This window comes from Sinorhizobium medicae, assembly GCF_007827695.1.
GTDB lineage: Bacteria > Pseudomonadota > Alphaproteobacteria > Rhizobiales > Rhizobiaceae > Sinorhizobium > Sinorhizobium medicae.
In genome coordinates this window covers 1-57671 of sequence record NZ_VITA01000007.1, presented here as the reverse complement: position 1 = coordinate 57671, position 57671 = coordinate 1, and the positions used below count along the sequence as shown (strand labels likewise).

Below are 57671 nucleotides of genomic sequence, written 5' to 3'. Positions count from 1 at the left end.
GCCGCCGGTTGGGCAGAACAAGGTGCCGGCAAGCGGCGATGAGAGCGACTTCAGATAGGCGGCACCGCCGGCCTGCTCGGCGGGGAAGAACTTCATTACGCCGTAGCCTTCCTCACGCAGGCCCATGACCTCGCTCGCCGTGGCCGCGCCCGGAAGCAGCGGCACCTCGTGGTCGTTGGCGACATCGATCAGTTCCTGGGTCGTTCCGGGGCTTACGATGAACTGCGATCCGGCCGTGACAGCCTCTTCGAACTGGGCCGCGTTGAGGATGGTCCCGGCTCCGGCCACGGCGCCCTCCACCTCTCCTGCAACCGCGCGGATCGCTTCCAGCGCGGCCGGTGTGCGCAAGGTGATCTCGATCGCCTTGAGGCCGCCGGCGACCAGGGCTCGCGCGAGCGGAACCGCCGACGCCGCGTCATCGATCACCAGCACCGGAACCACCGGCTGCAGCTTGAGGATGGATAGAAGCTTGTCCGTTTTCGCGCTCATGCCGATCGTCCTTTTAAAACGATTGAATAATGCACCTCGCATACCGTGCCGATCCGCCCTTGTCGAGCCTGAAAGCTATGATGGCGCTTGTGCCCCGATGAACTCGGACGAGAGCGGGATGCATCGATCCCGACTTAAAATCATCGTGATCCGCGGGAGATGACTTGAGCGATCTCGATTAAGCGCTAGTCTGTGGCGGCCGACTTCTCGAAATGGCAGGAGAACCATGGCAAAGGAGATTGAGCGCAAGTTTCTGGTCGCCAGCGATGGCTGGCGGCAGCACGCGGACAAGGGCGTCAGGCTGCGCCAGGCCTATGTCGTGACGATGGAAGACCGCTCGGTGCGCGTGCGCATTCACGGGAACAAGCGGGCACGGCTGACCGTCAAGATCAGCAAATCGGCGCTCGTCCGCAACGAGTACGAATACGATTTGCCCCTCGAAGACGCCCGCGAGTTATTGACGCAGGCGATCGGCATCGTCATCGAGAAGCGCCGCTTCCGCATACCGCACAAGGGCTTCACCTGGGAGGTCGATGTCTATGAAGGCGCGCTTGAAGGGCTGACCGTCGCCGAGGTCGAAATGAAACGGGAGACGGACCTCCCCACCCTGCCGGCCTGGCTTGGGCGTGAGATCACCGGCGATCGCCGCTACTCCAATCAAGCGCTTGCCACCGAGGGGCTCCTGGAAGCGCAGGCATGACCTTCGCCTTCAATCCGGGCCGCCCTTTTACTGCGGACTTCCGCGCTGTGGGAGGCGAACAGATAGAGCGCGCGATAGCAATGCTGGAGGATCAGCCCCATGGCCTCCACGAGGCGATCCACGACGCGCGCAAGAGTTTCAAGCGGCTGCGCTCGCTCTATCGGCTCGTAGCCCACGATGCGCCACTCTTCCAGGGCCAGGAAAACGCCCGCATCCGCGACATGGCCCGCAAACTCTCGACATTCCGGGATGCGGCAGCGCTCGTCGAAAATGCCGTTTATCTGCGAGAGCACGCGGCCAGCGAAGAGCAGCAGCTCGCTTTGGACAAGATTTGCTCGATCCTGGCGAGCCGGCGCGACCGGATTGCAGAAAGCGAAGGCGATCTCGACCGAAAGATCGAGGCAACCATCGTCGATTGCCGAAAGGCGCTTTCCGCACTCGCTCATGTCTCCTTTCAAGATGGCAGGCGGAAGTCCGCCCGCCGCCTTGCCAAGGGCTGGCGGCGGACATTGCGCCGCGCCGGGCGCGCCAGAACGGCCTGTGCGGCAAGCTCCGATACGATCCTGTTCCACGACTTGCGCAAGAGCACACAGGACTACCGCATGCACCTTGCTCTGCTGCGCGAAGCATGGCCGTCGGCAATGCAGGCGAAGAGAGCGGAGGCCGGCGAGTTGGCCGATGTGCTCGGCCATCTGAATGACATCGCCACGTTGGTCGCCCTCGTCAACGAGCGGCCGGACCTCGCAGGCAACAGTAAGGAACACCTTTTTTCCAGCGTCGCCGCACGGCAGGACGAACTTAGGCGTGAGGCCCTGCAACGCGCAGAGAAGGTCTTTTTCGACCGGCCGCGGAAGGAGAGCGGAACTCTCGAACTGCTCTGGCTGGAAGCAGGGCGATAGAACGGTCGCGGCGACCGACGGACTTGACCCGCGAATCGCCGCAATTGCACTTGGCGCCCGAAAGCTGTATTTGCGTGCCGCATGACCGACATGCTCACGACATCGCGCCGTCCGGAGACGCCGGGCCAGTTTCTGGTGGCCGCGCTCTACCATTTCATATCCTTCCCGCGCTTCGCCGATTTCCGCGAGCCGCTACAGGCGATCTGCGACGCCAATGGGGTGAAGGGAACGCTGCTTCTTGCGCATGAGGGTATCAACGGGACAATCGCCGGCAGCGAAGAAGGTATTGCGACGGTCCTTGCATTTCTTCGCGCGCAGCCTGAATTTGCCGATCTCGTGCACAAGGAGAGCCGGGCCTCGGCCATGCCGTTCCTGCGCATGAAGGTGCGCCTGAAGAAGGAGATCGTCACCATGGGCGTCGAGAACATCGACCCCAAAAAGGTGGTCGGCACCTATGTGGAGCCGAAGGACTGGAACGCGCTGATCTCCGATCCGGAAACGCTGGTCATCGACACGCGCAACGACTACGAAACGGCCATTGGCGTGTTCCAGGGCGCCGTCGACCCGAAGACAAAGACCTTCCGCGAATTTCCCGAATGGGTGCGCAACAATAGCGGCCTGCACAACAAGCCCAAGATCGCCATGTACTGCACCGGCGGCATCCGATGCGAGAAGGCCACCGCCTTCATGAAGGAACAAGGCTTCGAGGAGGTCTATCACCTCAAGGGCGGCATCCTCAAATATCTGGAGGAAATACCGCCGGAAGAGAGCCTGTGGGAAGGTGCTTGCTTCGTCTTCGATGAACGCGTGTCCGTCACCCACGGGCTGCAGGAGGGCGAGCACACGCTCTGCCATGCCTGCCGCCAGCCGCTGACGACCGAGGATCTCCGCTCGCCCCTTCACGAGGAAGGCGTCTCCTGTGTCAACTGCCACGACACCCGCACCGAAGAGGATCGGGAGCGTTATCGTCAGCGACAGAGGCAGATCGTGCTTGCGAAGAAGCGCGGGGCGCGGCATCTCGGAAGCTAGTCTGACGGACTCACCCGGTGGATGTCCCTGATCCGCCTGCCGGGACCTTTTCCCCGCAGGCGGGGCGAAGGGAAAAGCTTCACCCGCTCTGCCCCTCTCCCCGCCTGCGCGATCTTCACCAGCTCGGTATGAGCGCGCCCTTGAAGTGCTCGACGATGAAGGTCTTGATCTTCTCGTCATGGTAGGCTTCGACCAGCGTCTTCACCCAGGGCGCGTCCTTGTCCGCTGCACGCACAGCGATGACGTTGGCGTAGGGAGACTTGTCGCTCTCGATGGCAATCGCGTCCTCCTTGGGGTGAAGGTCAGCCTCGAGTGCGTAGTTGGTGTTGATCACGGCTGCGTCGACATCGGCCAGCGAGCGTGGCAGTTGAGCCGCATCGAGCTCGGCAAACTGGATGTTCTTAGGATTTTCCGTCACGTCGGCCGGCGTGACCTTCAGCCCGACATCCGCATTGACCTTGATCAGGCCCTTCGACGCGAGAACAAGGAGAGCGCGACCGCCATTGGTCGGATCGTTGGGAATAGCGACCGTTGCGCCGTCCTCCAGTTCATCGAGGCTCTTCACCTTATTCGAATAGACACCCATGGGCGTGGTGATGGTCAGGCCAACGCTGACGATGTCGAAGCCCCGGTCGGCGATCTGGTTGTCGAGATAGGGCTGATGCTGGAAAGAATTGGCATTGAGGTCGCCGTCGGCCAGCGCCTGGTTCGGAACGACGTAGTCGGAGAATTCGAGTATCTCGATGTCGAGGCCCTTCGGAGCGGCGACTTCCTTCACCTTCTCCATGATCTCGGCGTGCTCGCCCGGGGTTACGCCGACCTTGATCGTCTCTGCGAGTGCCGTGCCGGCGGTGAGCGCGGCAAGAGCCGCCGCGAGAATGAGCTTTTTCATGAAGGTCTCTCCTTGGTGCTGCTGGTTTCTGGGGAAGATCAGGTTTTGCGGTTGCGCTTGTCGAAGCGGCGCGCCAGGCGGTCGCCGGCGCTCTGTACGAGCTGTACGAGCACGATCAGCACGACGACGACGACGAGCATCACATCCGGCATGAAGCGCTGGTATCCGTAACGGATACCGAGATCGCCGAGACCGCCGCCGCCGACGGCACCAACCATCGCCGAATAGCCGATGAGACTGACGATCGTCATGGTGAGCGCCAGCGTCAGCGCCGGCCGCGCTTCTGCAAGCAGGACCTTGAAGACGATCTGCATCGGGGTCGCGCCCATTGCGCGCGCGGCCTCGATGAGCCCCTTGTCGATGTCGCGGATCGCCGCCTCGACAAGGCGGGCAAAAAACGGAATGGTCGCGATCGTCAGGGGCACGATCGCCGCCTTGGTGCCGATGGACGTACCGGTAATGAGGCGCGTCAACGGAATGATCGCAACGACAAGAATGATGAAGGGCGTCGAGCGCGTCGCGTTCACCACCAGCCCCACGGCCCGGTTGAGATTGGGTGCGGGAAAGAGTTCGCCCCTGCCGCTGGTCGCGAGGAAAATGCCGATGGGCAGACCGATCAGCGAGCCGACGAGGCCGGCGATCGCCACCATGCGCAGCGTGTCCAGCGTCGCCTTCGCGATGAGCAGAAGAAGATCAGGCGACATAGCCGAGCACCTCCGTGACCAGCCCATTCTCGCTGAAAAACCTCTCCGCCTTGCCGGAGGTTTCGGCGTCGGCGCCATAGGCGACGACGAGCGAACCGTAGGGCTTGCCGCCGATCTCGTCGATCGTGCCGGCGATGATGTTGACCTCGGCACCGACCGACTGGATGAGCTGCGAGATCAGCGGGCGCTCGGCGGCGGCCCCGAAAAAGGTGAGGCGCACCACGGCGCGATCGCCAATGGCCGCAGCCGGCTTCAGTCCTCGGCCCACGGCTTCCGGCAGCTTCGAGCCCGCCAGGCCCGAAAGCAGTGCCCGCGTCGTCTCGTGCTTCGAATGGGTGAAGACATCAAAGGTGTGCCCGCGCTCCACGATTTCACCCTTGTCGATCACCGCCACGTCGGAAGTAACCGCTTTCACGACTTCCATCTCATGGGTGATGAGCAGCACGGTAAGGCCCAGCTCCGCATTGATCCGCCTCAGAAGCTCCAGGATCGACTGCGTGGTTTCCGGGTCCAGCGCCGAGGTCGCCTCGTCCGAGAGCAACAGCTTGGGTTCGGTCGCAAGCGCCCGGGCGATGCCGATGCGCTGTTTCTGGCCGCCGGAAAGCTCCGCCGGATAGCGCCCGTGCTTGTCGGCAAGACCGACGAGGTCGAGAAGCGGCCGCACGCGCCGCTCGATCGCACGCCGATCCATGCCGGCGATCTCGAGCGGCAGCGCGACATTGCCGAAGACGGTACGCGAGGAAAGCAGGTTGAAATGCTGGAATATCATGCCCACGGAGCGGCGGAGATCGCGCAGGCCCGCTTCGTCCAGCTCGCCCACATCGACGCCGTCAACGAACACCTTGCCGCCCGAAGGCTTTTCGAGGCCGTTGACGAGCCGGATCAGGGTCGATTTGCCGGCGCCGGAACGACCTATGATGCCTGTGATCGAACCACGAGCCACCGTCAGGCTGACATTGTTGAGCGCAGTGAAGGCCGCGTTTCCGCCGGAGGCGGCAAAACGCTTGGATACAGCATCGAAGACGACAGAGGCATCGCCTGCCGATATCTCGGAGCGAGGAAGGGTCATTGTCCGGTTGTCCCCGCAGGAGGGATCAAAACGATAGGAGGATACATGATGCTCTCAGATATTCGAAACTCCGGCCCGTGATCAGATAGGGCCGGCACGGAGAAAACGTCGCCGCGTCAGACGGGCACTCGACAACGCATTCGAAATGGGGAGCAACTCTCTGTCATCGGCCAACCGGTCAGTTCAACGCCTCTCCGGCATGACTGCCATGCCGAAGAGCATTTGGTTCTTATGCCGCGCGAGCGCGTCGATTTACAGGTACGTTTTTTCGAAGCCCCCAGACGCGACGCAAAAGTCTACTCTTTCTGTACAGAACGCCGTGGCGCGGCATCTTCCCTGTTTACGGTTGTCCTGGGGAACTGCTTCGCCAGGGCTTCGTACCAGCGGCCGCTTTTCTTGATCGTGCGGACCTGAGTTTCATAATCAACGTGAACGATGCCGAAGCGCATCCTGTAGCCCTCCGCCCACTCGAAATTGTCCATCAGGCTCCAGGCGAAATAGCCCTTCATAGGATACCCCCTGGAGATGAGATCGGCGGCAACTGCGAGATGGTCCGAGATATAGTCGAGCCGAGGCTGATCGTCGACGACGCCATTCTCGTCGTCCATATTGTAGCAGGCGCCGTTCTCGGTGATGTAGCAGTCGGGAAGCGCATAGCGGGCATTGAGCGTCTCCACCAACGCGCCAAGCGCCGGAGCGTAGACTTCCCAGCCGATATCCGTCTTCACGTCGCTCATGGGCTTCGCATTGACGGTCGCCGGGTATTCTGAATCCTTCGCGGAGTCTGCCGAAACGCGCATCGGCGTATAGTAGTTGAGCCCCCACCAGTCGAGCGGCTGGGCGATCGTCTCCATGTCGCCGTCCTCGATTGCTGGCATGCGGTCGCCAAGCGCCGAGAGGAAACCCTCCGGATATTCGCCTTTGAAGACAGGGCCGAAAAAAACGCCGTTGTGGAAATCGAAGGCGCGTTCGGCCGCGGCCTTGTCCGCGGCGCTGCCGCTGCCGGCATAGATTGAATGGGCATTGATGACGATGCCCACCGGCAGGTCCGCCCTTACCGAACGGATCGCGGACACGCCTAACCCATGGGCGAGATTGGTGACGTGCAGCGCGGCAAGTGCCGCATCCATGTTGCGTTCACCCGGCGCATGCACGCCGTAAAGATGGCCTAGCCAGACTGAACACCAGGGTTCGTTGAAAGTCGCCACCGCGTCGAGACGGTCGCCGACACGCGCAACCACCGTTTTCGCGTAGCGCTGATAGGCATAAGCCGTCGTGCGCGCCGTCCAGCCGCCGTCGCCCATCAGCGCCAGCGGCAGGTCCCAGTGATAGAGCGTGGCGAAGGCCTTGATGCCGCGCGCCTTCAGCCCATCGACGAGGCGATCGTAGAAGTCGAGCCCCTTCTCGTTGATCGGGCCGGTGCCCTCCGGAACGATCCTCGGCCAGGCGATCGAGAAGCGATAGGCCCCGACGCCAAGGCTCTTTATCAGGTCGAGGTCCTGTTCCAGCCTGTTGTAATGGTCGCAGGCGACATCGCCATTATGGCGTCCGTAAACACGGCCCGGCATATTGGAGAAGGCATCCCAGATGGAGGCTTTGCGCCCATCCGCCTTGCTCGCTCCCTCGATCTGGAAGGATGCGGTGGCAACGCCGAAGACAAAATCGCCGGGAAAGCGCTCTGCCAGTTTCTTGGCTTCGATCATCGTTCAGGCCTCATGGTCTTGCGCAGCCGGACCCAGGCACGGCCGCGTTCCATTCAAGTGAAGCGGACCTTTGCGGGTCTCGCACTCGTCTGTAGACGTGGCCTAAGCCCGCAGCGGCAAATGTCAATAAAAAAGGGCGAGGTATCCCCGCCCTCACTCGATCACGTTCATGCTTTTAGGTCGGGTCGATCCAAAAACATGAACGTGATCAATTCCAGGAAGATAGAGCGGGATGCGGGCGGAAAACCGCGCACTTTCCCTCATCCTGTTCTGAGCACCCCGCTTTTCCGCATCGCGGAATTGTTCAGATCTTGATCCAGGCGCCGTTGCGTTGAGACGAGCGCACGCAGGCATCGACGAAAATCATACCCTTCATACCGTCGTCGAGCGTCGGATAGACGACAGCCGGGTCCGCTTTCCCGCCATTGCGCTTGGCATAGATCGCCCGCGCCGCTTCCGTATAGATGTTGGCGAAGCCTTCCAGATACCCTTCCGGATGGCCCGAAGGAATGCGCGACACGCGTGCTGCCGCTGGCGAAGCCCCGGCGCCGGCGCGCGTCAGCAGACGCTTCGGCTCACCGAAAGGCGTGTACCAGAGGTAGTTCGGGTCCTTCTGGGTCCATTCAAGGCCGCCTTTCGTGCCGTAGACACGTACCATCAGGCCGTTTTCGTGGCCGGGTGCCACCTGGCTGCACCAGAGCATCCCCTTGGCGCGCGCGCCGCCCTTTTCCTTGAAGCGCATCAGCACATGGGCGTTGTCGTCGAGCTGACGTCCGCCGACGAAGCTGTCGAGATCGGCGCAAAGCTCTTCGAGTTCAAGCCCGGAAACGAAGCAACCGAGATTATAGGCATGCGTGCCGATATCGCCGGTCGAGCCGCCGGCGCCCGAACGCGCCGGATCGGTTCGCCAGGCGGCCTGCTTCTGACCGGATTGCTCGATGTTCTCGGTCAGCCAGTCCTGCGGATATTCCATCTGCACGAGGCGGACGGCTCCGATGTCGCCATTGGCGATCATCTCGCGCGCCTGGCGTACCATCGGATAGCCGGTATAATTATGCGTGAGCACGAAGAGCGCCTCGCTCTCCTCAGCCGCCTTCTTAAGCTTCTTCGCATCGGCGAGCGTCGAGGTCAGGGGCTTATCGCAGATGACATGGATGCCGCGCTTCAGGAACTCCTTTGCCGCCGCATAATGTACATGGTTCGGCGTGACGATCGCGACCGCTTCTATGCCGTTCTTGAGCTTCGCCTCGCGAATCGCCATCTCCTTGTAATCCGAATAGACGCGCGACGGGTCGAGCCCGAGTTCGCGACCCGAGGCCTCGGCCTTCTCCGGCGTCGACGAGAGCGCGCCGGCAACAAGCTCGTAGTGATCGTCGAGCCTGGCGGCGATCCGATGTACCGCGCCGATAAAGGCGCCGGAGCCGCCGCCCACCATGCCGAGTCGGATCCGCTTCTGACGCGTTTCCGTACTGCTTCCCTCGATTGCCATTCTGCTTCCTCTCCTTGAATGTTTCGCGTGGAATTCCCCTCATCCCGCTGCCGCGACCTTCTCCCCGCAACCGGGGAGAAGGTCGCGGCGATGCCTCCCCCAGCGGAAGGGCGGGGAAAGTCCCCTCTCCCGTAAGCGCGGAAGAGGGTGAGGGGCGGACAGTTGATCGACTAAATTCCCAGCATCCGCCGGTTCGCGGCTTCGTCGGTGCCGCTGTCGGCGAAATCGTCAAAGGCCTTTTCGGTGACGCGGATGATATGCGCCTTCACGAACTCGGCCCCCTCGCGCGCGCCGTCTTCCGGGTGCTTGAGGCAGCATTCCCACTCGACCACCGCCCAGCCGGTAAAATCATTCGCCGTCATCTTGGAAAAGACCGCGCCGAAATCCACCTGGCCATCGCCGAGCGAGCGGAAACGGCCGGCCCGGTTCACCCAGCTCTGGTAACCGCCATAAACGCCCTGGCGCCCGGTCGGGTTGAACTCCGCGTCCTTGACGTGGAACATCCGGATCCGATCCTTGTAGATGTCGATATTCTCGAGATAGTCCAGGCACTGCAGCACGTAGTGTGACGGGTCGTAGAGCATGCAGGCGCGGGCGTGATTGCCGGTACGCTCAAGGAACATCTCATAGGTGATGCCGTCATACAGGTCCTCGCCCGGATGGATCTCGTAGCACACGTCGACGCCGCAATCCTCTGCATGGTCAAGGATCGGCTTCCACCGCCGTGCGAGTTCGTCGAAGGCCGTTTCCACCAGGCCCGCCGGACGCTGCGGCCACGGATAGACGAAGGGCCATGCCAGCGCGCCGGAAAAGCTTGCCATTGCATCGAGACCAAGATTCTTCGAGGCCGTCAGCGCCAGCTTTACCTGCTCGACCGCCCATTCCTGCCGTGCCCTAGGGTTGCCGCGCACTTCCGGAACGGCGAAACCGTCGAATGCCTCGTCATAAGCCGGATGAGCCGCGACGAGCTGGCCCTGGAGGTGGGTCGAAAGTTCGGTGATCTCCACGCCGTTGTCGCGCGCCTTGCCGGCGATCTCGTCACAATAGGCTTTCGATTCGGCTGCCTTCTTCAGATCGAACAGCCGCCCGTCCCAGCTCGGGACCTGCACGCCTTTATAGCCGCAATCGGCTGCCCATTTGGTGATCGAATCCCAGGAATTGAAAGGTGCGGCATCGCCGGCGAATTGCGCAAGGAACAGCCCCGGCCCTTTGATCGTCTTCATAGAATTTCCTCCCTGATGGAGCGGTGTGCGATATGCCGGCACTACGGCCGACCGTTGACTTCAAGTGCTTCCGGCCCGCGAATTCCGCAGCGGCTGATACACCTGCAACGTTGCAGGCGCCAGAAGCTAGCAGATTCTTCGCGAGGGGCAATCGGCTTCTGCTCCCCTCGCGAAAAAGGCTTACCCCCGCCCGTCAGACGTAGCGGTTGACCACGTTTTCCAGGAGCTCCTGCCGCCCGGATTTCGGCTGCGGATTTACGTCCGCCTTCAGAACCCGAGCCTCGATCTCCTCGAGCGAGAAGCCGCCCTGGAGCATCTTTTGCGCCTCCAGCTCGTTCCAGCCGGCATAACGCTCTTCGAGCGGCGCCGAGAGTGCCTTGTCCTCAATCATCTTCGCTGCGGCCTTGAGGCCGCGCGCGCAGCAATCCATCCCGCCGATATGGCCGATCAGCAGGTCTTCGGGGTCGATCGACTGGCGGCGCAGCTTCGCGTCGAAATTGGTTCCACCGGTCTTGAAGCCGCCACCCGCAAGGACGTGGTAATAAGCGAGCGCCATTTCCGGAACATTGTTCGGGAACTGGTCGGTATCCCATCCGGACTGGTAATCGTTGCGGTTCATGTCGATCGAACCGAAGACACCGAGGGCATTGGCAAGCGCCAGCTCGTGCTCGAAGGAATGGCCGGCGAGGATCGCATGGCCCTGCTCGATATTGAGCTTAACCTCATTCTCGAGACCATATTTCTTGAGGAAGCCGTAGACGGTCGCGACATCGTAGTCGTACTGGTGCTTGGTCGGCTCCTGCGGCTTCGGCTCGATCAGGATCGTACCCTTGAAGCCGATCTTGTGCTTGTATTCGACGACCAGATTGAGAAAGCGGCCAAGCTGATCGAGCTCGCGCTTCAGGTCGGTGTTGAGCAGGGTCTCATAGCCCTCGCGCCCGCCCCAGAGCACGTAATTCTCGCCGCCGAGCCGCTGCGTCGCGTCGATGCAGGTCTTAACCGTCGCCGCGGCGAAGGCGAAAACATCCGGGTCCGGGTTCGTCGCAGCCCCCGCCATGAAGCGGCGGTTCGAAAAAAGGTTGGCCGTGCCCCACAGCAACTTGACGCCGGACTCGTCCTGCTTCTTTGCGAAATAATCGACGATGTCGTTGAGGTTGCGCGTGTTCTCGGCAAAATTCCGCCCCTCGGGGCGAACGTCCGCGTCGTGGAAGCAGTAGAATGGCGCGCCCAGCAATTGGAAGAATTCGAAGGCCACGTCCGCCTTCAGCTTCGCGGCCTCCATCGAGTCCTTGAACCAGGGCCGCTCGAAGGTCTGCCCGCCGAAGGGATCGCCGCCCGGCCAGACGAAGCTATGCCAATAGGCGACGGCGAAGCGCAGATGGTCTTCCATACGCTTGCCGAGGACGACATCGTCCGGGTTGTAATGGCGGAAGGCGAGCGGATTGGTGCTTTCCGGACCTTCATATTTGATCTTAGCGGTATCGCCGAAAAATCCTGTGCTCACGACAGTCTCCTCTCATGTATTATAGGTGCCGCCGGGTCTCGCGCAGCCCGGCATTACGTGGAAGGTAATTGGTTTCATTCCCTCGTTCGTCGACAGTGAACGCGTCGAAACACGAACCGAAGGAAAACTCCGATGCACGACCTCGACCGGATTGCCGAAGCCTACATCGCCGCCTGGAACGAAACCGATGCGGGAAGGCGCGACGTCCTCATCGAGCAGGCCTTCACCGCCGACATCGGCTACCGCGACCCGGTCATGCAGGGCGATGGCCGCGAGGCTGTCGCCACGATGATCGCTGGCGTCCAGCACCAGTTCCCGGGCTTCCGCTTCGCTCTCAATGGCAAACCGGACGGCTTCGCGGATATGATACGCTTCTCCTGGATATTCGGGCCGGACGGCACGTCGGTGATCGAGGGGACGGATTTCGCCACCATCGAGGGCGACCGGCTGAAGCGGGTGACCGGCTTTCTGGACAAGATCCCGACGTGAGAGCGCGAAAGCGTCGGCTCCGGATGGTCTGCGGCCGCTCACGACATCGCTCCCTTTAACGCCGGGTAGAGCCGGCGATAGCGCTGATAGGCATCTTCATAAGCCTGCACGAGCGGTCCCTCGGGCGCGATTGTTTCCGCCGTCTCCGGCGCCGCGCAGACCGCGACCGGGTCGGCGTCGGCGGCAGCGATCAGGCCGAGCCGCGCCGCGCCGAAGGCGGCGCCGAAATCGCCGTCCGCGGGCAAGTCGACCGGCAGGTTCAGCGCGGTCGCGATGGATTTCAGCCAGTAGCGCGACCGCGAACCGCCGCCGATTGCGGTGACCCGTTCAAGCTGCGTGCCGGCCGCGCGCAGAGCCTCCAGGCTGTCGCGGATCGCGAAGGAAACGCCTTCGAGCACCGCCTGCGTCAATAGCGGGCGGGAGCTCTCATGGCCGAGCCCGACAAAGGCACCGCGAATGGCCGCGTCGTTGTGCGGCGTCCGCTCGCCGGAAAGATAGGGAAGAAACGTTGCGGAACCCGGCGCTCTGAGGCTCTCGCCAAGCTCACCGGTAAGGTCGGCCGCACTCCGGCCCGTAACTCCGGAGTGCCAGTTCAGGGCGTCCGTCGCCGAAAGGATCACGCCCATCTGATGCCAGGTGTTCGGCAGCGCATGGCAGAAGGCGTGAACGGCGCTTTCAGGATTGGGAAGATAGCTTGCATTTGCGGCGAAAAGCACGCCGGAGGTGCCGAGTGAGACAAAGGCCTGCCCCTCCCCGACGGTTCCCATGCCGCAGGCCGATGCCGCGTTGTCGCCGGCTCCGCCGGCCACAAGAACACCGGAGCCCATGCCCCAGCGACTTGCCAGTTCGGGCCGCACGGTACCGGCCGCATCGGTTCCTTCGACAAGTTCCGGCATCTGGCGTTCCTCGAGATGCGTGGCGGCAAGCAGGCTTGTCGACCATTTGCGCTTGCCAGTGTCGAGCCAGGAGGTGCCGGCGGAATCGGACATTTCGGACATGTGCTCGCCGGTCAACCAGAGGCGCAGATAGTCCTTCGGAAGCAAGACCCAGCGGACTCTGGCGAAAATCTCCGGCTCGTTTTCGCGCACCCAGGCGAGTTTCGGAGCGGTGAAGCCGGGGAAAACGATATTGCCCGTCAGCGCGCGGAATTGCGGGTCGCCATCGAGTGCCTCCGCCTCACGGAAGCTGCGGGTGTCGTTCCACAGAATGCACGGGCGCAGCACCGCATCCCCTTCGTCGAGCAGCGTGGCACCGTGCATCTGGCCGGAGAGGCCGATCCCGCGGACGGCGGCAAGTGCTTCAGCATGCGCGGCCTTGAGCTGAGCTATCGCCTCCTCCGCGGCTCGGATCCAGTCGGCCGGGTTCTGTTCCGACCAGCCGGGATGCGGGCGGTCGACGTCGAGCGCTCCGGTCGCGGAGCCGACGATCCGCTGCTCCTCGTCCATCAGCATGGCCTTCACTCCCGAAGTGCCGAGATCCAGTCCGAGATACATGGTGTCCTCCTATTCCTGCTCGAGCGGCAGGTTGTCCTTCAGGAAAATATCGATGCGGATGCGTTCCTGCGCCGCGATCACGGGCAGCCCGTCCGCCTTTGCTTTCAGCACCCGGATGGCGCTCCTGACTTCGTGACCCGCATTCTGATTGAGCAGCGCATCGATCGTGCCGGAAAGAAGGGCTGCACGGCTGTGCGGGGTCAATTCATGCGCGATTGTACAGACGGATTTTGCCCTGCCTGCCTTTTCGAGTGCGGCTATGAGCCCGCGATTGCCGGCACCGAGGCTGTAGATGCCGGCAAGGTCGGGATTCCGCTCGAGCAGCGCGCCTACGAGCTTCTCGACGAGCAACGGGTTGTCTTGTCCCTCGATGACCGGAAGAACCTGTCGGGAGGCGAAATCCTCGCTTGTCACTGCCCGGAAACCCTCCAGCCGGTCGCGGTGGTCGCGCACCAGCATGGAACCGGCAAGCACCGCGACGGGCCCTTCGCGGCCGCCCAGAAAGCGGCCTAACAGGCTGCCGGCGGTTCGACCTGCCGCGACGTTATCGACGCCGGCGAAATGATCGCGCCCGGATCCGGGCAGATCGGACACCAGCGTAACGACGGAAACACCGTCTTCGCAGAGCCGCTTCACCGCCTCAGTCACTTCGGGCGCTTCGACGGCGACGACGGCAACGCCCGCGGGCCGGCGCTTGCGCGCGTCGAGCAAGGCAGCGGCGAGCGCCGGCGCGTCGAAGGCAGGAACGGAAAGAATGGTGATATCCAGCCGCTCGGCCGCAGAACGCGACATCGCGAAGCGCAACTCGGACTCGAGACCGCGCATGAAGGCGTTTTCGCCGGAGGGCAGAATGAAGACCAGGGGATAGCTGCGACTCTTGGCGAGATTGGCAGCGGCGACGTCGCGAACGTAGCCGAGCGTGGCGATCGCGCGCTCCACCCTGTTACGCGTGACGCTTCTCACGCCCGGGCGGTTGTTCAACACCCGGTCGACGGTGGCGAGACTGACGCCCGCCTCGGCCGCGATATCGTGAACTGTCGGTCGCATATCTTCCTCCCGGCAAACCCCTTAGAGGAATTTTTGATGTACGTAAATCAAAAATCTGGGAGTCTGTAAAAGGAGGCGATATTCGCTGTGCATCCGCCCCTTACCCTAACCTCTCCCCGCTTGCGGGGAGAGGGGACGAGTACGCCCATTCCTCTCGCCCAAATCCACCAAAGCTGTGGTGGGCAGGCGTTTGCCGCTTGTCCCTCCGCTCCGCCCTGGGGGAGAAGGTGGCGGCAGCCGGATGAGGGGCATTTTACCCAGAGCGAGATGAGGAGAACGTGCGCGCGCGCCGAATCCCGGTTTAACTCTTTGGAACCGATAACGTTCATGATTCAGGTCGATCCGACAGAAAATCATCGTCATCGAGTATTTCCTCGTGCCGGCGCAATGCCGGCTCAGACGCACGCCGATGCGGAATCGCATTGAATGACTTTCTGGATTTCTTTGCGCACTCTTGTCGGAAGCCCACAAACCCAATCGTCATGATTAATGTGGCGGCGAAAACCGCCTGATGCGAACGACAGAGGAAAGCACGTATGTCTCCAGGATGGCTCGCAATCCCTCGAACTGCCGCGATGGCCCTCACGTTAGCTGTTACCGGTTCTGCGCAGGCGGCTGATGTTATTTTGACGCCGGCCCAGATGCGAGAGGATCTTACATTCTTAGTAGAGAAATGGGCGCCGCTCGATAAAAGCTTCAGCGACAGCCAGAGGGCGGAGTTCGGCCGGCATGTCGATGAGACCGCGTCTGCGGCGGAAAATCTGGCGCCGGAAGAGTTCGCGCTTGAAGTGATGAAAGCAGTGGCCATCGCGCGCAACGGACACACCAACGCCAATGTCGGGACGTTGCTTGGCGCCGACCTTCCCGTGCGCGTGTGGACGTTTTCCGATGGGCTTTATATCGTCAAGACTCACCCCGATTTCAAACGGTTGCTTGGCGCGCGCGTCGTCGGGATCGGCTCCCTGACCACGCAGGAAGCGCTCGACCGGGTGCGTGCCTACCTTCCCGGCACGGACCAGCGGATTCGTTTTCTCTCGCCCGGCTATCTGGTTGCGCCCGCCGTCCTCGAGCGGATCGGCGCCGTCGACGGCACGGACCGCATTCCGTTGACCTTGCAGTTTGACGATGGACGGACGGAGATCGTCGAGCTTGCGCCTATGAAAGGCGAAGATCCCGGCGATGAGCGCAAGGCAAGCCTGAACAGGGGCTATTCCGTGCTTATTCCCGACGATCCGGACTTGCCGGGACGCTGGCGCCATCTGCTCGACGGCCGCAAGGAGCTGCCGCCGATCTACGGCAAGCGCAGCGACGTGCAGGCGCGCTTCCTCGATGATCACATGAAGGTGCTCTACATCCGCAACGACACGGCAAGAAGCATCGACGAAACGCCCCTGCCGGACAAGTTGGCCGGCGTTGTCCTCGACAAAATCGTGCCGATGCAGCCCAAGCACATCATCGTCGACCTCCGCCTGAACAATGGCGGCGACTTCTTCAACACGATCCTGTTTTCCCGGGCGATACCTCGACTTGTGCCGCGCGACGGACGTGTGTTCGTGCTTGTTGGGAGAGCAACCTTCTCTGCTGGCATAACGACCGCCGCCATGCTCAAGGGAGAGGGAGGCGACAAGGTCACCCTTATCGGCGAACCGATGGGGGACGGCGGCCAGTTCTGGTCCGAGGGCAAGTATGTCAAGTTGCCAAACTCCCGGATCGCTGTTCGCTACAGCCCGCAATTTCATGACTACGAGACCGGCTGCTTCGACATCGACGACTGCTATTGGGCGACTGTCGCCTTCGGCCCGCGCGGTATTTCGATCGCGCCGGAAATCACGGTTGAGCTGAGTTTCAGGGCTTATGCGGAGGGGCGAGACCCTGTCCAGGAGAAAGTGCTGGACTTGGCCGGCAGGCACTAAACCGTCCCAGCGGTGAGCTCTCGCAGCAACCAGCGTTTGCGCTCTGAAATCCGGAAATCCTGAGTTCCGCAAATGCGGAATCACGATCATAAGGAAAAGGAAAAACCGCGGCGGCGGAGGCGCCGCTCTCCATGCCGCGAAACACCTAGTGCCCGCCACCTCCGGGACCCGCCGCTTGCGGTTTCGCGATCATCAGAACGCCGGCGATCATCGACAGGAACAGGAACGTCAGCAATACGAACACGTCGATGAAGGACATGATCACTGCCTGCTGCTGAACCATCGCCGCCAGTTGCTTGACCGCGGCCGTGGTTCCGTCGAGGCCGTGCGCGGTGAACGTCGAGGCGATGTTTCTCATCCGCTCAACTGCCTCCGGATTACCCCATTCCACGTGTTCGGCAAGGCGTGCGTAGTGAAAATCCTGGCGCTGCGTGAGAATAGTGTTGATGACCGCAAGCCCAACGGCGCCTCCGAGATTGCGCGTCAGATTGTAGAGGCCCGACGCGTTGCGGATGCGCGCCGGCGGCAGGGTGCCGAGCGCGATATTGTTGATCGGCACCATGCATAGCATCAGCGAGCAGCCGCGCAGGATCTGCGGGACGAGCAGTTCCCAGAAATCCCAGTCGGCAGTCATCTGGCTCATCAGCCATGTGCCCGCGGCAAAACCGGCAAAGCCGATCGTCATCATCGCCCGCGGATCCATTCGGCCGGAGAGAAAGCCCGCGACCGGCGCCGTGACGAACATTGCGAGGCCCGAGACGAACATGGTCTCGCCGATCATCAGCGAATCGTAGCCGCGAATGCGCCCGAGATAGAGCGGATAGAGATAGGTGAGACCGTAGAGGCCGATCCCCATCACGAAGGAGAAGAGCGAGCCGAAGGCGAAGTTGCGGTTGGCAAAGGCCTTGAGATCGACAACCGGGAAATCGACCTTGAACGCCCGGTAGAAGAAAATGACGGCGGCGACCGTGGTGGCAACGGCGCCCGTGACGATATGCTCGTCGTTGAACCAGTCGTTGGCGTTGCCTTCCTCCAGAACATATTCGAGCGAGCCGAGGAAGATCGCCATGGCGAGAAGTCCCCACCAGTCGAATTTCTTGATCAATCCGAGTTCCGGCTTGTCGAAGTCGATGAAGAACCAGGTAACCGTCGCGACGATGATGCCGGGGATGACGTTGACGAGAAACAGCCAGTGCCAGGAGAAGGCATGGCTGAGATAGCCGCCGACCGTCGGGCCGATGGTCGGCGCCAGCGTCGCGATGAGACCGATGATCGGCGAGACGACGTTTCGCTTCGAGGGCGGGAAGATGGTGAAGGCCGCGGCAAAGACCGACGGGATCATGCCGCCGCCGATAAAGCCCTGAATCGCCCGGTAGGCGATCATCTGCTCGATATTGGTGGCGGTAGCCGCAAGGGCGCTGGCTGCCGTAAAACCGGCGGCAGCCACGGAGAAGAGCACCCGCGTCGAGACGATGCGGGCCAGCGTGCCCGAGAGCGGGATCATGATGACTTCCGCAATCAGGTAGGACGTCTGGACCCAGCCGATCTCGTCGGACCCGGCAGAAAGACCCGCCTGGATTTCGGCGAGCGAGGCGGAGACGATCTGGATGTCGAGGATCGCCATGAACATGCCGACGACCATCGCGAAGAAGGCGATGAGCCGCCGCGGATCCATATGCTCCTCGGCTTTCGGTAGGCTCGGCGCAGCAGCGCCCGCTATTGCCGTTGCGGCCATTTCCGCCACTCCTCAGGCCTGCAGCCCTTTTTACTTCGCCTGAGCGAGCTTCGACTGTTCCGGTGCAGTGCGTGTATCGACGTCTACGACTACGCTCAGACCCGCGCGCAGATGTCCCTCGGCCAGCACGTCGGCCGGCAAGGTAATGCGCACCGGAACGCGCTGGATGACCTTGGTGAAGTTGCCCGTCGCGTTTTCGGCGGGCAGCAGCGAGAAGACCGAGCCGGAGGCCGGCGAGATCGATGCCACGGTGCCTTCGATCGGGCGATCCTCATAGGCGTCCACATGGATCTCAACCTTGGAACCCGGCACCAGATGCGCGATCTGCGTCTCCTTGAAGTTGGCGTCGATATAGAGCTGATCGGTGGGCACGAGCGCGGCGAGCCGCTGGCCTGCCGAAACGAGATCGCCGACCTGGACCGCGACGTTGCCTATCACGCCGTCATAGGGTGCCTTGAGCACGGTGAAGCCCAGATCGCGACTTGCCTTGTCGCGGGCAAGCTCCAGCGAATGGATCGTGCTTTCAGCCTCGTTGCGCTGGGCCTCGAGCACGGTGATGTTGGCCTTGGCAGCCGCGATATTGGCCTCGGCGCCGGCGAGATTTGCACGGGCTTGATCGAGCGCCACCTGGGCGCTGTCGAGAGAAGCATCCGTACCGAATGACTTCGACTGCAGTTCGCTGGCGCGCCTCTGTGCCAGTTCCGCGCCGCGCACCGTCGCCTCGAGCGCCTTCTTCTGCGCTTCGGTTTGAGTAAGGCTCGCCTTCGCCCCGGCGATCTGTGCGTCGAAACGGCTGAGCGCCAGCTTCTGTGTGGCGATCTGCGCCTCCGCCTGCTCCGCCGCGATGCGGTAATCGCCGTCGTCGAGCGTGACGAGCGGGTCGCCGGCCTTCACATGCTGGTTGGCGACGACGTCGACCTTGGCAATATAGCCGGAAACCTTCGGCGAGATCGTCGCAATGTCGCCTTCTATGTACGCGTCGTCGGTCGAGACCAGGAAGCGCCCATTGGTCCACCAATCATAGCCGTACCAGGCGGCGGCACCGAGGAGCACGATGCCCAGAACCGGAAGGATCTTGCGACGTTTTTTAGGAGGTGTAGCGATCTGCTCGCCCGCCTGCTCATCGGTAGCGGCGTCGGTCGAGGGGCTCTTGGCCTCGGCCTTCTGATCGTCCACGACTTCGAAATCGTCGCCGACGGGACGGACACGGGCAGCGCTGGATGAGCTGGGAGCGGACATGGACCACCAATTCGGGTTGAGATTGAACTGAACCGTTCGGTTCGATGGATCTTGACATAATGCCTTTCGCGCCGCATATCAAGGGCAAATCGAACCGGTTGGTTCGATTGATGAAGCAAGGTCGAAGAAAAATCGTGCGTGCCGCCCGGCGCCCGCTATTCTTACTGGAATCGACCGCGTCATTCGCCCTGGATTGCAAACCGTTCAGGTCGACGCTACCTGATCAAAGGAGTGGATACGTCCAACAGCCATGGCCCCAGTGACAGACGCAGAGCATGAAAATTCCCTGCATGATCAGCAGGAACACCCGTCGGGCGGGGGGCGCCGGGCCGCCGGCGCGGATCCGGTAAAACGCGAGCAGATCCTCGACGGCGCCAAACGCGTTTTCATGCGAAGCAGTTTCGACGCGGCCAGCATGAACGACATCACCCGCGAGGCCGGCGTCTCGAAGGGCACGCTTTACGTCTATTTCGAAAACAAGGAAGACCTGTTCACGGCGCTCATCGCGCGCGAGCGGAACATCATCGTCAACAGCGTCAAGCAATCCTTGAACGGCAATGAGCCCGTCGAAGAGGCGCTTCATGCTTTCGGCGTGAAGCTTGTGACGAGCATCACGTCGGATTACACGATCCGCGCGATGCGGACGGTACTCGGCGTGATCGACCGGATGCCGCGGCTGGCGCAGCGCTTCTTCACGGCAACGCCGGAGAACGGCTACACCGTCCTCAAGGCCTATTTCGACCAGCAGGTGTCTGCAGGCACGCTCTCGATCGAAGACACGGAAACAGCCGCAAAGCAGTTCATCGATCTCGCCATGGCGGGAATGTTCAAGGGCCGCCTCTTCGGCATGTGCGATTCGGTTTCGGACGAAAGCATCGAAAAGAACGTCAGATCCGCCATTCGCGTTTTCCTGGCCGCCTACGGAAAAGAAGCGGGCGCGAAGTAGCGGCGGCGCATAGCCGAAACCCGGCGTAGCATCTTCCTGCAGTCCAGCAATTGCGATCAAACGCGCTCGCCCGAAAGGCCGTAAAACCTTGCGTGTCCACAAAGGGAGTGACGATGAGTGCCATTGCAAGGGCGATCTGGTTCATCGAAAGCCATTTCGCCGAAGACATATCACTGGACGATATCGCTGCAGCCGCCGGCCTGTCGCGCTATCATCTTTCGCGCGTGTTCGGACTTTCGGCCGGCCGCTCGATCAGCGCCTATATCCGAGGCAGGCGCCTGAGCGGTGCCGCGCTTGACCTTGCCAACGGCACATCCGGCATTCTCGAAGTGGCCCTCGAGGCGGGCTACGGCTCGCACGAGGCTTTCACCCGTGCCTTTCGCGAACAGTTCGGGGTGACGCCTGAATCCATCCGCAAGCAGGGGCACGTCCGCAATATCGATCTTTTGGAGCCGATCAGAATGGACGACACACGCACTTTGAAGATCGAACCGCCCCGGTTCGAAGAAAGCCCGGGGCTCCTTCTCGCAGGTCTCGCAGAGACCTATGACTACAACCGAACCGAAGGCATTCCTTCTCTCTGGCAGCGTTTCAGCGCCTATTTCGGCAACATTCCCGGACAACGCGGCAACACCGCCTATGGCGTCTGCACCCAGTCCGACGGCGAGGCGGGCCGCTTCCGCTACATGGCTGCGGCGGAAATAAGAGACAACGAAGCGCTGCCCGCAGGGTTTTCAACACTCAGGCTGCCACGGCAGCGTTACGCGATCTTCGTCCATCGCGGGCATATTTCTGAAATCGCCGCCACCGCCCACCACATCTTCAAGACCTGGTTTCCGGAATCCGGCTATCGGCACGGCGAAATGCCCGACCTGATGGAGCGGTACGACGAGCGCTTCGATCCGCATTCCGGCATGGGTGCGGTCGAGATGTGGGTGCCCTTGAAGGGCTGATTTCCTGTGCACCGAGATTTGCCGCGGATTTCCATCGGGAATTCCACCCCTTTTCAATGACCGGAGCCGACAACGTCGCCGTGAAAAGCACGGTGACGCTTGCGACTTTCGCAAGTATCCCTAAATACTGCGCGATCTGTCGTGTCCGGAAAGGAAAAGTCGCCGATGCAGGAAATCCTCACGCTTGTTCAAAGCCCGGAGGCTTGGATCGCCCTCATCACACTCATTGTAATGGAGGTCGTCCTCGGCATCGACAACCTCATCTTCATCTCCATCCTCACCAATAAGCTGCCGCCGGAAAACCGCGTTAGCGCCCGGCGCATCGGAATCGGTCTCGCGCTTGTCATGCGCCTGGCCCTGCTCGGCACCATCGCCTGGATCGTACAGCTGACCCAGCCCGTCTTCGAAGCCTTCGGCCACGGCTTTTCCTGGAAGGATATGATCCTGATCGCTGGCGGTCTCTTCCTCGTCTGGAAGGCGACGAAGGAAATCCACCACAGCGTCGACCCGAGCGACCATGAGGAAGACTTCATCGCAACCTCCGCGATCAACAGCTTTGCCTCCGCGATCGGTCAGATCCTGCTCCTCGATCTCGTTTTCTCGGTCGACAGCATCATCACCGCCGTTGGCATGACCCCCCATCTGCCGATCATGGTCGTCGCCGTCGTCGTGGCCGTGACGGTCATGCTGTTCGCAGCCAATCCGCTTGCGAATTTCATCGAGAGAAATCCGACCATCGTCATGCTGGCCCTTGCCTTCCTTCTGATGATCGGCACGACCCTTATCGCCGAAGGCATGGGCTTCCATGTACCGAAAGGCTACGTCTATGCGGCCATGGCCTTCTCGGCACTGGTCGAGGTGCTGAACATGGTCGCTCGTAACGCCCGGATCAGAAAGCAGCAACCCGCGAAACGGCCTTAAACCCGGGCCTCGCATTGGTTACGCTGAAGAGGCCCGCATTCGCGAATGCGGGCCTCTTGCTGCGGGAGGGAGTCGAGGACGGCCTGGACGGGTCAGGAACTCGTCTGCCAGTTTATGGGCCACGGAAAGAAAGCGGCAAGTTCCCGTGCTCTCCTGTTCCGTCGCGTCCGGTTGCCACAGACCGCACCCTCGCAACGGATAACGCAGCAGCATCGTTAGCGTTCCTCTTTCCGTTGACATGCAGGGCTTTCTATGGTCTCACCCCTGCCGACTGGAATTGCCTGCCTCTACCGCCGGTGTGGCGCCCTTGCGGGCCTTTCCTTCCCATAAAATGCGCGCCCGAAAGCCGGAGGATATTCCGGCAAGGGCCCCGAAAGCACGTCAAGACGGGCAAAGACAATGGCAGATTCTGCAGTCCGGGTGCGTATCGCACCTTCCCCCACCGGCGAGCCGCATGTCGGCACCGCTTATATCGCGCTCTTCAACTATCTCTTCGCCAAGAAGCACGGCGGCGAATTTATTCTGCGCATTGAGGACACGGATGCGACGCGCTCGACGCCCGAATTCGAGAAGAAAGTGCTCGACGCACTGAAATGGTGCGGGCTGGAATGGTCGGAAGGTCCCGATATTGGCGGCCCCTGCGGCCCCTATCGCCAGAGCGACCGCAAGGACATCTATAAGCCCTATGTCGAACAGATCGTGGCAAACGGCCACGGCTTCCGCTGCTTCTGCACGCCGGAGCGGTTGGAGCAGATGCGCGAGGCGCAGCGGGCCGCCGGCAAGCCGCCGAAATATGACGGTCTCTGCCTCAGCCTCTCGGCCGAGGAAGTAACTTCGCGGGTAGCCGCCGGCGAGCCGCATGTCGTGCGTATGAAGATACCCACCGAGGGTTCCTGCAAGTTCCGCGACGGCGTCTATGGCGACGTGGAGATACCGTGGGAAGCCGTCGACATGCAGGTGCTGCTCAAGGCCGACGGCATGCCGACCTATCACATGGCGAACGTCGTCGACGACCATCTGATGAAGATCACGCATGTCGCACGCGGCGAGGAATGGCTCGCCTCCGTTCCGAAGCACATCCTGATCTATCAGTATCTCGGTCTTGAACCGCCTGTCTTCATGCATCTGTCGCTGATGCGCAACGCCGACAAGTCGAAGCTGTCGAAGCGCAAGAACCCGACCTCGATCTCCTATTACACCGCTCTCGGTTACCTGCCGGAAGCGCTCATGAACTTCCTCGGCCTGTTCTTCATCCAGATTGCCGAGGGCGAAGAACTGCTGACCATGGCGGAGCTGGCGGAGAAGTTCGATCCGGAAAACCTTTCGAAGGCCGGCGCGATCTTCGACATTCAGAAGCTCGACTGGCTGAACGCACGCTGGATCCGCGAAAAGCTCTCGGAAGAGCAATTCGCAGCAAAGGTCCTTTCATGGGCCATGGACAACGACCGTCTGAGGGAGGGCCTGAAGCTCTCGCAGACCCGCATCTCCAAGCTTGGCGAACTGCCGGACCTCGCCGCCTTCCTCTTCAAATCGGACCTCGGCCTGCAGCCCGCCGCCTTTGCCGGGGTGAAGGCCTCGCCCGAGGAAATGCTGGAGATTCTGAACACCGTTCAGCCGGATCTCGAAAAGATCCTGGAATGGAACAAGGAATCGATCGAGACTGAACTGCGCGCCTGCGCCGAGCGCATGGGCAAGAAGCTGAAGGCCGTCGTGGCGCCCCTCTTTGTCGCCGTCTCGGGTTCGCAACGCTCGCTGCCGCTCTTCGATTCGATGGAACTGCTCGGCCGATCTGTCGTGCGTCAGCGGTTGAAGGTGGCCGCACAGGTCGTCGCCTCCATGGCAGGCAGCGGGAAGTAAGGACGAGACCATGACCGATAAGACAGAAAACTCCGGCCTTTCCTCCGATGCGACGGAAGTACGCGCCCAGAAGCTGAAGCTCCTGCGCGAGCAGATCGGCGATGTCTATCCCGCGCATTTCCATCGGACGATGACCAATGCGGAATTGGCCGAGAAGTACCAGGACCTCGCGCCGGACACGGAGACGCAGGACCTCGTCACCGTTGCCGGACGAGTCTATTCCTCGCGCAATTCCGGCATGTTCATGGACATCCATGACGCTTCCGGCAAGATCCAGGTCTTCTCCCACAAGGACACGACGCCTGAGGAGGCGCGTGGCCTCCTGCCGATGATCGACCTCGGAGATGTCATCGGCGTCACCGGGCTCGTCCGCCGCACGAAGCGCGGCGAACTGACGATCAACGCGCAGCAGATCACCATGCTGACCAAGTCGCTCCTGCCGATGCCGGAAAAGTATCACGGCCTTGCAGACATCGAGACGCGCTATCGCAAGCGATATCTGGACATCATGGTCAATGAGGAATCGAAGCTGCGCTTCCAGCAAAGAAGTCGCATCGTCTCCAGCCTGCGCCGCTTCCTCGAGGACGAAGGCTTCATGGAAGTCGAGACGCCGATGCTGCAGCCGATCTACGGTGGCGCGACGGCCGAGCCCTTCAAGACCCATCACAATACGCTGAAGCTCGATATGTATCTGCGCATCGCGCCCGAGCTTTATCTCAAGCGCGTGCTGGTCTCCGGTCTCACCGACAAAGTCTTCGAAATCAACCGCAACTTCCGCAACGAAGGCGTCTCCACCCGGCACAATCCGGAATTCACCATGATGGAGTGCTATTGGGCCTATGCCGACTATGAAGACGTAATGGGCCTCGTCGAACGTATGTTCGAGACCCTTGCTCTGGCGGTCCACGGCACGACCGAATTCGAGTTCGGCGACAAGCAGCTCTCCTTCAAGGGGCCGTTCCCGCGCGTCTCCATGCCCGCCGCTGTCAAGGACGCGACCGGCATTGATTTCCTAGCGATCAAAAGCGACGAGGAGGCCCGACAGGCGGCTCGCGATGCCGGTGTCGAGATCGAGAAGGACGCGACATGGGGCGAGGTGCTCGCCTTCCTCTTCGAGGAAAAGGTCGAAGCGACGCTGATCCAGCCTGCCCACGTCATCCATTTCCCGAAGGACATCTCGCCCTTCGCCAAAGAGGTGCCGGGCGAGCCGAGGCTCGTCGAGCGGTTCGAGACCTATTGCAACGGATGGGAGATCGGCAACGCCTTTTCCGAGCTCAACGACCCGGTCGAGCAACGCGCTCGTATGGTCGAACAAATGGAACAGGCGCACGCACGCGGCGAGAAGGAAAAGACGCTCGACGAGGACTTCCTCGATGCCATGGACCAGGGCATGCCGCCCGCAGGTGGTTTGGGGATCGGTGTCGACCGGCTGATCATGCTGCTCACCAACTCGCCGTCGATCCGCGACATCATTCTCTTCCCGGCCCGACGCCATAAGTCCGATTGAAGCCTGAGCCGAGCGCAGGCGGGGAGCGAGACACGGGCGGAAACCCGCGCGCTTGTCCTTCCGCTCCGGATCCAAGCGGACGTTAATGCCCCGCGTTCTCTCCTGCCGCCGCTGCATTCGCAGCCTCGGTTGCGCCAGGATCGATGCACATTGAGCGGTCGTCCATTTTGGCCATGAGGGCGCGAACGTCGTCCAGTTGGAGCGTTACGGCCTTGCCGTGGAACATACCGGCGGCGTTGGCTGTCCCAGCCTTGTAGGAGGCGCGGAACGGTTCATCCATGCCGGAAACATTCCGGGGCTCCGGGGCGAAGAGCACCTCAGCGCCGATTGCCGCGCCGCGGACGCCCGCGCGATCCTCCGGACCTGCGGCGTCGAGAACGACGACCTGATAGAGATCCGCCTTTTCCTTCCCGGCGAGCGCGCCTGCGACACGCAGAGCGGTTCTGATCCGCTCCGGCCCGCTTGCCCGATCCGTCTTCACGTGAAGGCGGATCCACCGCTGTCCCTTGTGGTCGAGCTTCAAGGTTCGCAGCGCCGTGCACTCGAGGCCGGATGTGGAAGGTTCCGCAAAAGAAGTGAGTATCCTTTCCCGGCCGACATAGACGGCAGCACCGCCGGAAGCGGCGGACACCCCGAAGGCGGCGGACAGGACGATGACCAGCCGCTTCGAAGGGCGCAATTTGCTGAGAATGGCCTTCAAGGGGCGGCTCCGCTGTCGTCGTGAAGGAGTTGCAAGAAAAGCCCGAAGGCGTCATCGACGATAGACGAGCCACCTTTCGGAAAGTTTAAGCAGAGGGGCTTGCAAAGGCCGCACGCTGCGCCGGCGATTGACTTTCGCGCGCGGCTTGTCCATTGCGCCAAGAACGAAATCGCTCTCGGCGGCAGCCGCCAGAACCAGGGGAGAGGCGATATGCACAAAGTTATCTTCGATACGGATCCGGGCGTCGACGACGCGATGGCCCTTCTCTTTCTGCACCGTCACCCGGCAATCGACCTCGTCGGCATCACCACCGTCTTCGGCAATGCGTCGATCGAAACGACGACACGCAACGCGCTGTTCCTGAAGCAGGCATGGAATATCCCCGCGCCGGTCGCCAAGGGGAGCGGCGAGACGCTTGATCCCGACCGGCCGCATGTCGGATGGCCGACAGGCATTCACGGTGACGACGGACTCGGCAATATCGGCGTGCCGGCGGAAATAGACCTGCCGCTCGATCCGCGATGCGCCCATCGCTTCATCATCGACACCGTACGCGCCAACCCGGGCGACGTGACGCTCGTCGCCGTCGGGCGGATGACGAACCTGGCGCGCGCGCTGCGCGCGGACCCGGAGATCGCCAGGCTCGTCAGGTCGGTCGTGATCATGGGCGGTGCTTTCGATGTCACGGGCAACATCACTCCTGCCGCCGAAGCCAATATCCATGGCGACCCGGAAGCGGCCGATGCAGTGATGACGGCCCCGTGGCCGGTTGCCGTCATCGGTCTGGACGTGACGACGAAGACGGTGATGAGCCGCGCAATGCTCTCCGACATCGCCGAGCGTGGCGGCAGGCCTGCGAGACTTCTCTCCGATATCTCGCAGTTCTACATCGACTTCTATGAGCATCACGTGGATGACGGCATGATCGTCCATGACAGCTGCGCCTGTGTCTATGTCGTCGCGCCCGAGCTCTTTCAGACCCGCGGCGGCGCGATCCGGGTCATTTGCGGCGGCATAGCCGACGGCCAGACCCTTCAAAAACCGGATGGACGACTTTTTCCGCCGAACGCCTGGGACGACTTCCCAAGCCAGCAGACCTGCGTCGGCATCGATGCCGATGCAGTGTTGAAGCTCATCGGCGACACGCTTGCGAACGGCAGCTGAGGAACTGCGTTCGCGGCAATTCAACGGCCCGTCGATGGAACCGGTGACCGGCACGATACCCCCGCTCCCTTACCCGATGGCCAAATCGCCACGGCGCAGCCCCCCTTGCGGCGAAAATCTTTCGCAAATGGCTGGCAGACGCGCTGCCGCCGGCTATCTTTATGCCTATGAAGCCGGACGCCTTGCTCTACCCCGCCCCGAAAGGTCTCTACTGCGAACGCGGAGACTTCTACATCGACCCGGTGCAGCCGGTCGAACGGGCACTTATCACCCACGGACATTCCGACCATGCTCGCGCCGGGCATGGCCATGTACTTGCGACACGCGAGACACTCGACATCATGCGCCTGCGCTATGGCGAGGAGTTCTGCGGCGGGAGCCAAATCGCGCGCTTTGGCGAAACGATTGCGATCGGTGACGTGCGCGTCCGGTTTCACCCGGCCGGCCATGTGCTCGGATCGGCACAGATAGCGGTCGAGGCAAACGGTACACGCATCGTCGTTTCCGGCGATTACAAGCGACGGCCCGATCCGACCTGCCCGCCCTTCGAGCCGGTCGCCTGCGACGTCTTCATCACTGAAGCGACATTCGGCCTGCCTGTCTTCCACCACCCCGACGACAAGGGAGAGGTCGCCCGGTTGCTCCTATCCCTCAGACAGTTCCCCGAGCGCGCGCATGTGGTCGGCGCCTATGCGCTTGGGAAGGCACAACGCCTCATCGCACTCATACGCCAGCAGGGCTATACCGAACCGATCCACATCCACGGCGCACTCGCCAAACTCTGCGAATATTATCAGAGCCAGGGCATCGAGCTTGGCGACATCCGTCCGGCGACGCTCGGCCCGGAAAATCGCCAGGATCTCGCAGGCAGCATCGTTGTCGGACCACCGGCAGCTTTCGCCGAGCGCTGGTCGCGCCGCTTCGCCGATCCGCTCGCCATCTTCGCGTCCGGCTGGATGCTCATCCGCCAGCGTGCCAAGCAGCGTGGCGTCGAACTGCCGCTCGTCATCTCCGACCATTGCGATTGGGCGGAACTCACCGCCACGATCAAGGAAATCGCCCCTTCGGAGCTCTGGGTGACACATGGACGCGAGGAAGCGCTGGTTCGCTGGTGCCAGTTGCAGGGAATCCCGGCACGCCCGCTGCACCTTGTCGGCTACGAAGACGAGGGGGAGTGAGCGATGAAAGCCTTCGCCGAATTGCTCGACCGGCTGGTGCTGACGCCGCAGCGAAACGCCAAGATCCGGCTGCTCGTCGATTACTTCCACAGCGCGCCCGATCCGAGCCGCGGCTACGCGTTGGCCGCGATCGCCGGAACGCTCTCGCTGAACACGGTGAAGCCTGCTCTCATTCGCGACCTGCTGCTCGAGCGTATGGACGGCGTACTGTTCCAGTACTCCTACGATTATGTAGGCGATCTCGCGGAAACAGTCTCTCTGGCCTGGGAGCCGCCGGCGGAGGTCGCCCCCGAGGACATTCCGCTCGGGGAAGTCGTCGAACGGCTTCAAAAAGCGGGCCGTTCCGAGGTCCGTTCGCTCGTCCGCGAGATGCTGGACCGGCTCGATACCTCCGGCCGCTTCGCCCTCCTGAAGCTCGCGACGGGAGGCCTGCGTATCGGGGTCTCGGCACGGCTTGCGAAACAGGCGCTTGCGGAGATGGGCAGCAGGGAGGTGACAGAGATCGAAACGCTCTGGCACGGCCTGGAGCCGCCCTACCGGCCGCTTTTCCTCTGGCTCACCGGCGAGGGCGAAATGCCGTTGCTCAAGACGCCGGCGATATTTCACTCGGTGATGCTCGCGACAGCGGTGGGCGAAGGCGAGCTCGATGGTCTCGATCCGAGCGACTACGCGGCCGAGTGGAAATGGGACGGTATCCGCGTCCAACTCGCCAATGTCGGCGGGGTCCGCCGTCTCTACTCTCGCAGCGGTGACGAGATTTCCTCCGCCTTTCCCGAAATCATCGAGGTTGCCGGGATTGACGGCGTCATCGACGGCGAGCTTCTGGTCGGCGGAACGATGCGCAGCAACCGCGCCACCGGTACGTTCGCCGACCTGCAGCAGAGGCTGAACCGGAAGACCGTCAGTCGCAAGCTCCTCGATGATTATCCGGCATTCATTCGCGCCTATGACGTGCTCTTTTCAGGCGAGCGCGATATCAGGCCCGAGCCCTTCCATGTCCGCCGCGGGGCCCTGTCGGCGCTGATCGAAGCAGCCTCGCCGCAGCATTTCGATCTCTCGCCACTCGTCCCGTTTTCGAACTGGAAGGAGCTCGACGAGCTACGAGCGAAGCCGCCCGACCCCGTGATCGAGGGCGTCATGCTGAAACGTCTGGACTCGCCCTATCTGGCCGGAAGATCCAAGGGCCCCTGGTTCAAGTGGAAGCGTGCGCCCTTCAATATAGATGCCGTGCTGATGTATGCGCAACGCGGCCACGGCAAACGTTCAAGCTATTATTCCGACTTCACCTTCGGAGTTTGGACGGAGGGGGAAGACGGAACGAGCCTCGTTCCGGTCGGCAAGGCCTATTTCGGTTTCACCGATGCCGAGCTCGAGATTCTCGACCGTTTCGTGCGCGACAATACGGTCGAACGTTTCGGTCCCGTGCGCGCGGTGCGCGCCGAACCCGACAAGGGTTTCGTCGTCGAGGTCGCCTTCGAAGGCCTCAACCGCTCCACCCGTCACAAGTCCGGCGTAGCCATGCGCTTTCCGCGGATTGCCCGGCTCAGACCCGACAAGCTGCCACGCGACGCGGACCGACTGGAAACGTTGCAGGCGATGATCGGGCCGCCAACTTGAAACGCCCGTCACGGCGTGTAACGAGAGCTATTTCAGTAAATTCGCATGGAGGTTTGTTAAGGAGAGTCTGGAATTATCCGGAAGCTGCTGCATGCCGTGCGTGCTCCTCCCGGAGCGCTCTCTTTCCGGAACCGCTCTCTAGAAGTCGTATCAAGCCATGTCCCGACTGTCGCGTCATCTCGCTCCCAGCTACCTTCCGGCCATCATCGCGGCTGTTGTGGTAGCGGTCGCAGGAGTTCTCGCCGACAATCAGAACCGGATCGTTTCGGAAGCGCGACAGCGCTCCGAGGTCGCCGACGCGCTCAACCCGATACGTTCGCGCCTCGAGAGCAGCGTCAACGGCAACATCCAGCTTGTTCGAGGCCTGATCGCCACGATCGAAACCGAGCCCGACATGCAGCAGCAACGCTTCGGGGAACTCGCCCGCGGCGTCTTCAGCGAAGGCTCGCTACTCCGCAATATCGCCGCTGCGCCAGAACTGGTCGTTGCGATGGTCTACCCGTTGAAAGGCAATGAGAAGGCGATCGGTCTCGATTACCGCGCGAACGATAAACAGCGCAGTTCCGTGATGCGGGCGGTGGCGTCGGGAGAGATGGTGCTGGCGGGACCGGTCGACCTCGTCCAGGGCGGACGCGGGCTGATCGGCCGCTTTCCCGTGATGACCGCCTCGGACGACGGCAACCGATTCTGGGGCGTGGTATCGGCCGTGATCGACGTCGATCGCCTCTATCGCGACAGCGGCCTGTCATCACCAACCCTCGACATCGACGTAGCCATTGTCGGCCGGGACGGGCGGGGACGCGACGGCGCCCATTTTTTCGGCGACCCCGCAATCTTCGACAACAGCCCCGTCGAGATGAGCGTATCGCTGCCCGGTGGTTCCTGGCGCATGGCAGCGATTCCGAAAGGCGGATGGCCGGCGACACCGCGGAATGCCTGGCAGGTTCGCATCCTCATCGCTCTCGGCGGCATGATGATCGTCGCTCCGATGATCGTCGCCGGTCGCCTCATGGCCGAGCGCCAGGCGAACTTTCGAGCGTTGAGACAGAGCAAGGATCAGCTTCAGGAGCTTTCGCACCGTTTGCGGATCGCGCTCGACACTTCGATGATCGGCGTTTGGGAGCTCGATGCCGATAGCGGCAAGCTCCTGTGGGACAGCCGCATGAGGGAGCTCTATGGCGTCGGCTCGTCGATGCACGAGGTCTATGAGGACTGGAGGAACACGCTGCATCCGGAGGATCTCGCCCGTGCGGAAGCGGAATTCGACGCGGCACTCGCCACGGGCGAGGCATATAATACGGAGTTTCGCATCCGTCTTCCGGCCGGCGGAGTCCGCCACATTCGCGCGATCGGTTCGACCTATATCGGCACGAACGGCAGCAGGAAGATCGTTGGCGTCAACTGGGACGTGACCGCAGACGTGGAAACGCGTGCAACCCTGTCGGAAGCCAAACGCCTCGCCGAAGCCCACAGCGCCGAGTTGGAGGCCGCGCGTCATCGGATGGAATTCAACGCATTGCACGATCCGTTGACCGGCCTGCCGAACCGACGCTTCCTGGACCAGATCCTCCTCGACCGCAGCCGACGGGTCGAGGCGGGAGCGAAAATCAGCATCTTTCATATCGATCTCGACCGCTTCAAGCAGATCAACGACACGATGGGGCATGCGGCCGGCGACGAGATCTTGAAGCACGCGGCAAGCCTCCTCAGGGACAATGCACGCCAGGACGACTTCGTTGCCCGGATCGGCGGCGACGAGTTCGTCATCATTCGCGCGAGCGACGGCGCCGACGAAGACGCGGCGATGGCATCGCGGGTGATCGAGGCAATGAGCGTTCCGGTCCGCTACGAAGATCAGGAGTGCCGCATCGGCGTGAGCATCGGCATTGCCGCGCAAACAGATGCGACGGATGACCTTTCCCAGGTTCTGGTCAATGCCGACATCGCTCTCTACGAAGCCAAGCGCCGTGGCCGCAATCGGCAGGAGACCTTTACCGGCGCGTTGAAAACCGCCGTGCTGCAGACGAAACAGACGGCCGACGAGATCCTGCGTGGCCTCGAGCAGAACGAATTCGTCGCCCATTTCCAGCCGCAATTCTGTCCGAGCTCGCTCGACATCATCGGCGTCGAGGCGCTTGCGCGGTGGGATCATCCCACCAAGGGTCTCCTCGGCCCGCACGCCTTTCTCAAGACGGCGGAGGACATCAACGTCGTCGCGGCGATCGACCAGAAGATCCTCGAACAGGCCCTTTTTCAGATCTATCGCTGGGAAGCAAACGGCATCTATGTCCCGAAGGTATCGGTCAACCTTTCCTATCCGCGCCTCAGAGACGAGGGGCTGATCGCGCAGCTGGAGAAACTCTCCATACCCGAAGGGCGGCTTTCCTTCGAGCTGCTCGAATCGATTTCGTTCGACGAAAACGACATGATGGTGATGTCCAACATCCGGCGCATCAAGGAACTCGGCATCGATATCGAGATCGACGACTTCGGCACCGGCTATGCCTCGATCCTCAGCCTGCTGAAGCTGACGCCGCGCCGTCTGAAGATAGATCGGCAACTGGTACTGCCAATTCTCGCATCCCCGGCGGAGCGCCGGCTCGTGGCATCGATCATCGACATCGGCAAATCACTTGGGATCGACGTGATCGCCGAAGGCGTCGAAACGCTCGAGCACGCCCGCATTCTCAAGGAAATGGAATGCCATGGCCTGCAGGGCTACGCCTTCGCCCGGCCGATGAACGCCAACGATTTTGCGACTTTCGTCTTCGAGCGGCGGTGGCACGCCGCCTGAGCACAGTCCGGGTTATGTTTCTGCCTCCGGCGCGTTGCACGACACGTCGCTTTTTTCCTCCAAAGACTTGGCAGGCGTCCGGAAAATCGTCATAAAAACATATGCCTTCTGCCGCTATGCGAATGCGCGGACATCGTCCGCGCCACCCGTGCGGCGGCAGTCCTTGCGGGACCGGGAGTCCCGACCTCCGATACATCCAGAAGGAGACGGAAAGATCGAATACGCGGAGAAATTGCTTGCTCTTTTCATTCTTGTCCCGTTTGCGGGAAGCCTCATTGCAATCTTTTTCCCGTCCGATCAACGCGGTGCGATAGCCTGGTTCGCAGGCGCGATTGCGCTCGTCTGTTTCCTGATAACCGCCGGGCTCTTTCCCTATGTCGCCTCGGGTGGCGTGCTCAGATACCGGCTGGACTGGATCCCGGAGCTCGGGCTGAACTTCACCCTCAGGATGGACGGCTTCGCCTGGCTGTTTTCTGCCCTGATCACGGCGATCGGCTTTCTCGTCGTCCTCTATGCCCGCTATTATATGGCCCAGGAAGATCCGGTGCCGCGGTTCTTCGCGCTCTTTCTTGCCTTCATGGGCTCGATGCTGGGCGTCGTGCTGTCCGGCAACCTCATTCTGCTGGCCGTCTTCTGGGAACTGACAAGCATCGTCTCCTTCCTGCTTATCGGCTATTGGCACCATAACGCACACGCCCGCGACGGCGCTCGTATGGCCCTGACGATCACCGGCACCGGCGGCCTTGCAATGCTTGTCGGCCTGATAATCATGGGAAAGATCGTCGGCAGCTATGAACTCGACGCTGTTCTCGCTTCGGGCGACACGATCCGCAACCATCCGCTTTACGGCACAGTGCTGATCCTTATTCTGCTCGGGGCATTGACGAAGAGCGCACAGTTCCCCTTCCATTTCTGGCTGCCGCACGCCATGGCGGCGCCGACGCCGGTTTCCGCCTTTCTGCATTCGGCGACGATGGTCAAGGCCGGCGTCTTCCTGCTTGTGCGGTTCTGGCCGGTCATGGCCGGCACGGAAGCATGGTTCTGGATTGTCGGCCTTGCGGGCCTGACGACGCTCCTGATCGGGGCTTATTTCGCTATCTTTCAGCAGGATCTGAAAGGGCTGCTCGCCTATTCGACGATCAGCCATCTCGGACTCATCACCGTGCTCTTGAGCCTTGGCAGTCCGCTGGCGGCCGTCGCCGCCATCTTCCACATCGTCAACCACGCGACCTTCAAGGCCTCGCTCTTCATGGCGGCCGGCATCATCGACCACGAAACCGGAACGCGCGACATGCGCAGGCTGAGCGGGCTGTTCCACTTCATGCCGATCACCGCGACGCTGGCGATGGTGGCAAGTGCCGCCATGGCCGGAGTGCCGTTGCTCAACGGTTTCCTGTCCAAGGAAATGTTCTTTGCCGAGGCGGTCGAGACGCATCTCGTCAACGCGCTCGACACGGTCACGCCCTATGTGGCGACGATCGCGGGCATGTTCGCGGTTACCTATTCGCTCCGCTTCATCCACGGCGTCTTCTTCGGTCAGCCACCGGCGAACCTTCCAAGAAAGCCTCATGAGCCGCCGCGCTGGATGCGGGCGCCGGTCGACTTCCTCGTCCTGGCCTGCCTGGTCGTCGGTATAATTCCTGCACAGACAATCGGCCCCTTCCTTCATGCCGCCGTTGTCTCGGTCCTGCGCGAGGAAACGCCCTATTACAGCCTTGCGGTCTGGCATGGCTGGAACCTGCCCCTGATCATGAGCTTCGTCGCGCTTTCAGGCGGCATCGGCCTCTATCTCCTGATGCGCTCCTATCTCGCCACGGCCGTCGAGGGTCCGCCGGTCTTCCGTCTGCTGCAGGGCCAGCGTATCTTCGAGCGCGTGCTGGTGACGCTCTCGTGGAAATGGGCCAGGTGGCTTGAACAGCGGCTCGGCACGCGCCGTCTCCAACCGCAGATGCGTCTCCTCGTTTTTCTGGCGCTTGCGGCAGGGGCGTCGCCGCTCCTTTTCGGTGCATTCGAACTGCCTGCACTCGTGATCCGTGGAATCGATCCCGCCTTCGCTCTGCTCTGGGCGATCGGCATTGCCTGCGCAGTCGGTTCCGCTTACCAGGCGAAATTCCACCGTCTCGCCTCTCTGGTGCTTCTCGGCGGCGCAGGGCTGGTCACCTGTATCACTTTCGTCTGGCTTTCCGCACCCGATCTTGCGGTCACGCAGCTCCTCGTCGAAATCGTCACCACCGTCCTCATTCTCCTCGGATTGCGCTGGCTGCCGAAACGCATCGAGGAGCCGGTGGCTGCTGAGGACATCTCGATCAGGGTGCGCTTAAGGCGCTTGCGCGACGTCCTGCTGGCGGTCGCCGCCGGCGGGGGAATGATGCTCATCGCCTATACCGTGATGACACGGCCCCTTCCCGAGACGATCGCCAGCTATTTTCTCGAGCGCGCCTACAAGGAGGGCGGCGGTGCCAATGTCGTCAACGTCATTCTCGTCGATTTCCGCGGCTTCGATACGCTCGGAGAGATCGCCGTGCTCTGCATCGTAGCGCTCACGGTCTTCGCGCTTCTCCTGCGCTTCCGCCCGCAATCCGACAGCCTCGAGACGCCGGAGCAGCAACGGGTGCAGAACGCCTTCGACGACGACCATCCCGACCGCGACGCAGGCGACAGCGTCGCCGAATATCTCTTCATCCCGTCAGTGATCATGCGCTGGATGTTTCCGGTCACCGGCATGCTCGCGGCCTTTCTGTTCCTGCGCGGCCACGACCTTCCAGGCGGCGGTTTTGCCGCCGGCATCGCCATGTCGATCGGCTTTATCCTGCAATATATGTCCGGCGGCACCCGCTGGGTTGAGGAACGGCTCCGCATCCATCCGCTTCGCTGGATGAGCATCGGCCTCCTCGTGGCAACGGCGACGGGTGTCGGATCCTGGTTCTTCGGCTATCCTTTCCTCACCTCCCACGCGCAATATGCGAGCCTGCCGGTGGTCGGCAAATTCCCGCTTGCAACCGCGATCCTGTTCGACCTCGGTGTCTTTTCGCTCGTCCTCGGCGCCACCGTGCTCATCCTGATCGCGCTGGCGCACCAGTCAGTGCGTGCACCGCGTGCGCAAGCAAGGGCTGCGCGCTCCGAGAAGGGAGCGGTATCGTAAAATGGAACTCATTCTCGCAGGCGGTATAGGCACCCTGACCGCGTCAGGCGTTTATCTTCTTTTGAGGCCCCGAACATACCAGGTCATCATCGGGCTTTCGCTGCTCTCCTTTGCCGTCAATCTCTTCATCTTCGGCATGGGCAGGTTGCGGGTGAACGCCCCGCCGATCCTCGAGCCCGGGGGCGCAGGCGATCTCGCCCGCTTTACCGATCCGGTTCCTCAGGCTCTGGTGCTGACGGCGATCGTCATCGGCTTCGCGATGACAGCACTGTTCCTCGTGGTACTGCTTGCCTCGCGCGGCTTCACCGGAACCGACCATGTGGACGGAAGGGAGCAGCGCGGTGACTGATTGGCTCCATCATCTTCTCATATTGCCGATCCTCCTGCCGCTCGCCGTCGCCGCGGTTCTGATCCCGATCAACGAGCGGGACCGCACAGTGAAGGGCGCCATAGGATTCGGTTCAACGCTCGTCGTATTCATCCTTTCGATGATCCTCATGCGGTTTGCCGCTTCCGGAACCGCCAGCCTGCCTGGATCGGGGGTTTACCAGCTCGGCAACTGGCCCGCCCCCTTTGGCATCGTCCTCGTTCTGGATCGCCTGTCGGCTCTGATGCTGTGCCTGACGAGTGGACTTGCACTCGCCGCGCAGGCCTATTCGATGGCGCGCTGGCACACGGCGGGACATCACTTCCATTCGCTGTTCCAGCTCCTCCTTGCAGGCCTCAACGGCGCCTTTCTCACGGGCGACCTCTTCAATCTCTTCGTCTTCTTCGAAATGATGCTGGCCGCCTCCTACGGACTGCTCCTGCACGGCTCCGGACCTATACGCGTGAAGGCGGGCCTGCATTATGTTGCGGTCAATCTCGCCGCTTCGTCACTGTTCCTGATCGGCGTCAGCCTGATCTACGGTACGACCGGCACCCTCAACATGGCCGACCTCGCAACGAAGATCGCAGCGATCGACGCCCAAGACAGAACATTTGTCGAAATGGGGGCAGCCATTCTCGGCGTCGCCTTCCTCGTTAAGGCCGGCATGTGGCCGCTCAGCTTCTGGCTGCCAACGGCCTACGCGGCGGCAACGCCGCCGGTCGCCGGAATCTTCGCAATCCTGACCAAGGTCGGCATCTATGTCATTATGCGCCTGCATCTGCTCGTCTTCGGCACGACAGCGGGCGCGTCGTCCGGTTTCGGCCAGGACTGGCTGGTCACCGGGGGAATGCTGACGATCGCCTTCGGCGCCATAGGCGTGCTCGCCTCGCAGGCAATGGGTCGCCTTGCCGGCTACTCCGTTCTGGTATCCTCCGGGACGCTGCTCGCGGCGATCGGCCTTGGCCACGGCGGAATGCTCGCCGGTGCTCTCTTCTATCTGGTCAGCTCGACGCTGACGATCGCGGCCTTTTTCCTGCTGATCGAGCTCGTCGAGCGCGGTCGGGACGCCGGCGCCGACGTCCTCGCTGTGACGATGGAAGCTTATGGCGATTTCGACGAAGACGAAGAAGAGGAAGAGGTCGGCGTTGCCATTCCGGGTACCATGGCCGTTCTCGGTCTCTGCTTCTGCCTCTGCGCATTGCTGCTCGCCGGCCTGCCGCCTTTCTCGGGTTTCATCGCCAAGTTTGCGCTCATAAGCGGCCTATTCGATGCGCCGGCCGCCGATCTTGCCGCAGCAACCTCCGTCGCGGACTGGATCTATGTCGCCCTCCTCATCCTGTCAGGGCTCGCCGCCATGATCGCAATGAACCGGATCGGCATCCGCACTTTCTGGGCATCGATCGAGGGGACGATACCGCGGGTTGTCGTGATCGAGATCACACCCGTGATTGTCCTGCTTGCCGCCTGCATCTTCCTGAGCCTGCAGGCGGGCCCCGCGATGCGCTACATGCAGGCGACGGCCGACGATCTGCTCGCTCCGCTCACCTTGAGCGATCGGGTGCTTTCGGCGCCGCGAGCCGGGAGCAATTAGAGATGCGCACCTGGTTCCCCTATCCGCTGCTCTCCGTCGCGCTCCTCCTCATGTGGCTGCTTCTAAGTCAGTCCGTGACGCCGGGTTCGATCCTCCTCGGCCTTATCGTCAGCACCGTCCTTGCATGGGTAACGCTCAAACTGAAGCCTGCCCGCTCGCGTCTCAATCGCTGGAGCCGCATCGCCGGTTTTATTCTGCGCGCCACAGGCGACGTTATCCGCTCGAATATCGCCGTCACGCTGATCATCCTGCGCGCGAGGCGCCGCGCGGTCGCCGCTGGCTTCATGACCCTCGGTATCGACCTCGAAGACGAGAATGCCCTGGCGCTGCTTGCCTGCGTGCTGACGGCGACGCCGGGCACCGCATGGCTCGAATATGACCGGCGCCAGAAGATCTTGCTCATCCACGTGCTCGACATCGAAAACGAGGAACTGTGGCGCAAAACGATCAGGCGCTACGCGGCCGATTTAAAGGAGATATTCGAATGATGGAGCTTGCCGTCATCTGGTCGGTGCTGCTTGCACAGACGATGCTCGCACTCGCCATGGCCTTCGCGCTCTACCGCATGGCCAGAGGGCCGAGGGCTCAGGATCGCATCCTCGGCCTCGACACGCTCTACATCAACGCGATGCTGATGCTGATCACTTTCGGAATCCGAACGGCAAACACGGTCTATTTCGAAACGGCGCTCATCATCGCGGTCATCGGCTTCGCATCGTCGATCGCGCTTGCCAAGTTCCTCATGCGCGGCGAGGTGATCGAATGAGCCATCTGACCGACCTGCCGCCATGGGCGGCAGCCCTCGTCTGCGGATTGCTGCTGATCGGCGCGGCGACCACCTTCATCGGATCGCTCGGGCTGCTGCGCCTCCCCGATTTCTATGCCCGCCTGCACGCCCCGACGATAGCGACCAGCGGCGGCACCATCCTCATTTGCCTTGCGTCGATCCTCTGCTTCGCCGTTCTGCAGAGCCGCTGGGTGTTCCACGAAGTTCTGATCATCTTCTTCATGACGGTGACGACACCCGTGACGCTGATGCTGCTCGGCCAGGCGACACTCTACCGCGACCGCTTCGAGAACCGGCCGGGGGTTCCACGGAAGTCGCGGCCTTCGGGCAGCAAGATCGAAGAGTAATGTGCGCAGGAACTGCGCGGTGCTGTCGCTTCAATCGCGCCCGCGGAAGCGCCGTTGATATGCCGGGTCGTAGAGCGAGCTTTCGCGGAAATCCGACGCCTCCAGCCCCGGCCCGACGAAGATCAGCGCGGTGCGTTCGATCGGTTCGGCCGCGACCCTGGCTGCGATGTCGCTAAGCCTGCCGCGGACGACGCGTTCGTCCGGCCAGGAGGCCTTGACCACGATCGCGACCGGGCAATCGGCGCCGTATAGTGGGGTCAGTTCCTCCACCACCTGTCCGAGCGCGTGGATTGCGAGATGGATGGCGAGTGTCGAACCGGTGGCGCCGAACGCTGCGAGCGTCTCGCTGTTCGGCATGGGCGAGGCCCGGCCGGAGACGCGCGTCAACACCAGGCTCTGAGCGACCGCGGGGATCGTCAGTTCGCGGCCAAGCGTCGCGGCGGCGGCAGCGAAGGCGGGTACGCCGGGCGTCATCGTGTAGGCGATGCCATGCTTCTCCAGCCGGCGGATCTGTTCGGCCACCGCGCTCCAGACGGAAAGGTCGCCGGAATGCAGCCGGGCGACATCCTCACCCGCCGCCGCTGCGCGCACATATTCCGCTTCGATCTCGTCCAGCGACATCGGCGCCGTATCGACGATGCGAGCGCCGGGCGGGCAAAATTGCAGGAGCTCGGTCGAAACGATCGAGCCGGCGTATAGGCAGACGGGGCAGCGGCCGATCAAGTCTCTGCCCCTGACCGTGATGAGGTCTGCCGCGCCCGGGCCCGCCCCGATGAAATGAACCGTCATGATCTTTCCTCTCGAAAATGCGTTGCCCGATGAGCGGTTCACGCCCTGACCCACGACCATTGCATGACCGGCATGGCGGGCCGCCAGCCCGTCATCGTGCCGACGGGCGAGGCTCGGGCGATGTCGATGCGGATCAGCGAACCGCCGAGCCGCGCATGCTGGGCGAGCAGCACCGCTTCCATTTCCGTCGTCACGGCATTGGCGACCAGCCGTCCGCCGGGCACGAGCGCTGCGATGGCCGCGTCCAGCACGCCGGGCTCGCTTCCGCCGCCGCCGATGAAGATCACATCCGGGCGCGGGAGTTGCAGCAACGCCTCCGGCGCACGTCCTTCCACAACCACAAGCCCCGGGACACCGAAGCGAAATGCATTGCGGCCGATCCGCGCGACCCGCTCCGGCGAAGCCTCTATGGCGATCGCCCGCATCGCCGGGTCGGCGAGCATCCATTCGATGGCGATCGAACCGGAGCCGGCTCCGATATCCCAGAGGAGTTCACCCCGGCGCGGCGCCAGCGCCGAGAGCGTCAGTGCCCGAACCTCCCTTTTGGTGATCTGGCCGTCGTGCTCGAACAACAGGTCGTCCAGCCCTCCGCCAAGCGGAAGCACGCGAGCGTCGGTGCCCGCGATTACCTCCACCGCGCAGACGTTCAGCGCTTGGACGTCTTCGAGCGAAAAGCGCTCGGCGCGATGACTGGAGACATGTTCGTTGTTGCCGCCAAGCGCTTCTAGAACCGTAAGTCGTGACTGACCGAAGCCGTTTTCACAGAGCAGGCCGGCAAGCGCCTTCGGCCCGTGTTCATCCGAGGTCAATGCCAGGACGCGCGCCCCCGGCTGCAGATGCGGCCTTATGAGATCGAGCGGGCGGCCGTGCAGCGAAATGGTCGTGACCTCCTGCAAGGGCCAGCCTAGCCGGGACGCGGCAAGGCTGAAAGCGGACGGAGCGGGGATGGTGCGCATTTCCGCGGCATCGATGCGGCGCGTGAGCGTAGCGCCGATGCCGTAGAGGAAGGGATCGCCCGAGGCGAGCACCACGACGGGGCTGCCGCGCCGGGCGACGATGGCCTCTACCGATTTTTCAAACGGACTCTGCCATATCTGGCGCTCGCCCCTGATCAGCGCAGACGCAAGCTCCATGTGCCGGGCGCCGCCGAAGACGACGGGTGCCGCCTGGATGAGGCGCTTGGCCTCTTCGCCGAGACCGGCTACACCGTCCTCTCCGATGCCGATTATGATGAGCCAGGGAGCGACGATGGTGGAACCGTTGTTCGACATGTCAGCCACGGGCAAGCCTCGCATTCTGATCCTCGGCGGAACGACCGAGGCGCGGCAGCTCGCGGAGCACCTTGCCTCCGATCCGCGCTACGACGCTGCGGTCTCCCTTGCCGGCCGCACGGCCGAACCCCGCCCGCAGCCGCTTCCGACACGCATAGGCGGCTTCGGGGGGGCGGAGGGACTCGCCGCATTCCTGCTGGACGAGGGCATCGCCCTCCTCGTAGACGCGACGCACCCCTTCGCTGCGCGGATCTCGCAAAACGCCGCCGCTGCGGCTCGAATAACGGGTACGCCAATCCTCGCGCTCCGCCGCCCCGCCTGGGAGGCCGGCCCCGGTGATCGCTGGACTCGCGTCGACAGTGTCTCCGAGGCGGTCTCCGCCCTTGGAGAGGCGCCGCGCCGTGTCTTCCTCGCGATCGGCCGGCAAGAGGCCTTCCATTTCAAGAAAGCGCCGCAGCACAGCTACGTCATACGCAGCGTCGACCCGATAACGCCGCCGCTCGACCTGCCCGATGCTACCGCCATTCTCGCCTCCGGCCCTTTTGCCGAGCGGGATGAAACGGAACTGCTCGAACGCAACCGGATCGACGCCATCATTGCCAAGAACAGCGGCGGCGCGGCCACCTTTGGCAAGATAGCGGCGGCGCGAAAGCTCGGGATCGAGGTGGTGATGGTCGAGCGCCGAAAGCCTGCCGACGTTCCGTCGGTCGGCGACTGTAGCGAGGCGCTCGAACGCATCCGTCAACGCTTTGCTCCGGTAAAGGACCGCGGCGTGTAGACGAGATCATGCTTCCCGTCGCGCAGGATGGTACGTGTCTCCGGCGAGCCGATGATCACGCAGGTCGCCATGTCAGCGCGACCCGGCTCGGCGTCGCCGAGCGGCATCACTTCGATGCGCTCGTCGGGCCGCCCGGCTGCGTGGCCGAAGATCACCGGCACGGTTGCCGGCAGCACCTGCCGCAGAACCTCGAAAGCCTCGCCGAGTTGCCAGGGGCGAGCCTTGCTGATCGGATTGTAAAGCGCGATGACCAGCCCCGCTTCGGCCGCAAGCTGGAGCCGGCGGGTGATGACCTCCCAGGGCTTCAGATTGTCGGAAAGCGACATGACACAGAAATCGTGCCCCAGCGGCGCCCCGATCCGTGCGGCGACCGCGAGCATTGCCGTGACGCCGGGCGTGATCGTGAGATCGACTTCGCGCCATTCCTGCGGTCCGTTGTCGATCGCCTCGCAGACGGCGGCGGCCATGGCGAAGATGCCGGGGTCGCCGCCGGAGACGACGCAGACATTCACCCCTGCCGCGGCGCGCGCGAGTGCCGCCTGAGCGCGGTCCAGTTCCTCGCGGTTGTCCGATGCTATGCGCCGTTGATCCGCGCGAAGTTGCAGGCGATCGAGATAGGGGCCATAGCCGAAGAATTCGGTCGCTGCAGCGATCGCATTCTCGGCCTCGGGCGTCATCTGTGCCGGATTGCCAGGCCCGGTGCCGACGATGAAGAGCGTTCCCCTCATACCTTGCCCTCCAATCCCGGTCTGTCCTTCCCGCCGGGCCTGTCCTTCCAACCCGGAACCAGCACCAGCGAGAAATAGGGCGCCTCGTCGTCCGGCTTCTCGCCGAGCGGAACCATTGCCGCATTCTTCATCGTGCCGCGCTCGACATATACGGCCGCCTCGAGCCTGCCCGCCGCCGCGAGTGCCCGGCGTATTTTAGGCAGGTTGCGGCCGACTTTCATGATCACGGCGGCTTCCGTATCGGCGAGGCGTCGCTGAAGCTCGGCCTCGCCCATGGTGCCGGGCAGGACGGAGAGCACATCGTCGCCTTGCACCAGCGGCAGCCCGGCAAGCGACCAGCAGCCGGACATCGCGGTGATGCCCGGAATGACCACGGCCGGGAAACGGCCGGCAAGCCGCACATGGAGATGCATGTAGGACCCGTAGAAAAGCGGGTCTCCTTCGCTTAGCACCGCCACCGTCCGCCCGGCGAGGAGATGCGCCGCCACCGCCTCGGCCGAGGCATCGTAGAAGTCGGTGATCTGACTCCTATAGGCGTCGTGATCCTTGTCGATCTCAGTGGTAACGGGATAATAGAGCGGCAGTTCGGTCATGCCCGGCTTCAGAATTCCCTCCACCACCGCCCGGCCGTTGCCGTTCCGGCCGGCCTTGGCGAAATAGGCGACGACATCCGCATCGCCGAGCGCTCGTACCGCTTTTACGGTCAGCAGCTCAGGGTCGCCCGGACCCGTTCCGACGCCGATCAGCTTGCCAGTTTTCGTGCCGCTCACAGACCCGGCCTCGCGAGTGAATTCAACGCGGCAGCGGTCATCGCGCTGCCGCCGAGACGGCCGCGCACGACCGCGAAGGGAACGCCATAGGAATTCTCGGCAAGTGCATCCTTCGATTCCGCCGCACCGACGAAGCCGACCGGCATTCCGAGGATCGCGGCTGGCTTCGGCGCACCATCGCGCAGCATCTCCAACAAATAGAAGAGCGCGGTCGGCGCGTTACCGATCGCTACGACGGAGCCGGCCATCCTTTCACCCCAGAGCTTCAGCGCCGCGGCCGAACGCGTATTGCCGATCTCGGCCGCGATCTCTGCGGTCTGCGGATCCCGGAGCGTGCAGATGACCTCATTACCGGCGGGGAGGCGTGCGCGCGTCACGCCACGGACGACCATCTCCGCATCGCAGAGGATGGGGGCGCCGCCCTTCAAGGCAGCGCGCGCGGCGGAAACGAACCCGGGCGAAAAGACGAATTGGCGCGCGGCCTCCACGGAGCCGCAGGCATGCACCATCCGAACGGCAAGATCGGCCTCTTCCTCCGAGAAACCGGAAAGATCAGCTTCCGCGCGGATGATCGCGAAAGAACGCTCATAGATGGCGTTGCCATCGCGGATGTAATCGTAGTCAGGCATCTCTATCCCTGTTCGAACGCTGCGCCGATCTGCGCGGTCCCGAGCCGTGTAAGACAGGACCAAGCCGATTCGCCAGCGTCTTTGTTTTCCCGCACCAGCGCGTTGAGCGCAGCGAAGGCGGATCTTATTCCGTTTTCATCCCTGTAGGCACTCGGCGCGACGGAAGCAGTGCCATTTACGACAAGTCCATATCCTGATGGCGCATATCCTGATGGCGCACCGATCAGCGTCATCGGCGCTGGAGACGGCTTGGCGCAGCCTTTGGGGCAGCCGGAGAGATGCACCGTCGCCGAGCCGTCGAGCAAGTCCGGCGCGGCTTCGACCAACAATCTCGCCGTCGCCTTGGTGTCCATTCCCGTCGACGCGCAGGCAAGACCGGCGCAGGCCGCTATGTGATTGCGCGGATCGTCGGCGGCGACCAGAAATCCATGGCCGCGGGCAAGCCCTTGCGCAATGGCGGCCGCTTCGCCGGAGAGACCGAGGACGAACAGACCATGGCGCGGCACCAGACGTATCTCCGCTGCGCCGAGTTCCTCTGCCTGCCGCACGAACGCGATGAGACTGCCCGCGTCGGTCTGCGCAAAGGCCAGCCCCACGCCGAGCACCGTGCCGGCCCCGCCGAAGTGATGGATGCCCGCCGGCGGCGGAGAAGGGGAGCCCTCGCCGGCAAACGGCAATGCATTGCCGGCAGAAAAGCGCTGCCGAATGCCGCCCGCGTCAAGGTCGCGAGCGCGGGCTGCGGGCCCGAGCGCGCTGAGACTTCGCATGATATCGAGAACCGCGGGAACGACCTCTCCCGCTTCCAGCAGGGCGACAGGCGCTGCCGAGCGCGCGGTGCCTCCGAGCGAAAGCAGCCACCGAATGCCATCCTCACCGCCAAGTGCGGAAATACGCAGATCGGCGGTCAACATCGTGAGATTGAAGCACCCGCCTCCATCCACCACGATCGTAAATTTCGGTGCAAAGCTGAGCGTCTCACCCGCACCGGAGATCGCCAAGCGCAGCGCGCGGGCGAGCGGGCGAGGGTCGGCGATTTCACCGGGGTCGAAACCGGCCAGGGGTGGCGTCTCGATTGCCAGGCCTTCGGCAACGGCTATTCCCGTTTCCCAGATCGCCGCGGCAAGTGCCGGAACACTCTCCGGTGTCAGGCCGCGTATCTGCAGGTTGCCGCGTGCCGTGATCTCGATAATGCCGCTGCCATAGGCTCCGGCCGCGACGGCGAGCGCCCTTATCTCCGCCGGGGTCAGACCGTCGACCGCTGGTCGCAGCCGCACGAGCAGGCCGTCCCCGGTCCGCATCGGTGCCGCGAGCGAAGGACAGGCCCCGCGGCGCATCGATGCACCGAGGCCGTGCGGCCCGAGGTCTGGCGCGGCGCAGCTGGTCATTCGTCTTTCGTCATCCTTCGGCCTGTCCAGCCAGTTTTCCGGTGAAACCTATAGCACAGGCGCATGCCTTGAGAGCGTTCAAGCATTCGGATTAAGGCCGTTTTACACCTTTTCCGAAATTGCTCTATTCGTCGAAATCGGCGCCTTTTCGCAAAAGATATATGTCCATGATCCAGCCTACCCGCTCGCGTGCCGCAGCACGGGTTTTCAGAATTTCCTCTTTGACGTCGGCAAGGCGCCCTGAAATGACGATCTCTTCGGGGCTGCCGAGATAGGCGCCCCAATAGATCTCGGCGTCGGGATCCTCGATCTTCTGAAAGGCCTGCTCGCCGTCGAGCATGACGACCGCCGTCTCGCACCTGTGCGGAAAGCTCTCGGCGAGCCTCCGGCCGGTGGTGATTTCCACCGGTTTGCCGACGAGGTTCAACGGAATGCGATGGCTGGCGCAGAGCGCCTGCAGGCTGGTAATGCCCGGAATGACGTCAAAGCCGAAGCCAATGCGGCCGCGCGCCTTCACGCGCTCGACGATGCGGATCGTGCTGTCATAGAGCATCGGATCGCCCCAGACAAGAAACGCGCCGGTCTGTCCATCGGCAAGCTCGCTCTCGAGGAGAGCCTCGTAAGTGGCGGCAATACTCGCATGCCAGTCGTCCACGCTTTCGATATACGCCCGCCCTTCGGTTCGGCGAACGGGCACGGCGAATTCAATGGTCCGGCTGTCGGCCCTCGTCACGTAGCGGGCACAGATCTCGCGGCGAAGCTCGGCGAGTTCGGACCTCTTCGCACCCTTCGTCGGGATGAACAGCACATCGGCTCTGTTCAGCGCATTGATCGCCTGGACCGTGATGTGCTCGGGGTTACCCGCGCCGATACCGATGATCAGGATGTGCCGCATGCCGTCTCCCATCGCGTCGCCTGCCTATTCGGGCCAGTCTTTGACGGATCGGAGCCGGGGGCGCAAGGTCCATTCGCGACGGGCGCCGGAACGAGGGCGTCAGCAGTTCGGCGGCGTCGGCCGTTCCACTGCCAGGGGCGGATCTTCCGGCAACCGCCAGTCGATCGGGTCGAGCCCCTTGGACGTGAGAAAGGCATTCGCCTTGGAGAAATGCCGGCAGCCGAAGAAGCCCGAATGCGCCGAAAGCGGTGACGGATGCGGCGCCGTGAGCACGAGATGGCGCGAGCGGTCGACGAACGCCGCCTTGCGTTGCGCATAAGAGCCCCAGAGCATGAAGACGACGGGCTGCGCCTGCTCATTGACGGCGCGGATGACCGCATCGGTAAAGCGTTCCCATCCTCTGCCCTGATGCGAAGCCGCCCGGCCGCGCTCCACCGTCAGCACGCTGTTCAGCAGCAACACGCCCTGGCGCGCCCAGCTTTCGAGAAAACCGTGGCGCGCCGGATCTATGCCGAGGTCTTCCTTGAGCTCCTTGTAGATGTTGACGAGCGAAGGCGGTGTACGCACGCCGGGACGAACACTGAAGCAGAGGCCGTGCGCCTGCCCGTCGCCATGATATGGATCCTGACCGAGGATCACGACACGAACCCTGTCGAGGGGGGTAAGATCGAGCGCGCGAAAATATTCGCCACCCCTCGGAAAAACCTGTCGGCCCTGTTGCTTTTCGTCCAGCAGGAAACGCTTGAGCTCGGTCATGTAGCCGTTGCGGAACTCGGGGCCGAGGGCCGCTTTCCAGCTCTCTTCCAGCCGTATCGTCGAATCCATATGGGTCGTCACCTCGCTTGCTCTCGTTGCAGAATTTAGACGCATGAGCGTCTATCGCAAGCGGTCGCGCAATCTTCGCCCCATTGCCTCACCGTTCGATTACAGCGCAACGGCAGCATTGTATTTCTCCGAATATAGCGCTAACCAAAATACCGAAGCGTTATATCTTGAGAAATATCACGAGCGGGAGGCATGAGCTTGGCGACGAGAAAGGATCGGCTCAAGGGCGTGTCCGTGGCACTCGCCGTCCTTCTGACGGCAATAGGCCCTGCGACGGCCCTGGCGGCGGAGAAGGTCACGATCTTTGCTGCGGCAAGCCTCAAAAACGCGCTCGATGCGATCAACGGCGAGTGGCGCAAGCAGACGGGCAAGGAATCCACCGCCTCCTATGCTGCAAGTTCAGCACTGGCGAAGCAGATCGAACAGGGCGCGCCCGCCGATGTGTTCATCTCCGCCGACCTCGCCTGGATGGACTATCTCGCAGACGAGAAACTGATCAAGGGTGACACGCGCTCAAATCTACTCGGCAATCGCATCGTCCTCGTCTCCGGCAGCAAGGATGCCGCAGAGGTCGAGATCGGACCTGGCTTCGATCTTGCCGGCCTTGTCGGCAATGAGCGGCTGGCAATGGGCGCCGTCGATTCGGTCCCTGCCGGCAGATATGGCAAGGCCGCGCTGGAAAAGCTCGGTCTTTGGCCGAGCCTTGCCGGAAAGGTCGCCGGTGCCGAAAGCGTGCGGGCCGCTCTCCTTCTCGTTTCGCGGGGCGAGGCGCCCTATGGCATCGTCTACCGGACGGATGCGGCGGCTGATGCCGGGGTTAAGGTGATCGGCACCTTCCCCGAGAACAGCCATCCACCGATCATCTACCCGATCGCGATCACTGCCGACAGCAGGAACCCCGATGCCGGTGCCTATCTCGACTTCGTGCGCTCGCCGAAGGCAGCGGCGCTTTTTGAGGCTGAGGGTTTTACGGTGCTGGAATAGCATCTGCCGAATGAATTGACGACACGGCGCATCAGAAGCGGGAGCACGAGCTTGGACCTGTTGGCATTGACCGAAGCGGAGTGGACGGCAGTCCGCCTCAGCCTGCGGGTCGCCACCGTGGCGATGCTTGCAAGCCTACCATTCGCACTCCTGGTTTCGATGATCCTCGCACGCGGCCAGTTCTGGGGCAAATCGCTGCTCAACGGCCTCGTCCATATGCCGCTGATCCTGCCGCCGGTGGTCACCGGCTTTGCCCTGCTGCTCCTCTTCGGCCGGCGCGGGCCGGTCGGCGCCTTTCTCGCCGAAAACTTCGGCCTGGTCTTTTCCTTCCGCTGGACCGGGGCGGCGCTCGCCTGCGCGGTGATGGGCTTCCCATTGATGGTCCGCAGCATCCGGCTGTCGATCGAAGCGGTCGACCGCAAGCTCGAGGACGCGGCGGCGACGCTTGGCGCAAGCCCCGCCTGGATATTCCTGACGGTAACATTGCCCCTGATTCTTCCGGGCATCCTTGCCGGCATGGTCCTCTCCTTCGCCAAGGCGATGGGCGAGTTCGGGGCGACCATTACCTTCGTCTCCAATATTCCGGGTGAGACGCAGACGCTTTCCGCCGCGATCTACACCTTCACGCAGGTGCCGGGCGGCGATGCCGGCGCGATGCGCCTCGCCGCGATTTCCGTCATCATTTCGATGGCGGCGCTGATGCTTTCGGAAGCCATGGCCGCGGCCGCGGCCCGGCGGACGGTCGCGGCATGAGGCTCCAGGTCGAAGCGCGCCTCAGGCTCGGCACTTTCGCGATCGATGCCGCCTTCGGTTCACAGGCCGGCGTAACCGCACTTTTCGGCCGCTCCGGCTCCGGCAAGACCTCGCTCGTCAACATCATCGCAGGCCTCCTGCGGCCAGATCACGGCCGCATCATGCTCGACGGCGACGTCATCGCCGACAGCAAGCGCCGGCTTTTCACCCCTGCCCACCGCCGCCGCTTCGGCTATGTTTTCCAGGAAGCGCGCCTCTTTCCGCATTTGAGCGTCCGCGGGAATCTCGGCTATGGGCGCTGGTTCGCGGGCGCGACCGGGTCGGGGGAGGAGTTCGGCAGGATCGTCGCGATGCTCGGCATAGGACACCTGCTCGACCGCATGCCCGCCACGCTTTCGGGCGGCGAGCGGCAGCGCGTGGCCATCGGCCGGGCACTGCTCGCTGCACCCCGCCTGCTTTTGATGGACGAACCACTCGCTGCGCTCGACGACGCACGAAAAGCCGAAATACTTCCGTATCTTGAGCGGCTTCGCGACGAGACGAGAATTCCGATCGTCTATGTCAGTCATTCCGTGGCTGAAGTGGCGAGGCTCGCGGAACGCGTGGTCGTGATGGAGAACGGCCGGGTCAAGGCTTCCGGGAAAACGGCGGCCGTTCTGAGCGCGCCGTCGCCAACCTACGAAACCGATCGGCGGGACGCGGGTGCGTTGATCGTGGGCGTCGTCGAAAGCCATGACGAGGGGCATGAACTGACAAATGTGCGTGCCGGAGAATGCCTGATCCGCGTACCGCATCTCATAGCCGAGCAAGGCCAAAGCCTTCGGCTTTATGTCGCCGGGCGCGACGTCATGCTGGCGACCAGGCGCCCGGAGGACATCAGCGCCCTCAACGTGCTTCCGGGAAGGATCGTCAGCCTCTCGCCACCGCGGCAGGGCAGCGTCGACGTGAGGGTGGATTGCGGCGGCAACGTCATTGCCGCGCGGATCACGACCCTATCCCGGGAAGCGCTCGATCTTCAGCCGGGAAAGCAGGTGCACGCCATCATCAAGACCGTGGCGCTTGATTATTAGAGGCTTTGCGGTTTTCGCCAGCATCCCGCCTCTCAACTTATTTCCGCGGGCCCACCGGAAGTCTCTTCGCAGCCGCGCATGGCGCTCAGCCAGTCGAGATCGTCGGCGACTGCCGCATGTGCCTTCGCCTCCATAGCCCGGAACCGCTCGATCAGCATCTCGCCGAACGCGGTGACGGCAGCGCCGCCGCCCTGTTTGCCACCGCGCTGCGATTCGACCACCGGCTCCCGGAACATCCGGTTCAGTGCGTCGACCAGCAGCCAGGCTCGCCGGTAGGACATGTCCATGGCCCGCCCGGCTGCGGAAATCGAGCCGGCCTCGCGGATCAGTTCCAGAAGCATGATCTTGCCGCGCCCGAGACGGTCGTTCTGCGGGAAATCTATACGGAGGATCGGGCGGAGCTCGGCGGTGTCGCGCATTGGGTCAACATAATGGCTCCCGCAGGAGACGGGAAGGCGCGACCAATAAAAGGCGATGCGGGAACTGTGCATCGCTGCCGGAAACCGGCTCTGAAGGCTTGATCGGTGCGTTCATTGGATGCAGCGATAGGGAATAAATGCACGGAACCCAGAGATCATCATGCCCGGCCCCGCTCTCGACCCTGTTGGAACAGATCCTTCGCTTCCCGCGAGAGCCGACGTCGTGATCATCGGCGGCGGCATCATCGGAGTAACCACCGCGCTTTTTCTTGCAGAGCGAGGCGTGACAGTCGTCCTTTGCGAAAAGGGCGTGCTGGCCGGCGAGCAATCGAGCCGCAACTGGGGCTGGGTGCGGGTCATGGGCCGCGATCGGCGTGAAATTCCGCTCGCGATGGCGGCGCTGAACATCTGGGATACGCTCGACGCGCGCGTCTGCGGCGAAACCGGGTTCCGCCGCAGCGGCATCCTCTACATTTCCGAGACGGAGCAGGACGTCGCAAATCGGGACGCCTGGCTCGCGCTTGCGCGGCCGCATGGCGTCGACAGTCGCCAGCTTACCGCCGACGAGACCCGGGAACGAATGGGCGGGGCGGCGATACGATGCAAGGGCTCGCTCTATACGCCGGGCGACGGCAGGGCCGAGCCGCAAAAGGCCGTTCCCGCCATCGCCGCCGGAGCGCGTCGCGCCGGCGCGCGCATCGTGACCGGCTGTGCCGTGCGGGGAATCGAGAAGAGCACGGGCCGAATAAGCGCCGTCATCACCGAAAAGGGCCGCATCGAAACATCTACCGTGGTGCTTGCCGGCGGCGCTTGGTCCAGGCTCTTCTGCAAGGGGCTCGGAGTCCGGCTGCCGCAATTGAAAGTGCGTAACACCGTGCTCCGGACGGCACCGGTCGAGGGCGGGCCGGATGGTGCCGGTGCGACGGCGACCTACGCCTATCGCAAGCGCCTCGACGGCGGCTATACGATCGCCACCGCAGGCGCAAACCTGCACCCGCTCGTGCCCGACACCTTTGCGTTTTTTCAGGATTTTCGGGAGGCTCGGAAGGCCGAAGGCGAGTCCGTGCAGGCGGGCCTGAGCGCCCAGAGCTGGCGTGAGCTCTTCGAGATCCTGCCGCAACCGCTCGATCGGCCAGGCGCCTTCGAGCGGCACCGCATCCTCGACCCGCGTCCCGATCCTAAGTCCGTGCTCAGGGCTTTCGAAGAGGCAAGAAAGGCTCTTCCGAAGCTTCGGACCGTCGCGCCGGTGCAGATCTGGGCCGGACTGATCGACGTGACACCGGACGTCGTGCCGGTCATTTCCCTGGCGCAAGAGCTGCCGGGGCTCGTTATCGCTACCGGCTTTTCCGGTCACGGCTTCGGCATCGGCCCCGGGGCCGGACATCTCGTCGCCGATCTCGTGACCGGAGACCCGCCCATCGTCGATCCCTCCGAGTTCCGCCTTTCGCGCTTTTCCGACGGCAGCCCGATTGAGATCGCTCCGCCGGTCTGAGGGTGGGTCAAGCACTTGCTGCGTGTTCGCGGCAGCCTCACGAAAGAAAATTGCCCGCCATCAGCATCGGCATGATCACGCCGACGCATGCCGGATGCGTTCCCGCACGAATCTGTCTTTCTTGGCACGGGCGTCGCGCGCGACGGCGAAAACTCTTCATCTGGCCCCGGACTCGTGGCAGTCTGTGCGCATATACCGTTAGGAGAACGGCAGGCTGCGGCGGCGTGGCAGGCGGGGTGGAGGAACCCGGGCCAGGGAAACTGCCGGGCGGCATGGCACCGTTCTCCCGGGGCAGCGAGTTGCGCAAGGCGCAATCCGGAAGGGAGGCCGGAAGCCGCATGGATGAATTCAGCCGACTGAGCCTGCATGTCCCCGAACCGGCCGTCCGGCCGGGCGATCAGCCCGACTTTTCCAATGTGAAGATTCCGAAGGCGGGCTCGGTGCCGCGGCCGGAAGTCGACGTGGACCCCGAAGAGATCCGCGACCTCGCCTATTCGATCATCCGGGTGCTTAATCGCGAGGGCGAGGCGGTCGGACCCTGGGCAGGCCTTCTTTCGGACGAGGAACTACTGACCGGCCTCAGGCATATGATGCTGCTGAGGGCCTTCGACGCGCGTATGCTCATGGCGCAGCGCCAGGGCAAGACGTCCTTCTACATGCAGCATCTCGGCGAAGAGGCGGTGAGCTGTGCATTCCGCAAGGCGCTCCGCAAGGGCGACATGAATTTTCCGACCTACCGTCAGGCGGGGCTTCTGATCGCCGACGACTACCCGATGGTCGAGATGATGAACCAGATCTTCTCGAACGAGCTCGATCCCTGCCATGGGCGGCAGTTGCCGGTCATGTACACCTCCAAGGCGCACGGCTTCTTCACGATATCCGGCAACCTCGCCACGCAATATGTCCAGGCGGTCGGCTGGGCGATGGCGTCCGCCATCAAGAACGATACCCGGATCGCCGCCGGCTGGATCGGCGACGGCTCGACGGCCGAGTCGGACTTCCATTCCGCGCTGGTCTTCGCCTCCACCTACAAGGCGCCCGTCATTCTCAACATCGTCAACAATCAATGGGCTATCTCGACCTTCCAGGGTATCGCCCGAGGGGGCTCCGGCACATTTGCGGCCCGGGGTCTGGGTTTCGGCATTCCCGCCTTGAGGGTCGACGGCAACGACTATCTCGCGGTCTATGCGGTGGCGCGCTGGGCGGCGGAGCGGGCGCGCCTGAATCTCGGTCCGACGCTGATCGAATATGTGACCTATCGCGTCGGCGCCCATTCGACCTCCGACGATCCGAGCGCCTATCGTCCGAAAACGGAATCGGAGGCCTGGCCGCTCGGCGACCCGGTTCTGCGCCTCAAAAAGCACCTGGTTCTGCGCGGCGTCTGGTCCGAGGAACGGCATGCGCAGGCGGAGGCGGAAATCATGGACGAAGTCATCCAGGCACAGAAGGAAGCCGAGCGCCACGGAACGCTCCATGCCGGCGGCAGGCCGTCGGTGCGGGACATCTTCGAAGGCGTCTATGCCGAGATGCCGCCCCATATCCGCCGCCAGCGGCAGAAAGCGGGGTACTGACATGGCCAGAATGACGATGATCGAAGCGGTGCGCAGCGCCATGGACGTGTCGATGGCGCGCGACGAGGACGTCGTCGTCTTCGGCGAGGACGTCGGCTATTTCGGCGGCGTCTTCCGCTGCACCCAGGGGCTTCAGGCCAAATACGGCAAGACCCGCTGCTTCGACGCACCGATAAGCGAATCCGGCATCGTCGGCACGGCCATCGGCATGGCCGCCTACGGGCTGAAACCCTGCGTCGAGATTCAGTTCGCCGATTACATGTATCCGGCCTACGATCAGCTTACCCAGGAGGCCGCACGCATCCGCTATCGCTCGAACGGCGACTTCACCTGCCCGATCGTCGTCCGAATGCCGACAGGCGGCGGCATCTTCGGCGGCCAGACCCATAGCCAGAGCCCGGAGGCGCTCTTCACCCATGTGTGCGGGCTCAAGGTGGTCGTACCGTCGACGCCATATGACGCCAAGGGACTGCTGATCTCGGCGATCGAGGATCCGGATCCGGTGATGTTCCTCGAGCCGAAGCGCCTCTATAACGGTCCCTTCGACGGCCACCACGAACGGCCGGTCACGGCATGGTCCAGGCACGAGCTCGGAGAGGTTCCGGACGGGCATTACACGATCCCGATCGGCAAGGCCGAGATTCGCCGCAAGGGCTCGGGCGTGACGGTGATCGCCTACGGAACCATGGTGCATGTGGCTCTTGCCGCGACCGAGGAGACCGGCATCGACGCGGAAGTGATCGACCTGCGAAGTCTCTTGCCGCTCGACCTCGAGACGATCGTGCAATCGGTGAGCAAGACGGGGCGCTGCGTGGTTGTGCACGAGGCGACGCTGACGTCCGGCTTCGGCGCAGAACTCGTGGCTCTTGTCCAGGAGCACTGCTTCTACCACCTCGAAGCGCCGGTCGTGCGCGTCACGGGCTGGGATACCCCCTATCCGCACGCCCAGGAATGGGACTATTTCCCAGGCCCGGCACGCGTCGGGCGCGCGCTCGCCGAAGCGATGGAGGGCTGACGCATGGGCGAATTCACCATCAAGATGCCGGATGTCGGCGAAGGCGTCGCGGAGGCCGAACTCGTCGAATGGCATGTGAAGCCGGGAGACCCGGTACGCGAAGACATGGTGCTCGCCGCCGTCATGACCGACAAGGCCACGGTCGAAATCCCCTCCCCCGTCTCGGGCAAGGTGCTCTGGCTCGGCGCTGAAGTCGGCGACACGATCGCGGTGAAGGCGCCGCTGGTCAGGATCGAGACCTCAGCTGAGGCGGCAGAGGCTGCTCCGGACAGTGTTCCGGAGGCGCTGGCGGAAAAAGTGCTCGACCAGCCCGTCGCCGTCTCTTCCCGATCCGAGGCCGGGGCAGCTGCGCAGGCTAAAAGGCCGGCGCCGGAACCTGCTCCGGCGCCCCGCGAAACCCCAAGCTTTTCGGCAAAGCCCCTCGCCTCCCCGGCCGTGCGGCTGCGCGCCAGAGAGAGCGGTATCGACCTCAGGCAGGTAACCGGCACAGGGCCGGCAGGCCGGATCACCCATGAGGATCTCGACCTCTTCCTCAGCCGGGGCGCCGGCCCCGTGGCCGCTCCGGCCGGACTGGTCCGCAAGACCGCGGTCGAGGAGGTCAAGATGACCGGCCTCAGGCGGCGGATCGCCGAGAAAATGTCGCTCTCCGCGTCGCGCATCCCCCACATCACCTATGTGGAAGAGGTCGACATGACCGCGCTCGAGGATTTGCGCGCGACGATGAACCGCGAGCGCAAGTCCGAACAGGCCAAGCTGACGATCCTGCCATTCCTGATGCGGGCGCTCGTCAGAACCGCCGCCGAACTGCCAGGCGTCAATGCCACATTCGACGATCATGCCGGCATCATCCATCGTCACTCCGCCGTCCATATCGGCGTCGCCACCCAGACACCCGCCGGCCTGATGGTTCCGGTGGTCCGCCATGCCGAGGCGCGCGGGATCTGGGACTGCGCGACCGAGCTCAGCCGCCTGGCGGAGGCCGCCCGCACCGGAACCGCGACGCGCGACGAGCTCACCGGTTCGACCATCACCATCTCCTCGCTCGGCGCCATTGGCGGGATCGCCTCGACCCCGGTCATCAACCATCCGGAAGTGGCGATCGTCGGCGTCAACAAGATCGCCGTCCGCCCCGTCTGGGACGGCGCGCAATTCGTGCCTCGCAAGATCATGAATCTCTCGTCGAGCTTCGACCACCGGGTGATCGACGGCTGGGATGCCGCGGTTTTCGTTCAGCGGCTGAAGACGCTGATCGAAACGCCGGCGCTGATTTTCGTTGAAGGATAGGCGTTATGAAGGAAATCTCCTGCAAACTCCTGGTTCTTGGCGCCGGTCCCGGCGGCTATGTCACGGCGATCCGCGCCGCCCAGCTCGGCGTCAACACCGTGATCGTCGAGAAGGCGAAGGCCGGCGGCACCTGCCTGAATGTCGGCTGTATTCCATCCAAGGCGCTGATCCATGCGGCGGAAGAATACGACAAGCTCCGCACGGCCGCATCGGGTAAGAGCCCGCTCGGCCTCTCCTTGAATGCTCCCGCAATCGACCTCGGCCGAACGATAGCCTGGAAGGACGGTATCGTCGGGCGGCTCAACAGCGGCGTCACAGGGCTCCTGAAAAAGGCGGGCGTCAAGGCGGTTATCGGCGAGGGGCGTTTCGTCGACGGCAAGACCGTGGATGTGGAAACGGAGACGGGCCTCCAGCGCATTCGAGCGGAAGCGCTCGTCATCGCGACCGGTTCGGCGCCGATCGAGCTCCCCGACCTGCCCTTCGGCGGAAATGTGATTTCCTCGACCCAGGCTTTGGCGCTGACGAAAATACCCGAAACGCTCGCGGTCGTCGGTGGCGGCTATATCGGCCTCGAACTCGGCACCGCCTTTGCCAAGCTCGGTTCCAAGGTCACCGTGCTCGAAGCGTTGGACAGAATCCTGCCGCAATACGACGCCGATCTCTCGAAGCCGGTGATGAAGCGCCTCGGCGAACTCGGTGTGGAGGTCTTCACGGGCACCGCGGCAAAGCGGCTCTCCGCCGATCGGCGCGGGCTCTTTGCCGAGGAAAACGGCCGCGCCTTCGAGGTCCCGGCGGAGAAGGTCCTCGTCACCGTCGGTCGCGGGCCTGTCACCGAGGGCTGGGGACTTGAAGAGATCGATCTCGACCGGTCGGGCGGATTCATCCGCATCGACGATCAGTGCCGCACTTCGATGCGCGGTATCTATGCGATCGGCGACGTGACCGGCGAGCCGATGCTTGCGCACCGCGCAATGGCACAGGGCGAAATGGTCGCGGAGATCGTCGCCGGTCGAAAGCGGAGCTGGGACAAGCGCTGCATCCCGGCGGTTTGCTTCACCGATCCGGAAATCGTCGGCGCCGGCCTCTCGCCGGAAGAGGCTCGCACGGCCGGCATCGATACCAGGATCGGCCAGTTTCCTTTCCAGGCGAACGGCCGTGCGATGACAACGCTTTCCGAGGACGGCTTCGTCCGCGTGGTCGCCCGGGCCGACAATCACCTGGTCCTCGGCATCCAGGCGGTCGGCCACGGCGTTTCGGAACTGTCGGCGACCTTTGCGCTGGCGATCGAAATGGGCGCGCGGCTGGAGGATATCGCCGGCACCGTCCATGCGCATCCGACGCAGTCCGAGGCGTTTCAGGAGGCCGCCTTCAAGGCGCTGGGGCACGCGCTGCATATCTGAGGCGGAGCCCGAACACCTCTCCCGATCCCTCAGCCCATCCGTTCGGAGGCGTAGCTTCCCGGGCTCGGCGGGAAGACGACGACGCGGTTGCCGTTGATGAAGCAGCGGTGGTGGATATGGGC

General features: G+C 63.0%; 52 protein-coding genes and 1 pseudogene (1 of these 53 running past the window's edge). 30 read left to right on the top strand and 23 right to left on the bottom strand.

The window, feature by feature from the left end; all coding sequences use genetic code 11:
- A protein-coding gene (locus FB009_RS13875) for a 2-dehydro-3-deoxy-phosphogluconate aldolase (protein ID WP_012066994.1) crosses the window boundary here: on the bottom strand, positions 1–489 show its 5' portion. The gene continues 150 nt to the left of window position 1, outside the view; only the first 489 of its 639 coding nucleotides appear in the window; its start codon is at positions 487–489; its stop codon lies beyond the left edge, outside the window.
- Between the two features lie 226 nt (positions 490–715).
- Here FB009_RS13875 and FB009_RS13870 point away from each other — a divergent pair, with 226 nt between their 5' ends.
- The 3 genes from FB009_RS13870 (at position 716) to trhO (ending at position 3117) form a co-directional block, all read left to right on the top strand.
- A complete protein-coding gene (locus tag FB009_RS13870; RefSeq protein ID WP_012066995.1) occupies positions 716–1189 on the top strand; it encodes a CYTH domain-containing protein in 474 nt (157 codons plus the stop codon).
- Positions 1186–2088: a CHAD domain-containing protein gene (locus FB009_RS13865; protein WP_012066996.1), complete on the top strand. Its 903-nt coding sequence runs from the start codon at positions 1186–1188 to the stop codon at positions 2086–2088. Before FB009_RS13870 ends, FB009_RS13865 begins: the two co-directional genes overlap by 4 nt.
- Positions 2089–2169: 81 nt before the next feature.
- The gene (trhO, locus tag FB009_RS13860) at positions 2170–3117 is read left to right on the top strand and encodes an oxygen-dependent tRNA uridine(34) hydroxylase TrhO (protein WP_012066997.1); all 948 of its coding nucleotides are present in this window, start codon (positions 2170–2172) and stop codon (positions 3115–3117) included.
- Between the two features lie 115 nt (positions 3118–3232).
- Here trhO and FB009_RS13850 read toward each other — a convergent pair whose 3' ends face one another.
- From FB009_RS13850 to xylA, 7 genes are all read right to left on the bottom strand, one after another.
- Entirely contained in the window at positions 3233–4009 is a 777-nt protein-coding gene (locus FB009_RS13850) for a MetQ/NlpA family ABC transporter substrate-binding protein (protein ID WP_012066998.1), read from the bottom strand.
- A 38-nt stretch (positions 4010–4047) separates the two neighbouring features.
- Positions 4048–4713, bottom strand: a complete 666-nt coding sequence (locus FB009_RS13845; protein ID WP_012066999.1) for a methionine ABC transporter permease — start codon at positions 4711–4713, stop codon at positions 4048–4050.
- Entirely contained in the window at positions 4703–5782 is a 1080-nt protein-coding gene (locus FB009_RS13840) for a methionine ABC transporter ATP-binding protein (protein ID WP_012067000.1), read from the bottom strand. Before FB009_RS13840 ends, FB009_RS13845 begins: the two co-directional genes overlap by 11 nt.
- 296 nt (positions 5783–6078) lie before the next feature.
- On the bottom strand, positions 6079–7485 hold the full coding sequence (locus FB009_RS13835) for a GH1 family beta-glucosidase (RefSeq protein WP_012067001.1): 1407 nt from the start codon (positions 7483–7485) through the stop codon (positions 6079–6081).
- 304 nt (positions 7486–7789) lie between these two features.
- A complete protein-coding gene (locus FB009_RS13825; protein ID WP_012067002.1) occupies positions 7790–8974 on the bottom strand; it encodes a Gfo/Idh/MocA family protein in 1185 nt (394 codons plus the stop codon).
- A 170-nt stretch (positions 8975–9144) separates the two neighbouring features.
- On the bottom strand, positions 9145–10197 hold the full coding sequence (locus tag FB009_RS13820; protein ID WP_012067003.1) for a sugar phosphate isomerase/epimerase family protein: 1053 nt from the start codon (positions 10195–10197) through the stop codon (positions 9145–9147).
- A gap of 193 nt (positions 10198–10390) precedes the next feature.
- On the bottom strand, positions 10391–11701 hold the full coding sequence (xylA, locus tag FB009_RS13815) for a xylose isomerase (RefSeq protein WP_012067004.1): 1311 nt from the start codon (positions 11699–11701) through the stop codon (positions 10391–10393).
- Between the two features lie 132 nt (positions 11702–11833).
- Between xylA and FB009_RS13810 the strand changes: the two genes are divergently transcribed.
- Entirely contained in the window at positions 11834–12190 is a 357-nt protein-coding gene (locus FB009_RS13810) for a nuclear transport factor 2 family protein (RefSeq protein WP_012067005.1), read from the top strand.
- A gap of 38 nt (positions 12191–12228) precedes the next feature.
- Here FB009_RS13810 and xylB read toward each other — a convergent pair whose 3' ends face one another.
- Positions 12229–13683, bottom strand: coding sequence for a xylulokinase (gene xylB / locus FB009_RS13805; RefSeq protein ID WP_012067006.1), 1455 nt, complete (start codon positions 13681–13683; stop codon positions 12229–12231).
- A gap of 9 nt (positions 13684–13692) precedes the next feature.
- Complete coding sequence (locus tag FB009_RS13800; protein WP_012067007.1) at positions 13693–14730, bottom strand: LacI family DNA-binding transcriptional regulator; 1038 nt, start codon at positions 14728–14730, stop codon at positions 13693–13695.
- A gap of 575 nt (positions 14731–15305) precedes the next feature.
- Between FB009_RS13800 and FB009_RS13795 the strand changes: the two genes are divergently transcribed.
- Positions 15306–16643, top strand: coding sequence for a S41 family peptidase (locus FB009_RS13795; RefSeq protein WP_234705056.1), 1338 nt, complete (start codon positions 15306–15308; stop codon positions 16641–16643).
- 145 nt (positions 16644–16788) lie between these two features.
- On the opposite strand, the gene FB009_RS13790 is transcribed toward FB009_RS13795, so the two are convergent.
- Positions 16789–18378, bottom strand: coding sequence for a DHA2 family efflux MFS transporter permease subunit (locus tag FB009_RS13790; RefSeq protein WP_145161632.1), 1590 nt, complete (start codon positions 18376–18378; stop codon positions 16789–16791).
- Between the two features lie 30 nt (positions 18379–18408).
- Positions 18409–19617, bottom strand: coding sequence for an HlyD family secretion protein (locus FB009_RS13785; protein ID WP_012067010.1), 1209 nt, complete (start codon positions 19615–19617; stop codon positions 18409–18411).
- 250 nt (positions 19618–19867) lie between these two features.
- On the opposite strand from FB009_RS13785, the gene FB009_RS13780 reads away from it, so the two are divergent.
- The 5 genes from FB009_RS13780 to lysS all read left to right on the top strand — a co-directional run bounded on the left by FB009_RS13780 (position 19868) and on the right by lysS (position 25801).
- Positions 19868–20563 (top strand): TetR/AcrR family transcriptional regulator, encoded by a 696-nt coding sequence (locus tag FB009_RS13780; protein WP_012067011.1) that lies wholly within the window; start codon positions 19868–19870, stop codon positions 20561–20563.
- Positions 20564–20676: 113 nt separating this feature from the next.
- Positions 20677–21516, top strand: coding sequence for an AraC family transcriptional regulator (locus FB009_RS13775; RefSeq protein ID WP_012067012.1), 840 nt, complete (start codon positions 20677–20679; stop codon positions 21514–21516).
- A 165-nt stretch (positions 21517–21681) separates the two neighbouring features.
- Positions 21682–22437 (top strand): TerC family protein, encoded by a 756-nt coding sequence (locus FB009_RS13770; RefSeq protein ID WP_012067013.1) that lies wholly within the window; start codon positions 21682–21684, stop codon positions 22435–22437.
- Between the two features lie 399 nt (positions 22438–22836).
- Positions 22837–24294, top strand: coding sequence for a glutamate--tRNA ligase (gene gltX / locus FB009_RS13765; RefSeq protein WP_012067014.1), 1458 nt, complete (start codon positions 22837–22839; stop codon positions 24292–24294).
- A 10-nt stretch (positions 24295–24304) separates the two neighbouring features.
- Entirely contained in the window at positions 24305–25801 is a 1497-nt protein-coding gene (gene lysS, locus FB009_RS13760) for a lysine--tRNA ligase (RefSeq protein WP_012067015.1), read from the top strand.
- Positions 25802–25883: 82 nt separating this feature from the next.
- Here the strand turns inward: lysS and FB009_RS13755 are convergent, their stop codons facing one another.
- The gene (locus FB009_RS13755) at positions 25884–26501 is read right to left on the bottom strand and encodes a hypothetical protein (RefSeq protein WP_012067016.1); all 618 of its coding nucleotides are present in this window, start codon (positions 26499–26501) and stop codon (positions 25884–25886) included.
- A 210-nt stretch (positions 26502–26711) separates the two neighbouring features.
- Between FB009_RS13755 and FB009_RS13750 the strand changes: the two genes are divergently transcribed.
- The 10 genes from FB009_RS13750 to mnhG all read left to right on the top strand — a co-directional run bounded on the left by FB009_RS13750 (position 26712) and on the right by mnhG (position 39491).
- Entirely contained in the window at positions 26712–27665 is a 954-nt protein-coding gene (locus tag FB009_RS13750) for a nucleoside hydrolase (protein ID WP_012067017.1), read from the top strand.
- 167 nt (positions 27666–27832) lie between these two features.
- The gene (locus FB009_RS13745) at positions 27833–28843 is read left to right on the top strand and encodes a ligase-associated DNA damage response exonuclease (RefSeq protein ID WP_102045052.1); all 1011 of its coding nucleotides are present in this window, start codon (positions 27833–27835) and stop codon (positions 28841–28843) included.
- A gap of 3 nt (positions 28844–28846) precedes the next feature.
- Entirely contained in the window at positions 28847–30460 is a 1614-nt protein-coding gene (locus FB009_RS13740; protein WP_012067019.1) for a cisplatin damage response ATP-dependent DNA ligase, read from the top strand.
- A gap of 157 nt (positions 30461–30617) precedes the next feature.
- Positions 30618–33254 (top strand): bifunctional diguanylate cyclase/phosphodiesterase, encoded by a 2637-nt coding sequence (locus FB009_RS13735; protein ID WP_012067020.1) that lies wholly within the window; start codon positions 30618–30620, stop codon positions 33252–33254.
- A 232-nt stretch (positions 33255–33486) separates the two neighbouring features.
- Positions 33487–36396: a monovalent cation/H+ antiporter subunit A gene (locus FB009_RS13730; protein ID WP_024311017.1), complete on the top strand. Its 2910-nt coding sequence runs from the start codon at positions 33487–33489 to the stop codon at positions 36394–36396.
- Between the two features lies 1 nt (position 36397).
- Positions 36398–36745, top strand: a complete 348-nt coding sequence (locus tag FB009_RS13725) for a Na+/H+ antiporter subunit C (RefSeq protein ID WP_012067022.1) — start codon at positions 36398–36400, stop codon at positions 36743–36745.
- A complete protein-coding gene (locus FB009_RS13720; RefSeq protein WP_028054241.1) occupies positions 36714–38357 on the top strand; it encodes a monovalent cation/H+ antiporter subunit D in 1644 nt (547 codons plus the stop codon). The genes FB009_RS13725 and FB009_RS13720 overlap by 32 nt, the downstream gene beginning before the upstream one ends.
- A gap of 2 nt (positions 38358–38359) precedes the next feature.
- Positions 38360–38845, top strand: a complete 486-nt coding sequence (locus tag FB009_RS13715; protein ID WP_012067024.1) for a Na+/H+ antiporter subunit E — start codon at positions 38360–38362, stop codon at positions 38843–38845.
- The gene (locus tag FB009_RS13710; RefSeq protein WP_012067025.1) at positions 38842–39123 is read left to right on the top strand and encodes a K+/H+ antiporter subunit F; all 282 of its coding nucleotides are present in this window, start codon (positions 38842–38844) and stop codon (positions 39121–39123) included. The genes FB009_RS13715 and FB009_RS13710 overlap by 4 nt, the downstream gene beginning before the upstream one ends.
- On the top strand, positions 39120–39491 hold the full coding sequence (mnhG, locus tag FB009_RS13705; RefSeq protein ID WP_012067026.1) for a monovalent cation/H(+) antiporter subunit G: 372 nt from the start codon (positions 39120–39122) through the stop codon (positions 39489–39491). Before FB009_RS13710 ends, mnhG begins: the two co-directional genes overlap by 4 nt.
- Before the next feature lie 30 nt (positions 39492–39521).
- Here mnhG and cobM read toward each other — a convergent pair whose 3' ends face one another.
- Together cobM and FB009_RS13695 are read right to left on the bottom strand one after the other, a co-directional pair.
- The gene (gene cobM, locus FB009_RS13700; RefSeq protein ID WP_024311018.1) at positions 39522–40280 is read right to left on the bottom strand and encodes a precorrin-4 C(11)-methyltransferase; all 759 of its coding nucleotides are present in this window, start codon (positions 40278–40280) and stop codon (positions 39522–39524) included.
- A gap of 38 nt (positions 40281–40318) precedes the next feature.
- On the bottom strand, positions 40319–41551 hold the full coding sequence (locus tag FB009_RS13695) for a bifunctional cobalt-precorrin-7 (C(5))-methyltransferase/cobalt-precorrin-6B (C(15))-methyltransferase (protein WP_024311019.1): 1233 nt from the start codon (positions 41549–41551) through the stop codon (positions 40319–40321).
- Between FB009_RS13695 and FB009_RS13690 the strand changes: the two genes are divergently transcribed.
- Positions 41529–42329, top strand: a complete 801-nt coding sequence (locus FB009_RS13690) for a cobalt-precorrin-6A reductase (RefSeq protein ID WP_012067029.1) — start codon at positions 41529–41531, stop codon at positions 42327–42329. The two genes, FB009_RS13695 and FB009_RS13690, sit on opposite strands and share 23 nt — an antisense overlap.
- On the opposite strand, the gene FB009_RS13685 is transcribed toward FB009_RS13690, so the two are convergent.
- From FB009_RS13685 to ung, 6 genes are all read right to left on the bottom strand, one after another.
- Positions 42293–43057, bottom strand: coding sequence for a precorrin-3B C(17)-methyltransferase (locus FB009_RS13685; RefSeq protein ID WP_018011670.1), 765 nt, complete (start codon positions 43055–43057; stop codon positions 42293–42295). The two genes, FB009_RS13690 and FB009_RS13685, sit on opposite strands and share 37 nt — an antisense overlap.
- Positions 43054–43827, bottom strand: a complete 774-nt coding sequence (locus FB009_RS13680) for a precorrin-2 C(20)-methyltransferase (RefSeq protein WP_012067031.1) — start codon at positions 43825–43827, stop codon at positions 43054–43056. Before FB009_RS13680 ends, FB009_RS13685 begins: the two co-directional genes overlap by 4 nt.
- Entirely contained in the window at positions 43824–44456 is a 633-nt protein-coding gene (locus FB009_RS13675) for a precorrin-8X methylmutase (RefSeq protein WP_127580595.1), read from the bottom strand. Before FB009_RS13675 ends, FB009_RS13680 begins: the two co-directional genes overlap by 4 nt.
- Before the next feature lie 2 nt (positions 44457–44458).
- Positions 44459–45841 (bottom strand): precorrin-3B synthase, encoded by a 1383-nt coding sequence (gene cobG, locus FB009_RS13670; protein ID WP_024311020.1) that lies wholly within the window; start codon positions 45839–45841, stop codon positions 44459–44461.
- Positions 45842–45965: 124 nt separating this feature from the next.
- Positions 45966–46736 carry a precorrin-6A synthase (deacetylating) gene (cobF, locus tag FB009_RS13665; RefSeq protein WP_012067034.1) on the bottom strand — a complete coding sequence of 257 codons (771 nt, stop codon included), beginning with the start codon at positions 46734–46736 and terminating at the stop codon, positions 45966–45968.
- Between the two features lie 99 nt (positions 46737–46835).
- Positions 46836–47561, bottom strand: a complete 726-nt coding sequence (gene ung, locus FB009_RS13660) for a uracil-DNA glycosylase (protein WP_012067035.1) — start codon at positions 47559–47561, stop codon at positions 46836–46838.
- Between the two features lie 43 nt (positions 47562–47604).
- On the opposite strand from ung, the gene FB009_RS32720 reads away from it, so the two are divergent.
- The 4 genes from FB009_RS32720 to modC are packed head-to-tail and all read left to right on the top strand — an operon-like array spanning position 47605 to position 50368.
- Entirely contained in the window at positions 47605–47757 is a 153-nt protein-coding gene (locus FB009_RS32720) for a hypothetical protein (protein WP_153316608.1), read from the top strand.
- Between the two features lie 2 nt (positions 47758–47759).
- Positions 47760–48545, top strand: coding sequence for a molybdate ABC transporter substrate-binding protein (gene modA / locus FB009_RS13655; protein ID WP_012067036.1), 786 nt, complete (start codon positions 47760–47762; stop codon positions 48543–48545).
- Positions 48546–48596: 51 nt separating this feature from the next.
- Complete coding sequence (modB, locus tag FB009_RS13650) at positions 48597–49298, top strand: molybdate ABC transporter permease subunit (protein WP_012067037.1); 702 nt, start codon at positions 48597–48599, stop codon at positions 49296–49298.
- Complete coding sequence (gene modC, locus FB009_RS13645; protein ID WP_012067038.1) at positions 49295–50368, top strand: molybdenum ABC transporter ATP-binding protein; 1074 nt, start codon at positions 49295–49297, stop codon at positions 50366–50368. Before modB ends, modC begins: the two co-directional genes overlap by 4 nt.
- Before the next feature lie 32 nt (positions 50369–50400).
- On the opposite strand, the gene FB009_RS13640 is transcribed toward modC, so the two are convergent.
- On the bottom strand, positions 50401–50787 hold the full coding sequence (locus FB009_RS13640) for a winged helix-turn-helix domain-containing protein (protein ID WP_024324376.1): 387 nt from the start codon (positions 50785–50787) through the stop codon (positions 50401–50403).
- A 160-nt stretch (positions 50788–50947) separates the two neighbouring features.
- Here FB009_RS13640 and FB009_RS13635 point away from each other — a divergent pair, with 160 nt between their 5' ends.
- The 5 genes from FB009_RS13635 to lpdA all read left to right on the top strand — a co-directional run bounded on the left by FB009_RS13635 (position 50948) and on the right by lpdA (position 57549).
- Positions 50948–52279 (top strand): NAD(P)/FAD-dependent oxidoreductase, encoded by a 1332-nt coding sequence (locus tag FB009_RS13635; protein WP_102045049.1) that lies wholly within the window; start codon positions 50948–50950, stop codon positions 52277–52279.
- A gap of 338 nt (positions 52280–52617) precedes the next feature.
- A complete protein-coding gene (locus FB009_RS13630) occupies positions 52618–53850 on the top strand; it encodes a 3-methyl-2-oxobutanoate dehydrogenase (2-methylpropanoyl-transferring) subunit alpha (protein ID WP_024311023.1) in 1233 nt (410 codons plus the stop codon).
- Position 53851: 1 nt separating this feature from the next.
- The gene (locus FB009_RS13625) at positions 53852–54865 is read left to right on the top strand and encodes an alpha-ketoacid dehydrogenase subunit beta (RefSeq protein WP_012067042.1); all 1014 of its coding nucleotides are present in this window, start codon (positions 53852–53854) and stop codon (positions 54863–54865) included.
- 3 nt (positions 54866–54868) lie between these two features.
- Positions 54869–56149 (top strand): dihydrolipoamide acetyltransferase family protein, encoded by a 1281-nt coding sequence (locus FB009_RS13620; protein ID WP_012067043.1) that lies wholly within the window; start codon positions 54869–54871, stop codon positions 56147–56149.
- 5 nt (positions 56150–56154) lie between these two features.
- A complete protein-coding gene (gene lpdA / locus FB009_RS13615) occupies positions 56155–57549 on the top strand; it encodes a dihydrolipoyl dehydrogenase (RefSeq protein WP_012067044.1) in 1395 nt (464 codons plus the stop codon).
- A 29-nt stretch (positions 57550–57578) separates the two neighbouring features.
- Here lpdA and purU read toward each other — a convergent pair.
- Positions 57579–57671 (bottom strand): annotated as a pseudogene (gene purU, locus FB009_RS13610) (formyltetrahydrofolate deformylase); the annotation flags it as partial.

Coding starts and splice junctions, on each gene's coding strand:
- FB009_RS13870 (WP_012066995.1), top strand. CDS start 716: ATGGCAAAGGAGATTGAGCGCAAGTTTCTGGTCGCCAGCGATGGCTGG.
- FB009_RS13865 (WP_012066996.1), top strand. CDS start 1,186: ATGACCTTCGCCTTCAATCCGGGCCGCCCTTTTACTGCGGACTTCCGC.
- trhO (WP_012066997.1), top strand. CDS start 2,170: ATGACCGACATGCTCACGACATCGCGCCGTCCGGAGACGCCGGGCCAG.
- FB009_RS13850 (WP_012066998.1), bottom strand. CDS start 4,009: ATGAAAAAGCTCATTCTCGCGGCGGCTCTTGCCGCGCTCACCGCCGGC.
- FB009_RS13845 (WP_012066999.1), bottom strand. CDS start 4,713: ATGTCGCCTGATCTTCTTCTGCTCATCGCGAAGGCGACGCTGGACACG.
- FB009_RS13840 (WP_012067000.1), bottom strand. CDS start 5,782: ATGACCCTTCCTCGCTCCGAGATATCGGCAGGCGATGCCTCTGTCGTC.
- FB009_RS13835 (WP_012067001.1), bottom strand. CDS start 7,485: ATGATCGAAGCCAAGAAACTGGCAGAGCGCTTTCCCGGCGATTTTGTC.
- FB009_RS13825 (WP_012067002.1), bottom strand. CDS start 8,974: ATGGCAATCGAGGGAAGCAGTACGGAAACGCGTCAGAAGCGGATCCGA.
- FB009_RS13820 (WP_012067003.1), bottom strand. CDS start 10,197: ATGAAGACGATCAAAGGGCCGGGGCTGTTCCTTGCGCAATTCGCCGGC.
- FB009_RS13810 (WP_012067005.1), top strand. CDS start 11,834: ATGCACGACCTCGACCGGATTGCCGAAGCCTACATCGCCGCCTGGAAC.
- xylB (WP_012067006.1), bottom strand. CDS start 13,683: ATGTATCTCGGACTGGATCTCGGCACTTCGGGAGTGAAGGCCATGCTG.
- FB009_RS13800 (WP_012067007.1), bottom strand. CDS start 14,730: ATGCGACCGACAGTTCACGATATCGCGGCCGAGGCGGGCGTCAGTCTC.
- FB009_RS13795 (WP_234705056.1), top strand. CDS start 15,306: ATGGCCCTCACGTTAGCTGTTACCGGTTCTGCGCAGGCGGCTGATGTT.
- FB009_RS13790 (WP_145161632.1), bottom strand. CDS start 18,378: ATGGCCGCAACGGCAATAGCGGGCGCTGCTGCGCCGAGCCTACCGAAA.
- FB009_RS13785 (WP_012067010.1), bottom strand. CDS start 19,617: ATGTCCGCTCCCAGCTCATCCAGCGCTGCCCGTGTCCGTCCCGTCGGC.
- FB009_RS13780 (WP_012067011.1), top strand. CDS start 19,868: ATGGCCCCAGTGACAGACGCAGAGCATGAAAATTCCCTGCATGATCAG.
- FB009_RS13775 (WP_012067012.1), top strand. CDS start 20,677: ATGAGTGCCATTGCAAGGGCGATCTGGTTCATCGAAAGCCATTTCGCC.
- FB009_RS13770 (WP_012067013.1), top strand. CDS start 21,682: ATGCAGGAAATCCTCACGCTTGTTCAAAGCCCGGAGGCTTGGATCGCC.
- gltX (WP_012067014.1), top strand. CDS start 22,837: ATGGCAGATTCTGCAGTCCGGGTGCGTATCGCACCTTCCCCCACCGGC.
- lysS (WP_012067015.1), top strand. CDS start 24,305: ATGACCGATAAGACAGAAAACTCCGGCCTTTCCTCCGATGCGACGGAA.
- FB009_RS13750 (WP_012067017.1), top strand. CDS start 26,712: ATGCACAAAGTTATCTTCGATACGGATCCGGGCGTCGACGACGCGATG.
- FB009_RS13745 (WP_102045052.1), top strand. CDS start 27,833: ATGAAGCCGGACGCCTTGCTCTACCCCGCCCCGAAAGGTCTCTACTGC.
- FB009_RS13740 (WP_012067019.1), top strand. CDS start 28,847: ATGAAAGCCTTCGCCGAATTGCTCGACCGGCTGGTGCTGACGCCGCAG.
- FB009_RS13735 (WP_012067020.1), top strand. CDS start 30,618: ATGTCCCGACTGTCGCGTCATCTCGCTCCCAGCTACCTTCCGGCCATC.
- FB009_RS13725 (WP_012067022.1), top strand. CDS start 36,398: ATGGAACTCATTCTCGCAGGCGGTATAGGCACCCTGACCGCGTCAGGC.
- FB009_RS13720 (WP_028054241.1), top strand. CDS start 36,714: ATGTGGACGGAAGGGAGCAGCGCGGTGACTGATTGGCTCCATCATCTT.
- FB009_RS13715 (WP_012067024.1), top strand. CDS start 38,360: ATGCGCACCTGGTTCCCCTATCCGCTGCTCTCCGTCGCGCTCCTCCTC.
- FB009_RS13710 (WP_012067025.1), top strand. CDS start 38,842: ATGATGGAGCTTGCCGTCATCTGGTCGGTGCTGCTTGCACAGACGATG.
- mnhG (WP_012067026.1), top strand. CDS start 39,120: ATGAGCCATCTGACCGACCTGCCGCCATGGGCGGCAGCCCTCGTCTGC.
- cobM (WP_024311018.1), bottom strand. CDS start 40,280: ATGACGGTTCATTTCATCGGGGCGGGCCCGGGCGCGGCAGACCTCATC.
- FB009_RS13690 (WP_012067029.1), top strand. CDS start 41,529: ATGGTGGAACCGTTGTTCGACATGTCAGCCACGGGCAAGCCTCGCATT.
- FB009_RS13695 (WP_024311019.1), bottom strand. CDS start 41,551: ATGTCGAACAACGGTTCCACCATCGTCGCTCCCTGGCTCATCATAATC.
- FB009_RS13685 (WP_018011670.1), bottom strand. CDS start 43,057: ATGAGGGGAACGCTCTTCATCGTCGGCACCGGGCCTGGCAATCCGGCA.
- FB009_RS13675 (WP_127580595.1), bottom strand. CDS start 44,456: ATGCCTGACTACGATTACATCCGCGATGGCAACGCCATCTATGAGCGT.
- cobG (WP_024311020.1), bottom strand. CDS start 45,841: ATGACCAGCTGCGCCGCGCCAGACCTCGGGCCGCACGGCCTCGGTGCA.
- cobF (WP_012067034.1), bottom strand. CDS start 46,736: ATGCGGCACATCCTGATCATCGGTATCGGCGCGGGTAACCCCGAGCAC.
- ung (WP_012067035.1), bottom strand. CDS start 47,561: ATGGATTCGACGATACGGCTGGAAGAGAGCTGGAAAGCGGCCCTCGGC.
- FB009_RS32720 (WP_153316608.1), top strand. CDS start 47,605: ATGAGCGTCTATCGCAAGCGGTCGCGCAATCTTCGCCCCATTGCCTCA.
- modC (WP_012067038.1), top strand. CDS start 49,295: ATGAGGCTCCAGGTCGAAGCGCGCCTCAGGCTCGGCACTTTCGCGATC.
- FB009_RS13640 (WP_024324376.1), bottom strand. CDS start 50,787: ATGCGCGACACCGCCGAGCTCCGCCCGATCCTCCGTATAGATTTCCCG.
- FB009_RS13635 (WP_102045049.1), top strand. CDS start 50,948: ATGCCCGGCCCCGCTCTCGACCCTGTTGGAACAGATCCTTCGCTTCCC.
- FB009_RS13630 (WP_024311023.1), top strand. CDS start 52,618: ATGGATGAATTCAGCCGACTGAGCCTGCATGTCCCCGAACCGGCCGTC.
- FB009_RS13625 (WP_012067042.1), top strand. CDS start 53,852: ATGGCCAGAATGACGATGATCGAAGCGGTGCGCAGCGCCATGGACGTG.
- FB009_RS13620 (WP_012067043.1), top strand. CDS start 54,869: ATGGGCGAATTCACCATCAAGATGCCGGATGTCGGCGAAGGCGTCGCG.
- lpdA (WP_012067044.1), top strand. CDS start 56,155: ATGAAGGAAATCTCCTGCAAACTCCTGGTTCTTGGCGCCGGTCCCGGC.